We start from the raw sequence: 44,526 nt of genomic DNA, 5'->3' as shown, positions 1-44,526 counted from the left end.
CTGCTCGGCCTTGCCCTGGTGCGCCTTGGGGATCTCGCCATCAGCGGAACGGGGATCGCCGACGTTGCAATGCCGGTTCTGCGCCAGTTGACGCAGTCGATAGGCATCACCTCGCGCGTTGCCATCTGGGACGAGGATGCGGCTGTGGTGATCGGCAGGGCCGATGCCCCCGATGCCATTCGTTTCGAAGCGGCGCTTGGCCGGCGCGAACGGCCGCATTGTTCGGCAGTCGGCAAAATCTTTCTTGCGGCCATGGCGCGCGACGATGCGGTGACCATTCTGGAGCGTGTCGGATACCCCGCGCGGACCGCCAAGACGCTCAGCTCGATACCGGCATTGAGCGCTGCGCTCGATCTCGTGACCGAGCAGCATTATGCGATTGATGACGAGGAAGATCACGAAGGCGTGGTCTGCGTCGCCGCCGGTGTCTTCGGACATGATGGAGCTGCCGTGGGGGCGATCAGCGTGACGACTTTGAAACAGCTGCTGCCGGATGCCGCCGTACCGGCGATGGCGCGATCACTCATCGAACATGCCGACCGTATTGCCGCAGCATTGGGCGGCCTGCCGTCTGCCACGGCCTGGCGCATGAAATCACGGACAGGCATAGCAAAACCATGAATGTTTCCATGAGCGATGCCGCGCTTTCCGCGCGTTACGATTTCGCGGTTTCAGTGGCGCAGCAGGCGGGTGCGGTTGCCATGCGCCACTTCCGCAGGTCTGACGGTCTCGGCATCATCGAGAAGGGGCCGCAGGACCTGGTCACCGCAGCGGATCACGCAATCGATGCTCTCATCCGCAATGCGATCCAAAGCCGATTTCCGGATGACGGCATTTTGACCGAGGAGTCCGGAGGAGACATCAGCGCGCAGGTGTGGGTTGTCGATCCCATCGACGGCACGGGGAATTTTGCCCGTGGCATCGCCGGCTTTGCCATCTCAATTGCTTTCAGCCTCAATGGCGATACGCGGATCGGCGTGGTGTTTGATCCCGTGGCTGAGGAATTGTTTGTGGCGCGCCGTGGGCATGGGGCGTTCTGCAATGGCGAGCGCATGCGGGTGAGCACAACCGCGACGATGGGGCGGGCGGCGGTTGAAGCGGGCTATTCCAGAAGGACATCGTCAAGCGAATATCTGGCCTTGATGGCGCGTCTGCTTGATGCGGGGTGCGAGTGCGTTCAATTCGGTTCAGCGGCGCGCGGCCTGGCTCAGGTCGCCGCAGGGCGCATTGACGGCTATGTCGAGGCGCATCTTTTTGCCTGGGATGTGCTCGCCGGTTTGCTGCTTGTGGAAGAAGCCGGCGGGTATGCCGATCCGTTTCCCCTTGAAGGCAATGGGCAGAAGGGGCTGCCGGTCCGTGCCTGTACACGCGGGCTTGCGAGGCAGTTGCAGGAAGCCGTGAATGGCGCCAGCGACCGCTTGGACAAAATGTCGTAGACGAAATCGTCAAAACATCTTCAATATCATTTTGAAAATGCTGCGCATCCGGTTGATTTACTATGGGCGGAATCGCCGCGTGAGCGGCGCTGAACAACCCATGTGATTTCAATGGGATTCTGCTAGGGATTGGGAGTTTGCTTCATTTGCAAGATGGTTCATAGGAGCGGGTAACACTGGCCCACGGAATTGCGCATCTGGCGCTCAAACATTATTGGACAAGCTGAGGAGTCTCCCATGTCCCGAAACACCTATTATGCACCCCAAGGCGGACATCCCTCGCAAAGCCAGCTGCTGACGGGCCGTGCCGTATTCACCGAGGCCTATGCCGTCCTGCCGAAGGGGGTGATGCAGGATATCGTCACCAGTGTTCTGCCGTTTTGGGACAAGACCCGTTGCTGGGTTCTGGCACGACCATTGTCCGGCTTTGCGGAAACCTTCTCGCAATACATCATGGAAGTCGCACCCGGCGGCGGCAGCGCGCGCCCGGAGCTGGACCCGGACGCGGAAGGGGTGCTGTTCATCGTCGAGGGCGCGCTGCAGCTGACACTTGCCGGCAAGACCCACACCATGCAGCCGGGTGGATATGCGTTTATCCCGCCTGCCACCGATTGGTCCGTTGTGAATACAACAGATACGTTCGTGCGTTTTCACTGGATACGCAAATCCTACGAGGCCGTCGACGGCATCGACCTGCCCACGCCGCTTGTGCTCAATGAAAACGAGATTGCGCCATCGGTCATGCCGGACACGGATGGCAGATGGGCAACCACGCGTTTCGTCGATCCGGCCGATGTGCGGCACGACATGCACGTGACCATTGTCACGCTGCTGCCGGGCGCCGTTATCCCGTTTGCCGAGACGCACGTCATGGAACATGGCCTCTATGTGCTGGAAGGCAAGGCCGTCTATCGTCTCAATCAGGATTGGGTCGAGGTCGAAGCCGGCGACTTCATGTGGCTGCGCGCATTCTGCCCGCAGGCCTGCTATGCCGGTGGCCCGCAGCCTTTCCGCTACCTGCTTTACAAGGATGTCAACCGCCACATGAAACTGACGCTGCATCCCAGGCAGCGCTGAAGCAAAGGCGAATGAAATAGTGGCCGGACACCCGCAGGCGTGTCCGGTTATGGCCGGCGTGAACGGACCGCGGCTGCGGTCGTGACGATAATCAGCGTCGCCAGGCATCCCGCCAGAAACAGATATCCGATGATGGCCGTATTCACGGCAGGCACCCATCTGATGCTGGCCGCCGTCACCGCCACCACGGCACAGGTGGCCGCCGTCAGCTTGGCATCGCCGAGGAACATCTTGTAGAGTTCCGCAAACACTTCCTTCAGAATATTCATCGGGAAATCTCCTGCCGCTTTGCGCTTAGGATATAGGACATCGCGATTCCCGTCAGAAGGAAGAGGGCGGCGAAAAGCAGCAATGTCAGGTCCTGTCCCGGCCAGGCGATGCCCAGACCTTCTCCGGTCCAGAACACGCCGAAGGAGGACAGCATGACCCCGACGCCGAACTTCATGGTGTTTTCCGGAACGCGCGACAGGGGCTTGTGGACAACAGCGCCCACCAGCAACACGAGCACGCACGCGGCCAGTGCCCCAAGCGCAGCCGGGCCGACGAGGCCGCGACCGGAGCCGACGGCGATCACGATGAACACGACTTCAAGCCCCTCGAGGAGAATGGCCTTGAATGCCGTTATACCGGCGATCCAATCGAGCGAGGTGCCATGCGTCTGTGCCTCCTTGTCGAGATTGGCTTTTTCCGCCTGAAATGCGGCAAGCTCGTCGTGTAGGGGAACAATGCCTGCCGACCGGAGGATGGCCTTGCGCAGCCAGCCCATGCCGAACAGCAGGAGCAGAACGCCGATGACCAGTTGCAGGCCATGCAGCGGAACCTGATCGAGCAGCGGTCCCAGACCGGCGACGATGATTGCAAGGACCGCCAGGCCCGCAAGGGTGCCGGCGATGGCGGGCCGCCAGCCCCTGAGGACACCGACCGCCAAAACGATGGTGAACGCCTCAACGACCTCGACAACGGAGGCCAGGAAGGCCGCGCCGATTGCTGGTCCCGCTATGCTCCACGAGATACTGTCCATGATGATGAGTCGCTTGGTTGTATTTACTACATTGCACGTGATAATGTAGTAAATACGACAGATGTCAATGGAGAACAGGTTGTCCGGAGCACGTTCCATCTTTCTGCCGGTTCATGACGGCTCTCTTCCGCTGAGCCAGACGGAGCGGCGGGTCGCAACCTATTTCGCCGCAAACAGGCATCAGGTGCTGGTTATGTCCGCGATGGAACTTGCCAGGACTCTTGGTACCAGTGACGCGACCGTTATTCGCACCGCCAAGGCTCTCGGTTTCGACGGGCTTGATGCCCTGCGCCGCGCCATTGCCGATGATCTCAAGACGCAGGACAACCCGGCGGAGCGGATCACCCAGACCATCAGGGAAACCGGGGGAGATCTGAAGAAGGCGTTTGAAGACACGCAAAGGGCTCACATCCAGGCTATCGAAGCGATCAGCGAGAATGTGCCGGTGGATGATTACGTTGCGCTGGTAACAAAGCTGGCGGGCGCGCGCGAGATCGTCATTTTCGGCATCGGCCCCACGAGTGCGCTTGCCGTTTACTTCGCGACCCAGCTGACGCGGTTTGGCTTGCGGGCGCGGGCAGTGACGGCGACCGGTCTTCTGCTGGCGGATCAGCTCCTGCCGATGGAGAAGGGCGATTTGCTTTTCATCATGGCCTATGGGCGGGTCTATTCGGAACTCGACGTGCTTGTCGATCATGCGGACCGCGTGAGCGCCAGAAAAATACTGGTGACGGATACGCTGGAGAGCCAGCTGGGTGCAAGAGTTGATATGACGCTCACGATCCCGCGCGGAAAGACCGATGCCTTCAGCATGCACACGGCGACGCTGGCATTCATCGAGGCGATCATCGTCGGCCTTGCGACCTTTCAGCCGAAGGCGGTGATTGAAAAGCTTGAACTTCTCAATCTGTTGCGTTCGGAGCTGGCCGGAGACGATGTCAGGCTTATGCATCGTCTCCACAAAGGCGGCAGATCAGGCAAGCACTGAGACACCGAGCAGGACAAGCCCGAAGAGAATGCGGTAGATCGCGAAAGCCGTGAAGCGGTTTGAACGTATGTAGTTGAGCAGCCATTTGACCGCGACGAATGCGGTGATGGTCGACACGACGAACGCTATGCCCAGGGCGCCCCAGTCCTCATTGCCGCCACCGGTTTTCCACTGGCCGTACAATTCATAAGCGCTGGCTGCATACATCGTCGGGATGCCCACGAGAAATGCAAACTCGGTTGCCGCTGCGCGGTTGCTGGTTCCGGCCAGCATGGCAATGAAAATGGTGGCGGCCGACCGGGAGGTGCCGGGGAATATGCCGGCCACGATCTGTGCGATACCGACGAGAATGGCAACCAGCCACGTCACTTCGGTCCGGTCCGGCTGTTTTGCCGCAAGCCATTCGGCCACCAGCATCCACAGGCCACCGATGATCAGCGCCCACGCGACCGGCTGCAGGGTCTCCGGCAGTTTGAAGCCCAGCTTCTTTGCGATAAGCCCCAAAGCGGCGGTTATCAGAAATGCCAGAAGCAGCTTGCCGACATAGGCGCGGTTTTCCGGCAGATGGAGCCCGAATGCGAGGGACCATATCCGCCGCCAGTACACGATGGTCACCGCCAGTATGGCACCGGCCTGAATGACGATATTGAAAAGGTCCGACCTTTGCCCCAGCCAATGCTCGGCGATCAGAAGATGGCCGGTGCTGGAAATCGGGAGGAACTCCGTGATGCCTTCAATAATTCCCAGGATGACCGAATTGAGAATGTCCATTTTGCGCGCCTAGAGATGAGAGGGTTACGAATCGGGGAAGCCAAGCCAAGGTTCGAGTTTTTCGAACGTGATGTCCATCGCATAGGCAGGGTTGCCCCAAACCGAGAAATGACCGAACAGCGGAGAAAACTGCGATTCCGCGTGTTCTTCGCCACCGTGCGAGATTGCCGCGATGTAAAGGGCCGCGGCCAACCCGGTGCGGTCGGCCCCGCCTTCGCAATGGATCAGCACCGGCTTTTCGGCCTGCTTCATCACGGCGAGCAAAGCTGCGGCGTCATCCTGCGAGAGGATTTCCCGCGACGACATGCGGAAGTCGACATGCTTGACCCCAAGATCCCTGGCGGCGAGCACTTCCTTGTCATACCAGCCCGTGCCGGTATTTTCACCGCGCAGATTGATGATGGTCTTGATGCCATAGGTCTTCTTGTAGAACGCGATCTGCGACGGTGTCGGCTGGGCCGACCTGTAAAGTTCGCCGGGGATTGTTGTGTGGAAATTGCCCTGCCACCGCATGGTGCCGTAATAGCCGCCGACGCCCAGCACCGCGACAAGCAGCACCGCGCCGCTGCCTTTGAGAAGTTTTCGCCAACTGCCGCGACGAGCCGAATGCGTGTGCTGCTTCATTGGCTGTTGTTCTCCGCAGATGGGTTTGACATGAATGATTGCTTTGCGCGGGCCGTAGTCGCAGCCAGATCAGGGCGGTTGTAAGGCGGAACAACCGGGAACGACAATTTTACCCGCAGCCCCGGAGCATTGTCTTGCAACGCAATACTCGCCTGGTGGAGGTCGAGAATAGCCTTGACCAGACTCAAACCCAGCCCCGTGCCGGGTGTCGTCCGGCTTTTATCGAGACGGTAAAGCCGTTGGAAGACCTTGTCGCGTTCTTCAACAGGGATTCCCGGGCCATTATCGGCAACGTCGACATTGATCGCGGCGTTCGAACGGGTTGCGTTGATCCAGATTTGCGCCCCCTCCGGGCTGTGGCGTATCGAATTCTCAACCAGATTGGCGAAGAGCTGAATAAGCAGTTCACGGTCGCCCGTCATCGTAAATGCAACATTCGGTTCGAGCGATAGCCGCAACTGCTGTTTTCGATCATCGGCAACATCGGCGTAAACCTCCATGATCGTTTCAAGGCATTCCCGCAGATCGATCTCGGAAAACCGTGACCGCCGCGATCCGGCCTCGATCTGCGCGATGCGCAGGAGGGCATCAAATGTCGCGTTGATGCGATGGCTTTCGTCCTGCGCCCGCTTGAGATCGGCGACAATCGACGACCCCCGGCCCGCCCTGTCGATGGCCTGGCTGATGGTCAGGGACAGTCTGTTGAGGGGTGTCTTGAGATCGTGGGCGATGTCGGTGCTGACCTGGCGCATGCCTTCCACCAGCGAACTTACCCGGTCAAGGGCCTGGTTGACCTGCTCCGAAAGGCGGTCGATATCGTCGCCGTTCCCGACCAGCGGAATGCGCACGTCGAGCTTGCCGGAGCCGACCTTGCGCATGGTCGACGCAACCGTTTCCAGGCGTTTCTGCACGCGCGATGCCAGAAAAACACCGCCCGCCGCGGCAAGGATCAAAACCATGACGCTGGCCCAGGCAAAACTGATGAAAACAATCCGCAGAAATTCTTCGTTTTCCCTGAAACTCATTCCGACGATCAGCGGTTGCTTGTCCACCTGGCCGGAATAGACGCGATAGGGCTCGTCATTGGCCAAGCCCAGCCGCATCCCCTCAACCGTCGACCAGCCGGAAGGCACATCCGCCTTCTCTATGTTGCCTGCCAGGCGTTGCCCGTTCTTCGACGACAACAGGAAGACACGGCCGAGGCCCGAAGACGACAGGACGTGGCTGGTGACCGTCTCGGACAGTTCGGAGGCATCGCCCTCTCCATAGGAGGCGGTCAGTATCGCATAGGTATCCTGGATGGTCTGGTCCAGATGGTCGGCAAGTTCCCGTTTGAGCAGTTGAAACGTGATGAAGCCCGCCACGACAAACGACATGATGAAGAGCGTGGCAAAGATGATGGCCAGCCGGAACGGCGTGCTTTTGAGAAGGTCAATGCGGCGCATGCAGGCTGTAGCCGGTGTTTCGGATGGTGTGCAGCAGAGGAAACGAAAACGGCTTGTCGATCTTTGCCCTGAGACGGCTGATATGCGTCTCGACAACGCTGGTCTTCGGGTCAAAGTGGAAATCCCAGACGCGCTCGAGCAGCATTGTGCGGGTCAAGACCCGGCCTTCATTGCGGATGAGGACTTCCAGCAGTCTGAATTCCCGCGGTTGCAAATCGATGATGGTGCCGCCGCGCTTTACGGTTCGGCGCATGAGATCAACTTCCAGATCCGCGACCGCGACGGTGTTGCTCTCGCTTTGAAAAGGCGGTCGCCGGTGCAGTGCGTTGACGCGGGCGGACAGTTCCGAAAAGGCGAACGGCTTGACCAGATAATCGTCGCCGCCCGCCTCCAATCCCTCGACCCGGTCATCGAGTCCGCCGACCGATGTGAGAAACAGGACCGGCGTCTTCACGCCAGCCACGCGCAGCGCCTTGACGATGGAGAGGCCATCAAGACCCGGAAGCATCCTGTCGACAATGAGAATATCGTATTCCGTGCCGGCTGCATGGGAAAGCGCGCTTCTGCCATCTGAAATCACCTCGGCGATGTGTCCGGCTTCGGTAAAACCTTTGGCAATGTAGTCCGAAGTCTGCCGGTCATCCTCGATGATCAGTATGCGCATGTTCCGTCCCGAATTCGTCCGTGTTGATCGACTGTATCATAAACCAAATGCACATGATGCCTTGATGTGGATTCGTGTCCTTTACCATGGGGCGTACAGGTTTCTCGTCACGGCCACCTTTCCGGCACCTTACAGTTTGGTAAGAAACCGGCGCATGCCTGCGCTTACGAAATGGTAAGGGCGGGGCGAAGTGCCCGTAAGAATGGCCGTTCAAACTCTCCGGCAACGACCAAACCATGCTGGAGAGACCCAATGGATCGATATCTCGCGAAATACCCCACCCTGTTTATAGGGGCCGTGCTGTTGGCGGCCCTGCTGCTCTCGTTCCTGACCGTTCCCTCCTGAGGGAACCGCCGCACCGCCACTTACAAACCCAATCGCGGGTAGCGAACCGGCATGTGTTGCGTTCGGTTTGCCAGCCCTTTTCCCCACCGATCATTCAATGGAGTATCCACGATGAAGAAATATGCCCTCCCTTTGTGCCTGCTTGTGCTCTCGACCAATCTTGTCACCTCGCAAAGCTTTGCCGCCGGGCCCGCGCCTTGCGAAGACATGTTGAAGGATGTCCGTGCTGCCAAGGCCACGGCGAAGCTGAACGAAGCCGACAAGGCGCGGGTGGACCAGCTTGAAGCCAAGGGCGTCGAACGATGCAATGCGGACGACGACAAGCGCGCTGACGAATTCTTTGCTCAAGCTTTGAAATTGCTAGGCAAATAAACCGATTTTCACCGACCGGAAGGAACCTTGACAATGGATGTCACCAGGCAAGAAACCTATGGGGCGCTCAACCGCGTTCCCGAGGTCAAAGTCGATTTTTGGCTGATCAAACTGATGGCTGTAACCATGGGAGAAACCGCGGCCGACTATCTGGCGGTGAATCTGGGTCTTGGCCTGTCCGCCACTTCCCTGATCATGAGCACAGTCCTGATCCTGGCGCTGGCCCTTCAGTTCCGTCAGCGTCAATATGTTCCCTGGGTCTATTGGACGGCCGTGGTTCTCATCAGCATTGTCGGCACGCTCGTTACGGACAATCTCGTCGATAATTTCCATGTTCCGCTGGAGGTGACCACGATTGTCTTCACGCTGGCGCTGATCGCCACGTTTGCGGTCTGGTATGCCTATGAAAAGACGCTCTCGATCCATTCGATTTTCACAACGCGGCGGGAAGCGTTCTATTGGCTTGCGATCCTGTTTACATTCGCTCTGGGGACTGCGGCTGGCGATCTGGTCGCGGAAAAATTCGGCTTGGGGTTCGCTGCGACCGGGCTGATATTCGGGGCAATCATTGCACTCGTTGCCGTTGGCTACTTCGTTTTTCACCTCAATGCGGTGGTGGCGTTTTGGCTCGCCTATATCTTCACCCGCCCGCTCGGCGCATCGTTCGGTGATTTTCTCTCGCAGCCCATGGAATATGGCGGCCTGGGTTTCGGAACGATCATCACGAGCCTGATCTTCCTGGGGTGCATCATCGCCATCGTCGTCTACATGACCGTGATGTTCCGCAGCGGAAACCGCAAGGCCGCCAGCCAGGCCGCCTAGCGCCCCATTCCGCACCCGCAGACCTGGAAGGCTTCCAGTGGATCGCTATTCCTGCTTCACTGGAAGCCTCTGCCGGGAAGGGCTGCCGGACATGCGGCGTTTGCAGATTGTAACGATGGCAAGGATTGACATCTCCACCCCGACAAGACCAACGGCTGCCCAGAACGCGGCTTGAAACGGGTCATAATCAGACGTTCGCAGGACATATCCCAGACAGAGGAAAGGCGCGTTCCAAAGCATGCTCCCAAGCAATGTTGCGACGCCAAAAATCTTGAAATCCAATCCCAATATCCCGGCGGGAAGCGCGAGATAAACACGCGCTGTCGGGATGGTTTGCCCCGTCACGGTGACCCAGAAATGATTGCGCCGGTAGGCATTGGTCAGGCGGTCATAGAGTTGGGGGGACAGAAACACGAACCTGCCATACTGGCTGACCTTGCGGGCCACGCGTTCACCCCCCAATGTCCGGCCGATACCGAACCAGCAGCAGGCACCGATGGTCGATCCCAACGTGGTTGCTGCAATCGTGGCAATCAGGTTCTGCGGATCCGCGACCGTCATGCCCAGCAGCATGAGCAGGACATAGGACGGAAACAGCGGAATGAATTTTTCCACCACAGCCAGACCTGTGAGGCCGATGAATCCGTAGCCCAGAAGCCATGAAACAGCGCCGAGCTCATCCATTGGCGCTGTCCAGTTCCACGGCTGCGGCGCGGCGTTTGATCCGGTAAACCGATGCCGGGGGGATATTGCGCATCGTCTTGCCGACAAAGCTTTCCTCCAGCTGCAGATGATCCAGAATGTATTGCGGGACAGGACAGCGCGGACCATAGGTGATCTGGTAAAATGCGCCATCCGGGCGAAGATAGCGGAAAGCGCCGCTGAGAATTCCCTTCACCTGTCGCGGCGGCATCGTCAGAACACCCAACCCGCTGACAACCGCACCGACCGTGCCGGGCTCGAACAGGTTGAAATCGCCGATCCGGGCGGCATCCATGCGCAGAATACGCGCATGCGGAAACCTTTTTCCCAGAAACCGGGCGAATTCCGTGCTGTACTCCACCAGCGTCAGCCTTGCCTCCGGTATGCCTCTTTGGAGCAGCGAACGGGTGAACGGCCCTGTCCCCGGGCCCAGCTCAAGCACTGGACCCATATCCGCATCGATTTCTTTGGTCATCAGGGCGGAGATCCTGTTTCCCGACGGGAGTATGGCGGCGGTGCGCAGCGGATTGCGTATCCAGGAGCGAAAAAAGGGGAGAAGATCAGCAATCGGCATGACGTGATCCTTTTGCGCAAAGGGTGTTGCGGCATGCCAGACGGTACGATGACCGGTGACGTCGAATTGATTTCATTGTTTCCTCGCTTGAATTGTCGTTGACGGGGAAACGGTTGCAGCTTCTACATTGAGGCAGCGTGTCATGTCCGGGCTTGTGAACACATTTGGCGTTGCGCCGGAAAAAGCGATTTCCGATGCAAGCCAGCCTCAATGTACGCACGCTATCTTGTGTCATCTTGTTGGCGGACAGGCTTATGGGGGACTGGAATGCGGGTGTTGCTGGTTGAGGACGAGAAGGAGATGGTTGCCGCCCTGTGCAACGTCCTGACCCGTCAGAATATGATTGTCGATAGTGTCTCCACCATCGCTGCCGCGGAATTCATGCTGAGAGATAATGTGCACGACGTTCTCGTTCTCGACCGTCAATTACCGGATGGCGACGGACTGTCGCTGGTGCCGCGCTTGCGTGCAAACGGGCAGAACATCCCGGTTCTGGTCCTGACGGCGCGAGGCGATCTGAACGACCGTGTTGCCGGGTTGCAGAGTGGTGCCGATGACTACCTTGGCAAGCCGTTTGCCTATGAAGAGCTTCTGGCACGGGTCCGCGCCTTGCTGCGCCGGCCGTCGAGCCTCGTGCCGGAGGTGGCGAAGATCGGCCAGCTCGCGTTTGATTTCGGGCACCGCGAGGCCTGGGTGAAGGGCGAACGCATCGACATGCCAAGGCGGGAGGTGCTTGTGCTTGAAGCCTTGATGCGGCGCATGGGGCGCATGGTGCAGCGCGCCACGCTGATGGAAGCAGTCTTCGGCATGAATGACGAAATCGATTCGAATGCGCTCGACACCCATATTTCGCGGGTCCGCCGCAAACTCACCGATGCCGGTGCAGGCGTTACCATCAACGGTGTCCGCGGTCTTGGCTATCTCCTGCGGGAGACCGCATGAAATTGTGGAGTTCGCGGTCGCTGAAATGGCGGCTCGTCAGTCGCCTGCTGCTTTTCGAAGCCGCGATCATCCTGTCGCTGCTGGTCGCCATTGTCGGCGGCCTGTGGAGTTCCGGCTATCTGATCGAGGATTATGAAGGTGGTAATCTCGATGTCCTGAAAGATGCCCTGTCCCGGAATGAAGCGGGTCAACTGGTTCTGCTGGATACGCCCGATATGGTGCAATTGCGCGGGGATGTCGCCGATCTCTGGTTCATCATCCGCGACAAATCGGGAAATGAACTGTCGCAGGGAAAGATTCCTCCTGCCTTCGCACCGACAGGCGCCATGCTCGATCATCTGGCGGATGCGCGTCTGGCCGATGAACCGGGGCGTCCAAAACGGCCAGACGCCGTCGTCAAATGGCAGGATACCGCCGCCGGCAACGTGCAGATATTCACGGGAACGCAGGGACGCATGTCATTCAAGCGCATGATCGCCGGCGTCTCCGGCGGGATGATGGCGGTCATTATCCCTCTCTTCCTGGCAATGGCCGTGGCCAGCCTCGCCATAACCCCGCTGGTCGTGCGGTTTGCATTGAAGGGGGTCAAAAGGGCTGCCGACGAAGCCGCTCAAATCGCCTACGACAAACGCGGCATGCGCTTGTCGACGGCAGAAGTTCCCGAGGAGCTCGGTCCGCTCGTCAATGCGGTCAATGATGCCTTGAGCAGGCTTGACAAGGGGTATGCCTTGCATGAACGCTTTCTGGCCCAGGCGGCGCATGAACTTCGAACGCCCATTGCGATCCTCAACACGCGCGTTGCGGCATTGCCCGCAAGTGCCGAGAAGACCCAGCTCCTGCAGGACATATCAAGACTGGCCATCCTGAGCGGGCAACTCCTCGACCTGCAGCGGCTCAATCATGCACCCGTGGCTTTCGCGCCGGTCGATCTGGTGGGTGTTGCCGGACGCGTGGTGCTTGATCTGGCGCCATTGGCTTTTGCAGCGGGTTACGAAATGTCGTTCGAGCCCGACGCCGACGAAGTGATCGTGGATGGCGATCCGATGTCGATCGAGCGGGCTCTCACCAATCTGGTTCAGAACGCGATCGATCATGGCGGCGGGTCAGGCACCATCCTGGTCAAGGTGCTGCAAACGAAAGCCATTGTCGTGGCGGATGAAGGCGCAGGAATTTCGCGGGAGAAGCGCGAAGAGGTTTTCGAACCTTTCAACCGCCTGCAGCCGCAGAGTTCCGGAACGGGCCTGGGCCTGAACCTGGTCAAGGAAATCATGCAGCTTCACAACGGAGCCATCGAGATCGGCAATGGCCCCCTCAAGGGCGCCTGCTTCACGATGCGTTTTTCCAGCACGGCGGCTTGATCTCGGAAGGTCAATGACCGCTAGAAAAAGGTCTTGAACACGTCCTGGACGTTATAATCCTCATCGACAAGATACATAATGTCCCATTTGTCGAACGTCGTGCATGGATGCGAAATCCCCAGGCCGATACGGTCGCCATAGGCGAGTTTCAAGCTGGGATCAAAGCGCATGAAACAATGCTGGTCGTTGATATCGACGACTTGACATCCCTCGGGAAGGTCCCGAACGCCGGTCTCCGCAGTTGCCATGAGCAGCGGTATCGGTAATCCGGCGTCGGTGCCGCAATCGCGGCGGCCCGCCGTGAGCAGGGCAAGCCCGGGTTCGGGGATGGATTGCACATAGGCCCAGATTTCCAGCGCCCGCCTCAATCCATCCTCTTCTCCGATGACGGATTTCAGCTGGTTGTGGTGATTGTGATACAGGACGGAATCGTGGGTCACGTAACAACCGCTGCGCGTGACCACGCGCATTCCCGCCTTCGCCAGCTGTTCGATGACAATGTGATAATAGGATGAGCCGCCGGCGGTGACGATGGGATCCTCTGTTCCGAACAGGTCCAATTCCCGGAACGATTGCGCAAGGGTGGCGATGTCGGCGACAAAGGCGGTCACGGCCTGTTCCTGCGCGCCGGATTTTGCCTTGATCAAGCCCTCGAAAGCTTCAATGCCAGCCAGGCAGACGTGCGGCGTGGCGCGGATGTGATGTGCAAGTTCGGTGGCGATGTCGTTGGTTCGGCAACCGGTGCGCCCGCCGCTGTATCCGCGTTCGACAAGCAATTTGACCGGACGGGCAAGACTGTTGCGCCGTGCGGCTTCGGCGACGGCGGTGACGCCTTCGACGCTGTCGACGATCATCATGAAGTCGAGGTCCGGCGCATTCAGCATTTCGGCAATGGCATTGAGCTCGGCTGCACCCACGGCCTGGTTGGCGAGGATGATCCTCTGCGCACCGAACTGGCGGCAAACGCGCATCTGGTGAACCGTGGCAACCGTCAATCCCCAGGCTCCATCCGCAATCTGGCGGGCCATGATCTGCGGGCACATGGTCGTCTTGACATGGGGCGCGATCAGCGCGCCGCGATCGGAGACAAACCGCTGCATCCAGCGTGAATTATGCGCCAGCGCATCGGCACGGATCACCGCCGCAGGAAGCGGGACATCGCCGGCAAGCACGTTCCAATGCTGTTTGCCGACATCGCTGAGCGGCATGCGCTTTCCGAATGGAAAACTCTTGAAGCTGTCGTCCAGCATCAGCGATGCCAGCGAATCCACGTTGAAAGTCATCAGCCGGTCCCTTTGATGCCGCGAGATATCAGGCTTGCAGCCGTTGAAGTGATTGGAGTTCCTTTCGCGCGGGGGAAACGGACCCCGCGTCGAAACCGGCTTCAAGGATGGTGTCCGGCACGGCCTCGTGACAGGCAAGCGCCGCCGCCACCTTTGCCAGCGCCGGAGCGGTCTGTATGCCATAACCGCCTTGGCCGGCAAGCCAGAAAAAGTTGGCGAGCGTGGGATCGTAGCCAACGACCGGGCTTCTGTCGGCGGCAAAGGTCCGCAGGCCAGCCCATCGCCGCGATATGGAACGGACCGGCAGATCGGCCGCCTGCTGGATGCGGTCGACGGCGATGGCCACATCCATCTCGTCGGCTTGTGCGTCGCAGGGCTCGCTCGGTGTTTCGTCGGCCGGGGACGCCAGCAGCTTGCCCGCTTCCGGTTTGAAGTAGAATTCCTCGTCAACGTCGAGAACGAGCGGCCAGGAGGAGACATCCACCCCGTCCGGCGCGTCCAAAATCATCGCCGTTCGGCGCAGCGGCGTCAGGCCGATCCGGGCCGCCCCGGCCGCCGCCGCCACCTCATCGGCCCAGGCGCCCGCAGCATTGATGACCGTTGTGCCGTGGAACGCACCATTCGACGTCGCAACGTCCCAGCCTGTCGAGGTCCGTTTCAGCGCAAGCACGTCCGCCGACGTTGCGATGCTGGCGCCACGGGCGCGCGCACCTTTCAAATATCCCTGATGCAGGGCGTGGACGTCGATATCCCGGGAGCTCTCGTCCAGCAGCCCGCAGGCGACATAGGCGGGACGGATGATCGATACGCGCCTGCATATATCGGCGGGTGTCATGACCGGAGAGGTTTTTCCGCTGGAGCCGAGGATATCGGACATGGCCGCGATACCATCGCGCTGATCGTCCCGGGCGATATAAAGGACGGAGCGGGGGCTGAGCAGTTCATTCTGGGCAAAACCCTCCGGCGGCACTTCATACATGCTGCGGCTTGCCCGGGTGAGCGCGCGGATGGCGGCATTGCCGTAGGTTTCGGAAAAGAGCGCTGCGGATCGTCCCGTGGTGTGATATCCACAATGGGACTCGCGCTCGACAAGAAGCACGGATGACTTGGCGGCCAGTTCGTAGGCTGCCGAAGCGCCGGCAATGCCACCGCCAATGATAATGAAATCGAACATGTATCGCTCCCGAATTTAGCGCATAAGAAACTTAATTTTCCTAATGATCAAGTAAATTTTCCTTATCGCGTCGGTAGGCGGGCTGTAGTAGCGTAAATCGCGATAAATTGTAGGATGATAGAATTACAATGACCGATCAGAAAACTGGCTTGGGTGACTTTCTTCGGGACATTCGCGTTCGCAAGCATTGGACTTTGTTGGAAGTGAGCGAAATGACCGGGCTTGCGGTGTCGACGCTTTCCAAGGTCGAGAACAATCAGATGTCCTTGACCTATGATCGTCTGGTTCAACTCGCAGCGGGGCTGGGCGTCGATATTGTTGAGCTTTTCGGCACAAGACCTGTGGATTCCGCCCCCAATCTTTTGGGCCGCCGCGCCATAAGCCGGCAAGGGGAAGGGCGGCTGATCCAGACAGGCAACTATGACTATCTCTACCTTTGCACGGAAATATCCAAGAAATCCATGGTGCCGATCCTTGCCGTTCTGCATGCCAGGACAATGGAGGAATTTGGTGAATTCGTCCGCCATGACGGTCAGGAATATACCTATGTCGTTGAAGGCGCGTTGGAACTGCATACGGAACACTATGAGCCAGCGACGTTGAAAGCCGGCGATTCAGTCTATTTCGATGCTTCCATGGGGCACGCCTATCTCTCCGTCAGCGAGACCCCGGCGCGGATTCTCTGTGTTTGCTCGACCTCTGAAAAGGAGCTGATCAACTCACTGATCGGCGCCGATGGCGAGGTTTCAAATTTGAAAAAGAAATCCAAGAACCAGCGCAAGACTAGTACGATAAGAAAATAAGTTGCGCTTAGGAAAATCATTACCTATTCTGATTGTGCGGATAAATTGCCGGAAACAAGGCGCCGTTCGAGTCCGCCGAACCTCAGAGGGTCTAAAATGGTTTTCTCACATTGGAAAAAAATTGGGCTTGCCCTGTTGCTTGCCACGTCGGTCAGCAGCAGCGCCATGGCCGCCGCCGACGTCCTGGTTCTTGCGCGCGCCGAGGATCCGCCGACTGCGGACCCGGGCGTGGAAATCAGCAACAGCGGCTATACGCTGATCTACGCAGCCTACGAACATCTGGTTGCGTATAAAGGAGCGACCACCGAGGTTGTTCCCGAACTTGCCGAGAGCTGGTCCGTCGATGACGCCAATCTGGTGTGGACGATCAAGCTCGCCGCCGGTCATAAATTCGATGATGGCACAGCCGTTGATGCGGCGGCGGTCAAATTCAGTTTCGATCGCCTGATGAAGCTCAAGGCCGGACCGTCCGATTCATTTCCCGTGCTGAAGGAAGTGCAGGTCGTCGATCCGATGACGGTGAAATTCGTGTTGTCGTCGCCTTTCGCTCCGTTCCTGTCGACCCTTGCGGTTTCGGGTGCGGCGATTGTCAATCCGAAGGTGATGGAGCACGAAGTCAACGGCGACATGGCCAAGGCCTGGCTCGTCGAGCACTCTGCGGGGAGCGGCGCTTACAGGATTTCAAGCTGGGAGCGCAATCAGAGCATCGTGCTTGACCGCAATCCGCATTTTTCCGGGCCGGCACCTGCCCTGAAGCAGGTCGTCATCCGGGTCATGGGAGAAGTTTCCGCCCGCCGCCTTCAACTCGTCAATGGTGACGCGGATATCATCGAGCAGGTGCCCGTCGATCAGGCGGAAGCCCTGAAGAAGGATCCCTCGATTGTTGTCGAGAGCAATCCGAGCCTCTATGTCAGCTACGTCTACCTCAACAACAAGCGTCCACCGCTGGATGACGTCCGCGTCCGCCAGGCGATTTCCTATGCCGTTGACTATAAGGGCATCGTGGATGGCATCATGCAGGGGCAGGCCGTGCAAATGCGCGGAGCCGTGCCCGATGGAATGTGGGGTCATGATCCCGCAGGTTTCCAGTACAGCTACAACATTGAAAAAGCCCAGGCGCTGATGAAGGAAGCGGGCCAGTCCAATGTTCATCTGACCTATACGTTCTCCCAGGCCGATACTTCGTGGGAACCGGTCGGCCTTGCCCTGCAGGCCAGTCTTGCCGAAATCGGCATCAAGCTGGATCTGCAGGCGGTGGCTGATACGACAAAGCGCGAAATGGCGGCCAAGGGCAATTACGATCTTGCCCCGGGTGCCTGGACACCGGATTTTGCCGATCCCTACATGTTCATGAACTATTGGTTCGACCCGGCGAAAATGGGCGGGCCGGGCAATCGCGCATTCTATGATAATGCCAAGGTAACAAGCCTCGTGCAGGAGGCGGCCAGCACGGTTGATCAGGCCAAGCGCGAAAAGCTCTATCTGGAAGCCCAGACGCTTTCTACGCAGGATGCGCCTTATCTCTATCTCATTCAGAAGAATGATATTTTCGCGCGGAGGGCCGTAGTCCAGGGTTATGTCTATAACCCGATGCTGATCCAGGTCTACAACTTCGCGACAATGTCCAAGAAGGAATAGCCGGGCGCTGGCGTGACCACCCGGCCTGACATTTTGTCAGTTGAAACTCCTGTCCTTGGCGTTCACGCAACGCGAGGGACAGGAGGATTCTCGGGTTCCGTCCGAACAGGACGGAAGGGATGCGCGCATGTCCATGATGTGACTCAGCATAACCTGCACGAAATGAGGATTGATGTTCATGACAATCACTCGAATTATCGTTCCGCGCCTCATCCTGTTGTTCTTCGTCGTCTTCGGCGTTGCCATCATTACCTTCGCCATTTCGCATCTGATACCCGGCGATCCCGCACGCCTGATCGCCGGAGACCGGGCGAGTGCGGAAACGCTGGAAAATGTGCGGCGCGATCTGGGGCTCGACCGGCCGGTCACCGATCAGTTCGTCATCTATGTGCGCAGCCTGCTGCACGGCGATCTTGGAACGTCGCTGCGAACGCGGCGGCCGGTGGCCGCCGACATCGCGACCTTTCTGCCGGCTACACTGGAGCTTGGCATTCTCTCGCTTGTGCTGGCGGTCCTGATCGGCGTGCCGCTCGGGGTTTTCTCGGCGATCTACAAGGATGGCCCGATCGACCAGATTGCCCGCACAATCTCGGTGTGCGGTATTTCGATGCCGGTCTTCTGGTTCGGCATGGTGGTTATCCTCCTGTTCTATGCCAAATTGCAGATTCTGCCGGGAAGCGGCAGGCTCGCCATGGCCTTTGCCGTACCGCAGCGTGTCACCGGCTTCTTCCTGATCGATACCTTGCTTGAGGGCCGGTTTGATGCGTTTCTCAGTGCCGTGCGGCATCTCATTCTGCCGACCTTCGTGCTGGCCTTCGCCAATCTCGGTGTCATTACGCGGCAGATCCGCGCGTCGATGCTGGACGTGCTGCAGGAAGACTATATCCGCACCGCCCGGGCAAGCGGCCTGCGGCGCAGGGTCGTCATTTTCAACCATGCCTTGCGCAATGCGTTGATACCCTCGATCACGCTGCTCGGTCTTGCCTTGGGCGATCTGCTCTACGGGGCCGTGCTCACCGAAACCATCTTCGCCTGGCCGGGCATGGGCACCTACGTGGTGACGTCGATCCAGACCCTGGATTTCCCGGCCATCATGGGATTCACCGTGGTTGCCTCCATCGGCTACGTCCTCATCAATCTGGTGATCGACCTGGCTTACATGCTTGCTGATCCGCAAATCCGGGAGGTGGGATAATGGTTGCTGTCAATCCCGAAGATCAAACCGCTGCAGGCCGCGTGTCGAAGCGCTCGCGACTGCATTTTCTCTGGTATCTGACGCGGCGCAGCCCGCTGACACTGGTCGGATTGCTGATCATTACGCTGCTCGTCATCATGATCGTCGGCGCTCCCTTCATCGCGCCGTATGACCCCAACAAGGTCATGCTGTCGGCGCGGCTGATGCCGCCGAGCGCAGCCCATTGGTTCGGCACGGATGAAGTCGGCAGGGACCTGTTTTCGCGGGTTGTCTACGGCTCGCGCGCGTCCTGCGGTGCTGCCTTCATGATCGTGCTCATTTCCATGAGCATCGGCGTGTTTCTGGGTTGCCTGTCGGGAATTGCCGGCGGAATTTTCGACAGCGCCATGATGCGCATCATGGACGTCGTCCTGGCCTTGCCCGCACTGGTGCTTGCCATGGCATTGGCGGCCGCCCTCGGCCCAAGCCTTTTCAATTCGATGCTGGCGGTGGCGATCGTGCGCATACCAGCCTATGTCAGGCTGGCGCGCGGCCAGACGCTCTCGCTGCGCGAGCGGGTTTTCGTCAAGGCATCCCGAACGTTCGGAGCCTCCAATCTCTACATCCTGCGCTGGCATATGCTGCCGAATGCACTTTCGCCGCTGATCGTGCAGGCAACGCTCGATCTCGGCGGTATTGTCCTCATCGCCGCGGCGCTCAGTTTCATTGGCCTTGGCGCACAGCCGCCAACGGCAGAATGGGGCGCGCTCGTCAGCAGCGGCAGGAGTTTCATCTTGGATCAGTGGTGGTACGGCACGTTTCCGGGGCTGGCAATTCTTGTGACGGCCATGGGCTGCAATCTTCTGGGTGACGGCATCCGCGACATGCTGGATCCGCGATTGGGGACGAGATAATGACGGCACACAGCGTACAGCGTCCGCACGCGTTGAGCATCGAAAACCTTTCGCTCGAATTTCCGACCTATGCCGGCGCCATCAAGGCGCTGGATGGCGTGACGATCAAGGTGGGAAATGCTGAAATCGTTGGCCTGGTCGGCGAGTCAGGCTGCGGCAAGTCCGTCAGCACAATGGCGGCAACACGCCTGTTGCCGGAAGGCCGGTATAAGATCACGCAAGGGAGCATTCGTCTCTTCGGGCGCGATCCGATGGCGATGGACGAAGAGGAGCTTCAGCAGGTTCGCGGCAAACTGGTTTCGACCATTTTCCAGGAACCCATGAATGCGCTCAACCCGACGATCCGGATCGGCCAGCAGCTGGTGAGCGTCGTTCGGCGTCACGAAGCGCTTGGCAGAAAAGCGGCCGAAGCGGTGGCGGTCAACATTCTGGCCGATATGCTCATCCCCGAGCCCGCCCGCATCATGCAGGCCTATCCCTTTGAACTGTCGGGCGGCATGCGCCAGCGGGTGCTCATCGCCATGGCGTTCTCCTGCAATCCGGGCCTGATCATCGCCGACGAGCCGACAACGGCTCTGGACGTTACGGTCCAGGCGGCGATCCTGCGGCTTATTCAGGGGCGGGCAAGGCGAACCGGAACATCGGTGGTGTTCATATCCCACAATATCGCCGTGGTATCGCAAATCTGCGACCGGCTTTACATCATGTATGCCGGGCGCATCGTGGAGTCAGGGCCGACCCGCGTGGTCCTCGACCGGCCGCAGCATCCCTATACCCGGGCGCTTCTGCGCTGCCTGCCCGAACGTGTCCGGCCAAAGGAGCCGCTGGAGTCCATTCCCGGCACGGTGCCCAACCTCCTCGATCCGCCGCCCGGATGTTTTTACCGGCCGCGATGCCTGGAGGCTGATACGAGATGTATGGAGAAACCGCATGAAACCGCCCTGCCGGGCGGGCAGGCCGTCTCCTGCTGGCAACGGGCCGGCCATCCATCCCTGCCGTCGAGCGAGGTTCCGTCGTGAAAGCAGCACCTCTCCTCAGCGTTGAAAATCTCACCGTCCGGTTTCCCGGAGCAACAAACTGGTACGGGCGGGTGACCTCGCAGGTCCATGCCGTCAACAATGTCGATCTCTGCGTGCTGCCGGGCGAAAGCCTCGGCATCGTCGGGGAATCCGGCTGCGGCAAGAGCACGCTCGTTCAGGCGGTGATCGGCCTTGTCGGGCTGACGAGCGGCAGAGTGCTGGTGGACGGGCATGATTTTGCCGGTGCAAACGGCACGCTCAAGCGCGATCTCCGGCAGAAGATGCAGATCGTCTTTCAGGACCCGCAATCGTCGCTTGATCCGCGGTTGCCGGTCTGGCGCCTGATCACGGAACCGCTGCATATCAGGGGAGGCATGCCGACGGCTGCCTTGCGGGCGCGGGCGGAAGAACTTGCCATTTCCGTCGGGTTGAGAAGCGACCAGCTCGACCGCCTGCCGCACGAGTTTTCCGGGGGGCAGCGCCAGCGCATCGCCATTGCCCGGGCTCTGAGCACGGACCCCGAGCTTCTGATCCTCGACGAGCCGACATCGGCACTGGACGTGTCGGTGCAGGCCCAGATCATCAATCTGCTCTTGAAGCTGCAGCGCGAGCTTGGGCTTTCCTATCTGTTCATCTCGCATGACGTGTCGCTGGTCCGTCACTTCTGCGACCGGGTTGCCGTCATGTATCTTGGCCAGATCGTTGAAACGGGGACGGCGGAGGCGGTGTTTGACGATCCAGCGCACCCCTATACCCGGACCTTGCTCGCCAGCGTTCCCAGTTTGAAAAACTCTCTTCTTGACGTGGATGCCAGCCTTACCGGTGAGCTTCCGAACAACCGTCGTCTGCCCGCAGGGTGCTACTATCGCGAACGGTGCGGGTCCGCCGTGCCGGGATGCGAATTGCCGCAAGCGCTTTTGACTGTACGCAAGGCCGGCGCGGAAAAGGCGTCCCCTCATCAGGCGCGCTGCCACCTGCACATTCCGGCATAGCTTGGACACGCCGCAGTTCGCTTCGATCTGCGGCGTTTCCAGGCGCTCTACGCCATGGCGGTGGCAAAGGGGTTTTCCACCCTAGGCCAATAGCTGTTCTTCAGTTTTGTATAGGGCAGGTCTTCAAAGTGCGGCTGCAATGCGCCCGGTGCGGCGATGTAAAGAATTTTGCTGGCGATCGGCTCAAATCCGGCGCGGAAGTGATTGCTTGATTTGACGATGACGATTTTCCGGGTGGAGGGGTCAAGCCCGAGCGCTGTCATGCATTCCGGATGAAACGTCTGGGTGCGCAGGCTGTTGAGGATGATGTCGACACCATCGCAACTGACCCAGGCGGCATCGCCGATGGACAGCGGAACAATGCCGAAACGCTGGGTGATGCCGGAGGCAAGACGCCGTACGGTCACCGTCAGGTCAAGCGGCTGGCCCGATGCCTCGCCGATCTTGCCACCGATCCGCAGGGGAAGCACCGCGCCTTCCCCGGCTTCGTGGCAAAGCCGGACGGCGATGGGATCCCAATAGAGGCAGCTGGCAACATCCTTGATGCCCCGTTCGATGACGCGCCTGAGCACGAATGTCGAATCTCCGGGGGCACCGCCGCCCGCATTGTCCGATACGTCGGCAAGCACAACCGTGCCGTGCGACACTTCCAGTGCCTGGTCGAGCGCTTCGTCAATGCTGCTGTGCTCCGGTTTGAGTTCCTTTCGCAGCGCGAATATTTCCTGGCCAAACGCCGTCGCCAGCGCCTGCGCCTTGCCGATGTCGCGATCCGCCACCACCAGCATCTTTGCGCCGACATCCGCGACATCGCCCCACGGGAAACCGTGGCAGAAGGAGACAGACAAGATGCCGTCCTGTCCCTCGAGCGCTTTCATCCGGTCAACCAGCCCGCGCAGCGGCTGCTGATGCACGCGGAACATGCCGATCATGCGACAGTCGAAATCGGCCATCACCGGACGGCAGCCCTCCTCGAGCACCTTGACCAGCAGCTGGAAAAGATGTTCCGCGCGCTCTTCTATGTCCGTATGCGGATATTCCTTGTAGGCGACCAGCATGGTGGCGCTGTCGATCATGGTCTTTGTCAGGTGGCAGTGCAGGTCCAATTCCGCACCGACCGGTATATCCGGGCCCACGATCTTGCGGACGTGGGACAGAAGATCACCTTCGACATCGTCATAGCCATCGGCAACGCAGGCGCCGTGCAGTGCCAGCAGCACGCCATCAACGGGCATCGCCGCTCGAAGGTCGGCAAGAATTTCCGCACGAAACGCTTCATAGGTCGTCCGGGTGGTGGTGCCGCCCGGCTCGGCCACCGCGCAGAGGCTTTCAACCACACTCCAACCGCGTGCGGCCGCAGCATTCGACCAGACATGCATCTGCGACGAGCAGCAGTTCAATGGCCTGGACGTGGCATCACCGTGGGCAATGAGATTTTCACGGAATGCCTCGTAGCCCGTTGGTATGGGAGAAAAGGTATTTGTCTCCGTATCCAGGCCTGCAATGAACAGCTTCACGGTGATCCTCCGAAACTTTTGAAAATTAATTTTCCTATAGATAAATTATGTTTCTTGTCGGAAAGTCAATCTCGTATTAAGCCATATGGTCTGGAGCTGGGAGGAAAACATGCGCCTTTACATTTCTGCCGATATTGAGGGGATCGTTGGTGTGGTCAGCCGCGATCATCTGACGCCTGAGGGATTCGAGTATGAACGTGCCCGCGATTGGATGACGGACACGGTTGTCGCCGCCTGCGAGGAGGCACACGAAAACGGCGTCGAGGAAATCGTGCTGAGCGACTCGCACGGCAATGGCCAGAGCATCAAGATCGAGCGCTTGCCCGATTATGTTCAGATCGTCCGCAGCTGGCCGCGGCCGCTGATGATGATGCAGGGGATCGAGGTCGGAACATTCGCCGGAGCCATGCTGATCGGTTACCATGCAGGGGCCAGCCATATGGGCGGGGTGCTCTCACATACCATCGGCGGAACGGCATTTCACGAAATCCGCATCAACGGCAAGGTTGTCCCCGAGGCCGGTATCAATGCCGCGACCGCCGGTGATTTCGGCGTTCCGGTCATCCTGGCGTCCGGAGACGATGTGGCGATGCAGGAGATCAGCGAACATCTCGGGGACATCGTGACCGTTCCCGTCAAGTGGGCCTATGGCACCCGTTCGGCGCGCTCGCTCACCCCCAATGCAGCCCATGAAAAACTGCGGGCGGGCGTGAAGACGGCCCTGTCGCGGATTGGTTCGACGCAGCCGCTGGTGATTGAGAAACCCGTTCTGGAGATTACCTTCCGTAACCGGCTTCCCGCCGAATTCCTGTCCTATCTGAAGTTCGTCGAGCGAACCGACGGCTATACGATCCGCTATCAGGGAGACGATATGGTCGATGTGTCGAAGTTCATCATGTTCGTTCTCGGCTTCAATTCGCAGTTGACCTTCTAGCCACGCACAGCCTGTCACCCGCGATGACAGAGCATTTTCGGGAGTATTGGAACAATGACAAGGGAAGTAGAATGGGCCCGCTTGACGGCCCCGGAACTGAAGGAGCGGGCAGGGCGTCCAGATGCGCTGGTGATCCTGCCGGTTGGCTCGCTTGAGCAGCATGGTCCCCATCTTCCGGTTATCACCGATACCGCCAGTGCCGTTGCGGTGTCGCTGCAGGCGGCAAAGCAGATTGCAGGCGAGATTCCGGTAACGGTTCTGCCCGGCCTCTGGCTTGGCATGAGCGAACATCACTTTCCCTTCGGCGGCACGATCAGCCTCGACTATGCGGCCTATCGCGCCGTGCTGACGAGCATCGTCCGCTCGCTCAAGGTTCTCGGCTTCCAGAGGCTGCTCATCGTCAACGGCCATGGCGGCAACATCGATCCGCTGGCCGTTTCCGTACGTGAGCTGGCGGTGGAATACGCCATGCCCATCGTCGCCACGACACCATGGATGCTCGCGCCGGAAAAGCTGGCCGCGGTGTTCGAGGTGGATGCCGGCCCGACCCATGCCTGTGAAGGGGAATCCTCGCTGATGCTGGCCATCGCCGGGGATATGGTGAAGACGGAGAAGTTCTCCGAAGCTGCGGAAAAGCATGACGGCGCCATATCGGTTCCATCCGGGATTTCCCGCTTCTACGCCTTCCCGGAACGAGCCCCGGTCACCGGCACCATGGGAGACCCGCGATCGGCATCAGCAGAAAAGGGCGAGTGCTTCCTCCAGATTCAGGCGGACGAGCTTGTGTCGCTGATCCGGTCGGAACAACTCTGGTCCAAGCCGCAGGCGGTCTGGGCCGCATCGTAATCCGGTTTGGTTTGCAAGGAAGACTGGCGCGGCGTTGTCCTGTGCCCCGCCGATAAAAACAAAAGAGGAGAACATCTGATGAATTTCGGTATTGCCCGGCAATCCGCAGCTCTTGCCTGCACCGCTTTATCCCTCGCGCTTTTCCCGGTCCTGGCATCACCGGCCAGCGCCAAGACACTGGTTTACTGTTCAGAGGCTTCGCCCGAAGGGTTTGACCCGGCGCTTTATTCCGCCAACAGCACATGGGATGCTTCCTCGAAGCCGGTGTACAATCGTCTTGTGGAGTTTCAGAACGGAACAACGACGGTCATTCCCGGTCTCGCCGAGAGCTGGACGATTTCCGATGACAAGCTCACCTATACGTTCAAGCTTCGAAACAACGTAAAATTCCACACCACCGAGTATTTTACGCCCAGCCGCGATCTCAACGCTGACGATGTTATTTTCTCGCTGCAGCGCCAGCTCGACAAGACCAGTCCCTGGCACAGCTATATCACGGGCGTTACCTGGGAAATGACAACGGCGATGGGCCTTCCCGACCTTGTCAAGGAAATCAGCAAGGTGGACGACAAGACGGTCAAGATCGTTCTGGCGGCCCCGAGCGCTTCGGTGCTTGCCAACCTTGCTATGGACTTCGCATCGATCCTTTCCAAGGAATATGCTGATCATCTGCAGGCGGATGGAAAGATGACGCAGCTCAACGAACTGCCGGTGGGGACCGGACCGTATCAGTTCGTCAATTACCAGCAGGATTCCGTGGTCCGTTTCACCGCCAATCCGGATTACTGGGGCGGCAAGCAGAAGATCGATGACCTGATTTTCTCCATTACCCTCGACCAGACGACGCGGATGCAGAAGCTGCGGGCAGGGGAGTGCCAGGTTGCCTCCTATCCGTCGCCCGCCGATGTCGCCGTGCTGAAAGCCGACAGCGAATTGAAGGTGCTGGAACAACCCGGCCTGAATGTCGCCTATCTCGCCTACAACACGCTTGTTCCGCCCTTCGACAAGCCGGAGGTGCGCAAGGCGTTGAACATGGCGATCAACAAACAGGCCATCGTGGAAGCCGTGTTTCAGGGTATGGGGCAGGTCGCGAAGAACCCGTTGCCGCCGGCAGTCTGGGGCTACAACGATGCCGTCAAGGACGATCCCTACGATCCGGAAAAGGCGAAATCAATGCTTCAGGCTGCGGGCGTCAGCAATCTGGCGATGAAGATCTGGGCAATGCCGGTCAGCCGTCCCTACATGCCCAATGCCCGCCGGGCCGCCGAATTGATCCAGGCCGATTTCGCCAAGGTTGGCGTCTCGGTCGAGATCGTTTCCTATGAATGGGGCGAATATCTCAAGAAGGCGCGCGACAAGAACCGGGACGGAGCCGTCATCCTCGGCGGTACCAGCGACAATGGCGATCCGGATAACCTCTTGAGTTTCTTCTTCAGCTGTACAAGCGTCGGTGCCAGCAATTACTCCAACTGGTGTTTCCAGCCGCTCGATACGCTTCTGCAAAAGGCGCGCCAGGTTTCCGATCAGGCCGAGCGCACCAAGCTTTATGAGGAAGCGCAGCTCATCATCAAGAAAGAGGCTCCAATCGCGGCCCTTGATCATTCGACCGTCGTCATGCCGATGTCGAAAAAAGTGTCCGGATATGTGCTGGATCCGCTGGGCTCGCATCGCTTCGACGGTGTCGATCTGGCGGAATAGCTGAAAGGATCGGCGCAGTGACGATTTAGGCAAAAACCGCTTCAGTTTCCGGACGGATATGGCTAGAGCATTCTCCGGCCATAGGAGGAAACTGGGGCGGTGAAATCACCACAAATCATTCAAACATCGAATATCACGGCCGTTCGAATCTACCGCTCCATGCTCGCAATGGTCGTGCTGGCGGGTATTGGCATCGCGTATTTTGCCATCATACCCGCCGCCCATGTCAGCCGGCTCCGGTTGACGGCCAACTTTTTCAGTTATTTCACCATCCAGACCAATGCGCTTGTTTTTCTCGGCCTGGTGTTTTCCCTGGCGGTACCACGGTCCCGGCCGGGGCAATGGGCGCAATGTCCTCCAGTCAGGTCGGCGCTGTTGTCATACGTGGTCATGACCAGCGTCATTTATGCCCTTGTCCTGCAGACCGCGTGGCGGCCAACGGGATGGCAGGCGCGCGGTGACCAGATTCTCCATTACGCCGTGCCGGTGCTTTACTTCATTGACTGGCTGTTCTGGGTCAGGCGTGGCGCGCTCTTGTGGCGCCATGCCTTGTGGTGGCTATCTTTCCCGGCGGCTTATGCGGTTTACACCCTGATCCACGGCTATGTCTCCGGGTTCTATCCCTATCCGTTTATCGATGTCCCGGAGATCGGTCTCGATGAAACGGCGGTGAACATGGCCTGGATGACTGCTGGTTTTCTGGGGCTGGGAACACTGGTCATCACTATCGATCGCCTGGCCTGCAGATATGGTGCCCGCAACGCCCGGGCACTCTAGAGCAAATTTGGCGCTAGGCCCGTTCTTCCCAGATTTTTGCAAGCTCGACCAGCGTCTTGACGGCTCTTTCCATGTCCTGGCGGCTGACCCATTCGAGCGGTGAGTGGAAGGCGTGGCCGCCGGCAAAAATATTGGCGCAGGGCAAGCCCATGAAGGACAGCCGCGAACCGTCGGTGCCGCCACGGATGCTGCCGCGCACCGGCACCATGCCGGCCCGGCGGACCGCTTCAACCGCGTTGTCGACGATCTCCGGGTGGCGGTCGAGGACGGACTTCATGTTGCGGTATTGCTGCCTGACGGTGAACGTGTAGGACGAACCGGGATAACCGGCCATGACTTCCTTCACCAGCGCTTCGAGCATAGTTTCCTTGGCGGCAAGACCGTCATCGGTAAAATCGCGGATGATGAAGCTGAGCGCCGCCTTTTCCATCGAACCGGTGACACCTGTCGGATGGATGAAACCCTCTTTGCCTTCCGTTGTCTCGGGCGCGATGTCCCGCGGCAGCCGGTCGATGATGGCGCCGGCGATCTTGATGGCGTTTTCCATCTTGTCCTTGGCGAAGCCCGGATGAATTGCGACGCCCGAAATGGTGATGTCGACCCCGTCGGCCGAGAAACTCTCGTCCTCGATATGGCCTGCGGTTTCGCCGTCGACGGTATAGGCGAACTGTGCGCCGAGCTTGGCCACGTCCACCTTGTCGACGCCGCGCCCGATTTCCTCGTCCACGGTGAGCAGCAGTTTGATCGTGCCGTGGCGGATATCCGGGTTGTCGACGAGGAACTGTGCAGCGGTAATGATTTCCGCCAGCCCGGCCTTGTCATCGGCACCGAGAAGGGTGGTTCCGTCTGTCGTGATGATGTCATTGCCGATCTGGTCAAGCAGGACGGGATGGTCACTGACCCGGATGACCTGCTGCGGATCGCCTGGAAGTTGTATGTCGCCGCCGCCATAGTTATGCAGGATGCGCGGCTTGACGTTTGTGCCGGTAAAATCGGGGGCCGTGTCCATGTGCGAGCAGAAACAGATGACCGGCACCGGCTTGTCGACATTGGACGGGATGGTTGCGTGGACATAGCCGTGCTCGTCCATATGCGCATCGGACAGGCCGATGGCGAGCAATTCCCCAACCAGCACATGGCCCAGATTCTTCTGCTTCTCGGTGGACGGTTGTGCGGACGATTTGGGATCCGATTGGGTGTCGATGACGACGTAGCGAAGAAAACGATCGGTAACGGTATCGGTCATGGGCTCAGCTCCAATCTTTGCATGCCAGTGATGCACTGCTGTAGCCTCTGCCGCCGGCATCGTGAACAGATTTTTGCCTTGCTCCCCGCTTTTTCCCATTCGCCTCCGTCGCAAGCATGCCGCCGGTGTTCAATTGCAGGGTAACCGCCCTGCAATTGATACGATACATCGCTCTGTCTAAGCGGCCTGCACTTTCCGGGAACCACGGGCCCAGGCTGGAAGCCAATCGCCATGCGCGGCAAGAAGATCATCGACGAGCGACCATATCTGATCGAGATCCAGCTCAGCGGCGGTATGCGGGTCCATCATCGCTGCATGATAGATGTGATCCCGGTTTTCGGTCATCAGCGCCTGCACGGTCAGTTCCTGTACATTGATGTTGGTGCGGATGAGGGCGGTGAGTTGCGGCGGCAGCGCGCCGACATGGGTTGGCTGAATGCCGGACGCATCGACAAGGCATGGCACCTCTGCCGCACAATTGGCGGGCAGGGACGTGATGCAGCCATTGTTGCGCACATTGCCGTAGATGACCGATGGTTCGCCGGTCCATACGGAATTCATGATGGACGAGGCATATTCGCGGCTTTCGCTCACTTCGATCCTATCGGCCTTGGCATAGGTTTCCGCCTGTCCCTTCCAGCGTTCGATCTGCTCGATGCAACGCTTGGGGTATTCGTCCAGCGGAATGCCGAACTTTTCGATCAGATCGTCGCGGCCTTCCTTGATGAAATAGGGCGTGTACTCGGCAAAGTGCTCGGAGCTTTCAGTGACGAAATAGCCGAGCCGCGTCAGCATCTCGTAGCGGACCTTGTTCGGGCAGCGCGGATTCCAGTGGCTGGGCTTGGGCAACCGCCCCTCGCGATAGCCCCGGACAAGATCCGGATAGAGGTCGCGGTAACTGCCATCGGGCTGCTGGTGTTCGAACTGCAGGTAGAAGGCCATATGGTTGATGCCTGCGGCGCGATAGCGGATTTCTCCGATTGGAATGTCGAGGTCGCGCGCCAGTTCGCCCGCCGTTCCCTGCACGGAATGGCAGAGACCCACCTGACGGATCGTCGGGTATTTTTCAGCGATTGCCCAGGTGTTGATGGCCATGGGATTCACGTACTGCAGCAGGATGGCCTGCGGGCAGACCGCCAGCATGTCCTCGCAGATTGCCCAGAGGTGCGGTACGGTCCGCAGGCCGCGCATGATGCCGCCAACGCCAAGGGTGTCGGCAATGGTCTGGCGCAGGCCGTATTTCTTCGGAACCTCGAAATCCGTGACGGTGCAGGGCTCGTATCCACCGATCTGGAACGCAACCACGACGAAGTCCGCCTTCTCGAGTGCACGCCGGCGGTCCACATGCGTTTCGATGACCGCCTTGGCATCGAGTGTTTTTGCCAGCTTGCCGGCGACGATGGCGCTCTCGGCGAGGCGCTGCGGATTGATGTCCATCAGCGCGATTTTTGCGCCCGACAGGGCCGGGCGCTGCAGAATATCGCCGATGATGTTTTTCATGAAGACGGTCGATCCGGCTCCGATAAAGGTGACTTTGGGCTGTTTTGACATGGCAATCTCCGGGAGGATTATGCGGCTACCTCGAAGGCGGCTTTGACAAGCCGTTCAGTGTAGGCGGTCTTGGGATGAAAGAGAACGTCGTTGACGGGACCTTCCTCGACGACCTTGCCGTGCTGCATGACCATGACACGATGGCAAAGAGCACGAACGACTTTCAGGTCGTGGGAAATGAAGAGGTAACTGAGGCCGCGCTCATCCTGCAGCTTGCGCAGGAGGTCGATGATCTGCGCCTGGACCGACAGGTCGAGTGCCGAGGTCGGTTCGTCGAGAAGGATGAATTCCGGTTCGAGCGCGATGGCACGTGCAATGGCAATGCGCTGGCGCTGGCCGCCGGAGAATTCGTGCGGGAAGCGGGACAGGATATTGTGCGGCATCCCGGCACTTGCCAGGGCTTTCTGGACACGGTCGAGACGGTCGGCCCGGTTGACGCCGATCCCGTTGATAATCAGTCCTTCCTCGATGATCTGCCCGATCGACATGCGCGGGTTGAGCGAGGAAAACGGGTCCTGGAACACGATCTGCATGCGCGAGCGCAGCGGCCGCATTTCGGCCCGCGACTTGTCGTGGATCGGCTGCCGGTCGAAGTAAATCTCGCCGCTGTCCGTATGCACGAGCCTGACGAGCGCTTGCCCGAAGGTGGTCTTGCCGGAGCCGGATTCACCGACGATACCGAGCGTCTCGTGTCTGTGGAGTTTCAGGCTGAGACTGTCGACAGCCACAAGCTCGTGCAATTGCGGCTTGAAGAAGCCGCCGCGTTTCAGCATGTAGGTCACCCGCACCGACTTGCCCTCCAGAATGGCTTCGCAGTCCGCCGGCATCGGATTGGCCTGTCCTCTGGGTTCGGACCCGAGGAGATGGCACGTATAGGGGTGGCGGGGGGCGGCAAAGAGCGCTGCGGTGGTGTTGTGCTCCTTCACCTCGCCATGCTGCATGACATAGACATAATCGGAAAACTGCCGGACGACGGTAAGGTCATGGGTGATGAGAATGACGGCCATTCCGAGCCGCTTCTGCAGATCGCGGATGAGGTTGAGGATCTGGGCCTGCACCGTCACGTCGAGTGCGGTGGTCGGCTCGTCGGCGATCAATACGTCGGGATTGTTGGCGAGCGCCATGGCAATCATCACGCGCTGGCGCTGACCGCCGGAGAGCTGGTGCGGATATTGGTTGAGCCGGGATTCCGGATCGGGAATTTGCACCTGTATCAACAGGTCCAGCGCGCGTTGCCGGGCGTCGCGCCGGCTGATGCGCTGGTGCACGCGGATGGCTTCGACGATCTGGCTGCCGATCGTATAGATCGGGTTGAGCGAGCTCATGGGCTCCTGAAAGATCATGGACATGCGATTGCCGCGCAGCGCGCGCCGCGCCCGGCTCGAGAACTTGAGGATATCCTTGCCGTCATAGGCAATTTTCGATTCCCGGGACACCACGGCACGCTTCGTCAGGAGTCCCATGATGGTGCGGGCGGTCACCGATTTCCCCGACCCGGATTCGCCGACAATGGCAATCGTCTCGCCGCGATAGAGTTGGAAGGAGATGTCCTTGACGGCCTCCACGACCCCCTCTTCGACCGTGAAGCGGACGGCGACATTGCGGGCATCGATGATCGGATTGTCCCGATGGGCTGAACTGTCCAGCCGCTGTTCGGGTGCCATGGTGCTTGGTTCCTGCGTGTGCATGGTTTCCGGCCTCAATAGGGATCGACAGCATCGCGCAAACCGTCGCCCAGGGCATTGAAGGCAAAGACGGTGACAAGCACGAAGGCGACGGGGGTGAGAATCCACGGGTAGGACCCGATGACGGAATAGGTGGCGGTGTCCTGCAGCATCAGCCCCCAGGAAATCAGGGGAGGCTTCACCGCAAACCCCAGGAAGCCCAGAAAGGATTCCAGAAGGACAATGTGCGGGATTGCGATGGTGACGGCAACGATCACGTGGCTCATGACATTGGGAAAGATGTGCTGGAAAATGATGCGCCGGTCCGAAGCGCCCACCGCCAGGGCCGCACGCACATATTCGATGCGCGCAAGTGCCAGTGTCTTGCCGCGCACTTCACGCGACATCTGCGCCCAGCCAAGCGCCGACATGATGATGATGACGAAACCGAGGAAAATGCTCGTCGGAGCCGTGACGGGTATGAGCGAGCTGAGGGCGAGATACAGCGGAAGCTGGGGAAATGCCAGGACCAGTTCAACGAAACGCTGTGTCCAGGCATCGAACCGTCCGCCGAAATAGCCGGAGACCAGTCCGACGGTCGTGCCGACAACCGTCACGATGGAGACGACAATCAACGCAATCATCAGCGAGACGCGGGAGCCGTAAATGGCTCTGGAGAGAACGTCACGGCCGAACTTGTCGGTTCCAAGGAAATGCACGGGCTTGCCGTCGAGGGTGCCGAAGAAATGCCGGTCCGCCGGAATGATGCCAAGCAGCTTGTATTCAAAGCCCTTGACGAAGAACCCCAGCAGGCGGGGATTGCCATAGTCCAGCCCGACCACCGGCTGGAATGTCACCGGATCGAGTTCCTCGGTCTCGGCGACCGGATAGGTGCGCGGGCGCAGATTGAAATGCCCGTCCTTGTCGAAGAAGCGCACGGCTTCCGGCGGTGCGAAGCCGATCTCCGTCTGGGAGGGATCGACAGGGGCAAAGAAACCGGCGAAGACGGCCATAACAAGCAGCAGGCAGACGAGGACAAGCCCGATCATGCCGGTCCAGGAGCGTTTGAGGCGCCGCCACACGAGAGCCGAATAGCTTTCATTGCCGCGGTTGGCGTTGCGGATTTCCACGGCGGCGACGGGCGGTCTTATCTGGATTTGCATCACCGCGCCTCCCCATACTGGCGAACGCGCGGGTCCATCAGCGCCAGCAGAACGTCTGCAATGATGTTGCCGACAATCAATGTTGCCGACAGCACCAGCATGAAGGTCGCCGTGACATAGACGTCTCCTATCCACATGGACCCGACGATGGCGGGTCCGACCGTCGGCAGTGCGAAGATGATGGCGGTTTCGATCTCGCCGGTCAGCATGTATGGCAGGACGACGCCCTGATACATGATGAGGGGATGCAGCGCATTCGGCACCGCATGGCGCATGATAACAGCGCCCTCGCTCAAACCCTTGGCCCGTGCCGTCTCGACATATTGGGCATTGAGCGTGTCGAGCAGATTGCCGCGCATCACCCGCATATTGTAGGCGAGCCCGCCAAAGGTGGCGATGGCAACGACCGGCCACACGTGCTGGACCAGATCGACGAACTTGCCCCACGACCACGGCGCGCCGCCATAGCGCGGGGAATAAAAGCTGCCGATCTCCGAGACGTTGAAGTGAAACACCATGATGTAGACAATGATCAAAGCCATCAGGAAGCGCGGCACGGTCATGCCCAGAAACGAAATGCCGGAGAGCAGGCTGTCCACCCAGGAATATTGCCGCGTGGCGGCCAGTATCCCGAAGCTGATCCCGATGATCGACGCGAGGATATGGCAGGTGAGGGCGAGGAGAAGCGTGCGCGGCAACCGCTCGCCAACGACATCGGCAACCGGCTTGTTGTAGAACATGCTGTGGCCGAAATCCCCGCGGGTCACCATGCCGACGATCCAGTTGACGTATTGCACGGGCAGCGGCTTGTCGAGGCCATTGGCAACCCGGTACGCCTGTGCCTGTGCATCGGCTGCCTCGAATGATGCGCCGCCCTGGTTCATCAGCTGTGAGCGGATATAGTCGGAGTAATCGCCGGGCGGTGCCTGAATGATGGCAAAGGTCACCACGCTCAGCACAAACAGCACCGGAATGGCGGATGCGATACGCACAAGCAGGAATCGTAGCATGGGCCGGTTCGCTTTTCTTGTGTTGGTTTCAAAACTGGCGTGAACACATTCATGCCGTTGGGTTTTTTAGTCAATCCGGCCGGTCGCAACGAGGTGCGACCGGCCGGATCAGAGGCCTTGGGAGGCTCAGTTCATCGGTCCGGGTCCGCCAGGCTTGCCCGGCAATTGCTGCGGGAACAGTTCATAGTCGCCCTGCTTGTCCGCCTTGACGAAGATGCGTTCACGGATGACGGCGTCTTCAGCCCAGTTGAACATGAAAATCGGCGCCCCGGACGGGATGTTGGAGAAGCGCTTGTTGATGACCAGTGCACCGGCAAATTCAGTCAGCCCGACCGTGTTGACGTTGGCCGTATAAACCTTCTGATAGCGTTTCATCAGTTCTGCCCGTTCGGCATTGTCCTGGCTCGCGATGAATGCGTTGACGATTTTCACCAGCTCTTCCTCGTAGGGCATCAGGTCGACCGCGCCGTTTTCCGGGGCACGGTGGTTCCAGCTTGTGCGTGGCCCGACAGGCGCCAACTGTTCCGTGTTCTGCACGACGGACGCGAGTTCCGACCTGTTGCGCAGGATCATCCAGTCAAAGCGGCCGCCGTAATTGGCAGCATCCCGCTGGTTGCCGTCGAGGGCATTGAGGATGACACGCAGTCCGAGTTTTTCCAGCTGCGCGATGACACCCTCGGCAAGGTTCTTGTCGGTGCTGTAGGCATTGTTCACGAGAAGGGTGATCTCGACGTCCTTCCCGCCAGCCTTGTCCGGCGGGAAATTGACGATGCCATTGCCGTCGGTGTCCTTCAGCCCGGCCTTGGCAAGTTCAGCCTTCGCCCCCTCCAGATCGAAGGGGTAATAGACGGTGGACTGCCGGTCGTAGAAGCTCGTTGCCGATGACAGCCCGCCGGGATAGATCGCCGTGAACGGTCCTTTGACAAGGGCTTCGCCGAGTTTCTTGCGGTCGATGGCCATGGTCACGGCCTTGCGGAAATGCTCGTTGCGATTGAGTTCGCGCACGGCCTGACCGCGTGCATCGGGTGCACCCCAGCCATTGGCGGAAAAGTTCATGTCGAGATTATAGCCGATCAGGCGGGGCCCGAAGGCAAGCCGGGCGGGCGCATTGTCCTGCGCGGCGCGTTTCAGCGACTCCACGAAGTTTTCCGGCTGTTCGAGATTGGAGAAATCGGCGGCCCCTGCAACGGTCTGGACATCGCGGTCGGCCCATGTGGAAAGCTTGTAGTGCATCTCGTTGACATAGGGCAGCTGGTTGCCGGCTTCGTCGACTTTCCAGTAGTAGGGGTTGCGGCGCATCACGATGATGTCGTCGGGGCGGTATTCGACCGGTACCCAGGCACCCATGACCGGCATGTTCATATATTCCGGCGGGAAAGCGTTCTTGTACTGATCGTAGGTTGTCCCGGCATATTTGGGATGTTTCGTCTTCAGGATATGCGCCGGGCCAGGGCAGAATGTGCCATAGGCCATGGCATAGAGATACTGGCGCGGGAACGCATCCTTGAAAGTCCACTGGACCGTATAGGCATCGACTTTCTTCAGCGTTGTGCCAACGCCGAAGGTTTCCTGTGTTGCGCCATTCAGCGGTGAAACATTGGGATCGAGGACATTGTCTTCCCAATAGTACATGACGTCATCGGCATCGAATGGCGCACCATCGGACCATTTTGCGCCTTCGATCAGATGCATGGTCAGCGTGTGGCCATCCGGCGACCAGTCCCACCCCTTGGCGAGGTTGGGCAGCGGTTCGACGTCGCTCGCTTCGACCTGGAACAGCGGTGCCGTTCGTGTCAGGCATTCGGACAGGCCGATGTCGATGCCTCCATAACCCTGCGATTGGCCGCCGCTGTAGTTCCAGCCCTCCGGCCGGCCGCCGATGACGTGCCGCAAAGTATCGCCGTAGACACCGATGCCATCGGGCATGTTGGCCGTCCTGTAGACAAGCGGCTGCTTGGGCAGCCGGTCCTGGACCGGCGGAAGCTTGCCGGTCTTGACGAATTTCTCGGTCATCCAATCCGGTTCATGATAGGCGGGCAGGGTCTTGAATTCGAGGATCGCATCGCGCGGGACATAGGTGATTTTGGCTTGCGCTTTGAAGGATGGCGGTTCAGGCGGAACTGTCGGCTCCGATGCCGCTGCCGGAACGGCCAGCATCGAAACACCCAAGGCGAGTGTACTCCAATAGCGCAGATGGCTCATCGTCTCTCCCTCTCGATTGTGATCCAGCCGGTATGGCCATTCCCGTCTCCTCCAAGCCGGGAAAAGCCGCTGGAAAGCTAATTCACGGCCTGCGTCATCAATGCTTTCTCTGCCCGCAATTCTTCGATCGAGCGCACGGAACGGCTGGCAGAACCTTTCCATTCACGCGTTGCCACGGTCTTGTGGCGCAGGCGTTCCTTTGCCGCATCAATCGCATGGGCATATTGCGGCAGCCAGGGTGCTTGCGCGACGATCATCTCATCGACCATCTGCCAGACTTCTTCCGGCGTGCACACGGCGCCGACCAGCGGATCATGCAGGACGGCAAGCTTCAGAAGATCGATGTCGCCGCTGATGGCGGCGTGGACGGCCATGCGCTGCACATTGATCGATGCCATGCAGGTTGCGGCACAGGCTTCCGGCAATGTGATGCCGGAGACCATGTTGATGCCGAACCGGTCGACGAAGCCGGGCGATTCAATGATTGCATCGGCGGGAAGGTTGGTGATGATCCCGGTGTTGCGGGTGTTGAAATGGCCGCGGTAGACCCGTCCGGTTTCCAGCGCTTCCAGAATATGGCTCGCATGTTCGTTGGAGCGGCGCGCCGGATCGATCGGCTTGGCGGCCGCTTCGAGAAATTGCGGAAATTCGGTCTCGAACCAGTTTCTGGTTTCGGTCGAATGCCGGAGGTAGCCGCCGGTCTCGCCATGGATCCAGTTGGACATGTCGATCCATCTGGCGATTTCATCCGGACGCTTGCGGTACCACGGCAGATATTCCGAGAGATGGCCGTTGCTTTCGGTGGAATAGACGCCGAAGCGCTTCAGCACATCGATGCGCAGCTTTTCCTGCCGGGAAAAGACGGGATGCGCCTCGAATGCGGCAATGAGTTCCTCCTTGCCGATCCTGCGTCCGCGCAGGCGGATATCGACAAACCAGGTCTGATGATTGATGCCCGAGCAGATATAGTCGAGCTCGTCCTTGGACCGGGCACCCAGAACTTCCGCGATCTGCTCCGCCCCATGCTGAACCCCGTGACACAGGCCGACCGTGTCGACCTTGCCATATTCAATGGCCGCCCATGTGTTCATCGCCATCGGGTTGGCGTAGTTGAGGAATTTTGCGCCGGGTTCCGCAACCTCGCGGATGTCCTTGCAGAAGTCGAGAATGACGGGGATGTTGCGCTGTCCGTAGAGGATGCCGCCGGCGCAGATCGTATCGCCGACGCATTGATCGATGCCATATTTCAGGGGAATGCGGATGTCATCGGCATAGGCTTCGAGCCCGCCGACCCGCACGCAGCTGATGATGTAGCGGGCACCCTCGATGGCCTTGCGCCGGTCGGTTGTGGCGGTTACCCGGGTTGGCAGATGGTTGGCCTCGACAATGCGGTCGAGAATGGACTTGATCATTCCAAGGTTGTGTTCGCTGATGTCGGTCAGTGCAAATTCGATGTCCCTGAATTCCGGCACGCACAGAATGTCCGTAAACAGCTTCTTTGTGAAACCCACGCTGCCCGCGCCGATAATGGCAATTTTGAAACTGCTCATGCTGACCTCACCTTGCCCATCGTCAATGCGGGTGAAAGCAACAGGGCAGGGTAGCTCCGGTGGAAAAACACCGGGCTTTGCAAAGACCAGGATTTTCCTGTCTTTCCCCTTGTTCTATTCCTTACCCGCAGTTCATCCGCTGTTCTTGATTGGCATTATGCGTATATTCGTGGGAGCGAATAGAGAGGGATTATGCTTTTGAGGGTAATTTTGTGCTGCAGAAACTGATCGATACCGGGCACACCATGAAGACGGTTTCCCTGCCGCGGGGCCGCCATACGCTGCACACCATGCCGACCAGCACCGGTTATGAGGTGCGGCGCGATGAAATCTATGATTGGGACGGCCGAAAACGCGGGCAGACCCCCTTCACCGTCCTGCAGCACACGATCAGCGGAACGGGCATGCTCCGCTATGAGAACCGCAACTACAAGGTGCGCGAGGGTGAAACTCTGCTGGTCCTCGTGCCGCATAACCATCGCTACTGGCTCGAGAAAGGCGATCACTGGGAGTATTTCTGGATTTCCATGAATGGCGAGGAAGCGCTGCGCATTCACCGCTCGGTGCTCGCCGCACAGGGGCCGGTTTTGCGCTTGCCGGGCGAGACGATAGAGCATCTGGCCGATTGCAGCCTGCGCCTGATCGCGGACGCGGAGACCGCCGGCCGTGCCTCGGCCATCGCCTACGAGGCCGCCATGGCACTCTATGACGGCGTGTTCGGCTCGCACCCCGTTGATCAGCACGAGAAGACCGTCATGCAGCCCGTCATCGATCACATCAGCGCCAATCTGGACAAACCGCTTCCCGTTGACGAGTTGGCACGGGTATCCGGGTTGAGCCGGGCGCATTTCTCCCGGGTCTTTGCCGAGTGCGAGGGGCTGCCCCCGGCGGAGTTCGTGCTGCAGAAGCGGATGCAGCGGGCGACGAAGCTTCTGACCAACGCCGCATTCCTTCCGGTCAAGGAAGTGGCGATCATGACCGGTTTCGACGATGCCAATTACTTTTCAAAAGTGTTCCGCCGCATCTACGGCGCCAGTCCGACGGAATTCCGCACCACGGGCATGTATGCCAGTCTTTCAACACGCGCATCGGGATCGGGTGACAGCTGATGGGGCAGACGGGCGGTGAGCCGAAGCTGCCTCCTACTGCGATCATCCGGTCAGGTTTTGAAACGGACAATCACGCGCTGCCCGATAAGGAACGGTGACTTGGGCTGAATGCTGATGATGCATTCAGCCGTGCGGATGTCGACGCGATCACCGGGCGCATCCCGCGATTTGGGCTGTTCGAGCACATGCTGGATGCTGATGACGCGTCCCTGGATGGACACGGTGTCGTCGTTTTCCGCGATGATGTCGACATCCATGCCCGGTTTGACCAGTTTGACGAACTGCTCCTGAATTTCGGCACGGACGATACGCGGTGCCTCCGGCAGAAGCGTGAAAAGTTGGGTAACGGCTTGCGTCGATACGACCTCGCCCACACGGGCGGACTGGCGGATGATGCGTGCCGCGATGGGGGCGCGGACAAGCCGCATCTCGACTTCGAGACGGCTGTTGTCCGCGCGGCTTTCCGCTGCCGCCAGGGCGGCTTCGGCGATGACCACTTCGGCTTTGGTTGCCGACAATTGCGCCTCGGCTTCGTCAAGCGCCTGGGCCGAAACGGCGTTTCCTGCCGCTGCCCGGCGCAGCCGTGCCGCCTGACGGGTCTGGGCACCCAGCTTTGTCTGCAATGCGTCCAGCTGGCCCTTGGTCTGGCGCGCTTCGGCTTCGGCGGTGCGAACAGCGATCAGTTCGCGGCGATTGTCGAGCGCGGCGAGGATATCGCCGGCTTTGACCCGCTGTCCTTCCTTCACCGGCACATCCTGAATCACCCCGTCGCGCTGGGTGGAGAGCCGCAGCAGGCCGCCCTCGACATCCACGACACCGCGCGCCGCCGCAATAATGCCTGGTCTGGCCTGGGCAATTTCCGCCTGATTGGCCTCCGTCGCGCTCGACATGGCCCAGAGCGCCAGACCGGCACCACCCAGCGCTGCCAGAACGATCGCATACTGCAGAGAGGTGCGGCTAAACATAGTCATGACTGGTATTTCCTGACGCTTTTGCACCGGCGGCGGGACGCCAGTCACGAAGAATGCGGCCATCTTCCATTTGCAGGACACGGTCCGCATGGGCAATAAGACGCGGGTCATGCGACACGCACAGAACCGTGGCCCGGGTTCGTCTTGCAATCGTGTGAAGAATCTCGATGACGATCTGGCCGTTGACGCTGTCGAGCGCGCTGGTCGGCTCATCGGCAAACAGAATGGCCGGCTTCTTCACAATGGCGCGGGCGATGGCCACCCGCTGCTTTTCGCCGCCGGACAGTTCGGCGGGGTGCAGGTGGCGCCGGGCGGCGAGACCAACCTGTTCCAGCGCCCGTTCCGCCCGCTCCGCCGTCTCTTCAGCGGCAACGCCGAGATAATCCAACGGCACCTGGACCTGTTCGACGGCGGTCAGGGCCGGGAACAGGTTGAAGCCCTGGAAGACGAAACCGCAATGATGCAGCCGAAAGGAATCGCGCTCGGCATCGCTTGCCGCCACAAGATCGGTTCCAAGCGTTCTGATCGCGCCTGAATCGGGAATGGTCAGGCCGCTCAACGTCGCCAGCAACGTGCTCTTGCCGCATCCGGACGGCCCGATGATCAGGGTCAGTTCGCCCTGGAAGATATCGATGGATACGTCCTGCAATGCAATCGTGCGGATTTGCTTGACGACAAATGCCTTGCTGATGCCGGTCGCGGAAATCGTTGGCTGCATGGCGGTCACCGGAGCAATGTTGCTGGATCGGCGTGCTGCAGACGCCGCAGGGCGAAAAGGCCGGCAGCGAACGCCACGGTGAGTACAACAGTGGATGCTGCCAGAACGATGCTGGTCCGCAGTTCAAAGGGCACGCTGTAGATGCGGGCTATGAGAGCGGCGGCGGTGCTGAAGACGGCGCCGACAACCAAGCCGAGAACCCCGACCCAGGCGGCCTGTTCGATGACGATGGCCCGCAGTCCCTTGAATGATACGCCAAGGGCCCGCAACGTTGCATATTGCGGAATGGATCCGGCCACGGCGGCCATCAGTGTCTGGCTGGTGACAAGGGCGCCGACGAGCATGGCAATGATGGTCGCGAAGATGAAGGCGATACCGGCACCGGATTCGAGAAGCCAGTACCGTATCGACATTCCCGCCAGTTCCGGGGCGGACCACACGTGAAAGCGCGGGATTCCCGCTGGATTGTTCAAACGCTCGCGAATGGCTTCCGCCGGTCCGAACTTCGTCACGGTGTAAAGGAAATAGGTCACGTCGTCCGTTGCCCCAAGCGCATTGTCCAGAGTCCGGGCGGTTTCTATCGACGTGACGACGTTGACGCCGCCTAGTCCTCGCAGGCCCTCGATCAAACCGACAATGTGAATGCGGCGGCCATTGACCTCGGCGGTATCGCCGACATCGACGGCCAGCTTGTGCCTGTCGGTGGCATCCACCAGCGCTGTTCCGGGTTGCTGCAGCAGGTTGCGCATCGCCGGGGGAACAACCGTGGAGAGGCCGATGCTGCGAGGGCGCGCGTCAATGCCGACAATATTGATGCTGGTGCCGCCGCCGCGCGCGCCGCGCCAGTCGCCGGAGCCGAGCAGGAAGCGTTCAACATGGGAAATGTTCGGTTCCATATAGAGGCTGGTTGCGATGCTGGCGCTGATCGGCCGCCCGAGATCCACGCTTTGCGTGCCGGGAAAACCCACCCAGTACTGCGCGCTGGACTGTGTAACGTAAAGCGCATTGGACCCGATGATGCCGAGAAGCAGGGCGCCCTGGACGATCATGAGAACGCCGGAAAAACCCACCGCCACAATCGCCGGAAGAAACCGCCGCCATTCATGGACCAATGTTTTGCGTGCAATCGAAACGGACATCCGGTTACCCCTTCCGTTGACGGGTGGGGGCGGCGTCTTGCGTGCTGGTCGTCAGGGGCGAGGCGCCGCCGATGGCCTTGTAGAATGTGATCAGGGCAAGCGCTTCGGCTTCCTGCGCATCGGCCAGTTGCTTGCGCTGCGCCAGGACGCGCATCGCCGAGCCAATCGACTTGGATCCGTCGCTCAGGCCTTCGCGTTCGAGGACCGTGGTTGCAGACCGCATTTTTTGCGCGGATGCCAGATTCGCGTTCAGTTGCCGGGTGGTGGCATGAACGGCCGACCACGCCCGCAGCGCGGATGATGCTTCCTCATAGGCAACGAGAACAGTTTGCCGGTAGGCCGCAACAGCTTCGTCGAACTGAGCCTGCCGCGCCGCAACGACGTCGCGCCGCCGTCCCTGATCGAAAACCGGAATTTGAACCGACGGCCCGCCCAATATGCCGAACGGCGAACCGTTGGACGGACCGCCAACACCGACAATGCCGCTCAGGCGGAGTTTTGGGTAGAGGTCGGCCTGGGCAATTCCAATATCGGCGGCAGCGCGCACGGTTGCAAGCTCTGCCCGCCGGACATCCGGACGGGCCCGCAGGAGGTCCGCCGGACGGCCGGTGACGGGGTCGAGCCGGGCGACGGGTTGAGGTTTTGTGTGCTGCAGGGAGGCATCGATCTGCGTGGTCCCGAGAAGGGTGGCAATCTGCTGCAGGGTGATGTCGATCTGCATCTGGAACCGGGCCTGCTCCGCCTTCGCATCGCCAAGGCTTATCCGGGATTCCTCCGCGTCCGATGCGGCGGCGAGGCCGGAACGGTATTTGACCGCGGCAAGCTTGCCATCGCGCTCGATCAGGGCAAGGGAGGCACGGGCGATCGCCTCGCGCTCCTGCAGCGCGCGCAGGCGCACGTAAGCGCTGGCAATTTCGGCGGCAACAGCGATGCGTGCCGCTTCGACGTCCTCGGCGACCATGTCGGCGGATGCCTTGGCTGCCCGCTGTGTGTTCTCGCTCAAGCCAAACAGGCCAAGCTCCCAGCCCACTTCAAGGTTGAGCTGAACCGGACGGCGCAGCAGTTCCTGCGATTTGGTCGAACCCGTTCCGGCATTGGCTGTGCCCGATACATCGGCGGTGGGCATGAAAAGCGTTCTTGATGTCCGCGCCATCGTTCGTGCGGCGACAAGCTGCTGTTTCGCCTGGACGATGGTGAGGTTCTGTCCAAGTGAACGCACGACGAGCCCGCTCAGGACCGGGTCGCTGAACGTCTGCCACCAGTCGCGCAGGTCCCGCTGTCGGCCAGCAGGCATCTTCGCGGCAGTCGCATAGCGCGCCGGCAGGCTTGGCGCCGAAAGAGCCAGGCCTGATGCATCATTCTGGCAAGCGGTCAGCATCGCCGCACCGGCAAGGACGCAGATGGTCTTCACGCACGCATGGCGACAGAGCAATGGGGCAAGGGGCAATGTCAAATCTCACGCACGCGACCTTGGACCGGGCACCCGGTATTTCGGGCACAGCCATGGTCGTGGAAGCCGCGGGAACGAACGTTTTTCCCAATCGCGCTCGGTGTTGTATCTGCAGGCATTGCTTCTCACATCCAATTGTCCGCGCATCGTTGCATGCGAGGATTGCGGGAACATGATGGAGCGGCTGCTCAGACGCGGATTTAGGCTTGAAAAACCGCCGTTTCAGGGGGCGTGTTTCGCCCCGGCACCCCACCGCAGACCATCCATCAGCAGTTTCACCAAACGGCGGGAACGCTCATGCCAGTCGGGAGCGTCTGGAATGGAATAGATGGTGAAGAGGGCATGCAGCAGGTCGGTGCTGTCGATGTCCCGCCTGATGAGATTCTGATGTGCGGCCGCTTCCACGAGATTGCGCAGGGCGACGGAGACCATGCCTGAACTCTCGGCAAAAAGTTCGGAGTTTGTGTTGACCAGCATGCGCAGGCTGTTTGCCATGCCTCTTTTCGCGGCGATATAGCCGACAAACCGCTGCATCCACTCCTCGAGAGCCACATCCGGCGCATGGCTCAGGGACAATTCACCCGCTGCCGCACAGAGACTCTCGACTTCGCGGCGGTAAACCACTTCGACGAGATGTTCGCGCGCCGGGGGTGGCATCGGGACACTCTACCGTCATTTCCCGACGCGCGAACAATTCGTCGGAGTGGGTTACCGCCGCGAAGTCGAGAGGCCCCGGTGGGGAGCGGGGGGATTGTCCCTTAGCCATGCGCCGGGTGGGGGCCTCGGGGGGGGGGTGGCGCGGGTTGTTGGGCATATTGCCGGGGAAAAAGGGAGGGGAAAAAGGCT

The 44,526-nt window shown here is 59.8% G+C and carries 41 protein-coding genes and 1 pseudogene; 19 read left to right on the top strand and 23 right to left on the bottom strand.

The features are described 5' to 3' along the window. The 3 genes from RDL77_RS19615 to RDL77_RS19605 all read left to right on the top strand — a co-directional run. The coding region (locus RDL77_RS19615) for an IclR family transcriptional regulator (RefSeq protein ID WP_288194385.1) at positions 1–621 on the top strand (621 nt) is incomplete at its 5' end. A gap of 8 nt (positions 622–629) precedes the next feature. Beyond that, positions 630–1,436: an inositol monophosphatase family protein gene (locus tag RDL77_RS19610; RefSeq protein WP_288194384.1), complete on the top strand. Its 807-nt coding sequence runs from the start codon at positions 630–632 to the stop codon at positions 1,434–1,436. Positions 1,437–1,673: 237 nt separating this feature from the next. Next, positions 1,674–2,513 carry a bifunctional allantoicase/(S)-ureidoglycine aminohydrolase gene (locus RDL77_RS19605; protein ID WP_288194383.1) on the top strand — a complete coding sequence of 280 codons (840 nt, stop codon included), beginning with the start codon at positions 1,674–1,676 and terminating at the stop codon, positions 2,511–2,513. Positions 2,514–2,560: 47 nt separating this feature from the next. On the opposite strand, the gene RDL77_RS19600 is transcribed toward RDL77_RS19605, so the two are convergent. Together RDL77_RS19600 and RDL77_RS19595 are read right to left on the bottom strand one after the other, a co-directional pair. Further along, a complete protein-coding gene (locus tag RDL77_RS19600; RefSeq protein WP_288194382.1) occupies positions 2,561–2,782 on the bottom strand; it encodes a hypothetical protein in 222 nt (73 codons plus the stop codon). Next, a complete protein-coding gene (locus RDL77_RS19595; protein WP_288194381.1) occupies positions 2,779–3,534 on the bottom strand; it encodes a COG4280 domain-containing protein in 756 nt (251 codons plus the stop codon). The genes RDL77_RS19600 and RDL77_RS19595 overlap by 4 nt, the downstream gene beginning before the upstream one ends. Before the next feature lie 79 nt (positions 3,535–3,613). Between RDL77_RS19595 and RDL77_RS19590 the strand changes: the two genes are divergently transcribed. Continuing rightward, entirely contained in the window at positions 3,614–4,522 is a 909-nt protein-coding gene (locus RDL77_RS19590) for a MurR/RpiR family transcriptional regulator (RefSeq protein ID WP_288194380.1), read from the top strand. On the opposite strand, the gene RDL77_RS19585 is transcribed toward RDL77_RS19590, so the two are convergent. Genes RDL77_RS19585 through RDL77_RS19570 form a run of 4 tightly spaced genes read right to left on the bottom strand, consistent with a single transcriptional unit; the run spans position 4,508 to position 8,026 of the window. Beyond that, positions 4,508–5,293: an undecaprenyl-diphosphate phosphatase gene (locus RDL77_RS19585; RefSeq protein WP_223615853.1), complete on the bottom strand. Its 786-nt coding sequence runs from the start codon at positions 5,291–5,293 to the stop codon at positions 4,508–4,510. The genes RDL77_RS19590 and RDL77_RS19585 overlap by 15 nt on opposite strands. A gap of 24 nt (positions 5,294–5,317) precedes the next feature. Continuing rightward, positions 5,318–5,917 carry a tyrosine-protein phosphatase gene (locus RDL77_RS19580; protein ID WP_223615852.1) on the bottom strand — a complete coding sequence of 200 codons (600 nt, stop codon included), beginning with the start codon at positions 5,915–5,917 and terminating at the stop codon, positions 5,318–5,320. Next, positions 5,914–7,362, bottom strand: coding sequence for a HAMP domain-containing sensor histidine kinase (locus tag RDL77_RS19575; RefSeq protein WP_288194378.1), 1,449 nt, complete (start codon positions 7,360–7,362; stop codon positions 5,914–5,916). Before RDL77_RS19575 ends, RDL77_RS19580 begins: the two co-directional genes overlap by 4 nt. Then, a complete protein-coding gene (locus RDL77_RS19570) occupies positions 7,349–8,026 on the bottom strand; it encodes a winged helix-turn-helix domain-containing protein (protein ID WP_223615850.1) in 678 nt (225 codons plus the stop codon). Before RDL77_RS19570 ends, RDL77_RS19575 begins: the two co-directional genes overlap by 14 nt. A 456-nt stretch (positions 8,027–8,482) precedes the next feature. Here RDL77_RS19570 and RDL77_RS19565 point away from each other — a divergent pair, with 456 nt between their 5' ends. Together RDL77_RS19565 and RDL77_RS19560 are read left to right on the top strand one after the other, a co-directional pair. Continuing rightward, the gene (locus RDL77_RS19565) at positions 8,483–8,743 is read left to right on the top strand and encodes a hypothetical protein (protein ID WP_288194376.1); all 261 of its coding nucleotides are present in this window, start codon (positions 8,483–8,485) and stop codon (positions 8,741–8,743) included. A gap of 33 nt (positions 8,744–8,776) precedes the next feature. Continuing rightward, positions 8,777–9,565 carry a hypothetical protein gene (locus tag RDL77_RS19560; RefSeq protein WP_288194375.1) on the top strand — a complete coding sequence of 263 codons (789 nt, stop codon included), beginning with the start codon at positions 8,777–8,779 and terminating at the stop codon, positions 9,563–9,565. A gap of 45 nt (positions 9,566–9,610) precedes the next feature. On the opposite strand, the gene RDL77_RS19555 is transcribed toward RDL77_RS19560, so the two are convergent. Together RDL77_RS19555 and RDL77_RS19550 are read right to left on the bottom strand one after the other, a co-directional pair. Then, entirely contained in the window at positions 9,611–10,249 is a 639-nt protein-coding gene (locus tag RDL77_RS19555) for a DedA family protein (protein WP_223615847.1), read from the bottom strand. Continuing rightward, positions 10,242–10,841, bottom strand: coding sequence for a class I SAM-dependent methyltransferase (locus RDL77_RS19550; RefSeq protein WP_223615846.1), 600 nt, complete (start codon positions 10,839–10,841; stop codon positions 10,242–10,244). Before RDL77_RS19550 ends, RDL77_RS19555 begins: the two co-directional genes overlap by 8 nt. Before the next feature lie 267 nt (positions 10,842–11,108). Between RDL77_RS19550 and RDL77_RS19545 the strand changes: the two genes are divergently transcribed. Continuing rightward, positions 11,109–11,783 (top strand): response regulator transcription factor, encoded by a 675-nt coding sequence (locus tag RDL77_RS19545; RefSeq protein ID WP_223615845.1) that lies wholly within the window; start codon positions 11,109–11,111, stop codon positions 11,781–11,783. Further along, the gene (locus tag RDL77_RS19540; protein ID WP_223615844.1) at positions 11,780–13,141 is read left to right on the top strand and encodes a HAMP domain-containing sensor histidine kinase; all 1,362 of its coding nucleotides are present in this window, start codon (positions 11,780–11,782) and stop codon (positions 13,139–13,141) included. The genes RDL77_RS19545 and RDL77_RS19540 overlap by 4 nt, the downstream gene beginning before the upstream one ends. A 20-nt stretch (positions 13,142–13,161) precedes the next feature. On the opposite strand, the gene RDL77_RS19535 is transcribed toward RDL77_RS19540, so the two are convergent. Together RDL77_RS19535 and RDL77_RS19530 are read right to left on the bottom strand one after the other, a co-directional pair. Further along, positions 13,162–14,424 carry an amino acid deaminase gene (locus RDL77_RS19535; protein ID WP_288194373.1) on the bottom strand — a complete coding sequence of 421 codons (1,263 nt, stop codon included), beginning with the start codon at positions 14,422–14,424 and terminating at the stop codon, positions 13,162–13,164. 28 nt (positions 14,425–14,452) lie between these two features. After that, positions 14,453–15,598, bottom strand: a complete 1,146-nt coding sequence (locus tag RDL77_RS19530) for an FAD-binding oxidoreductase (RefSeq protein ID WP_288194372.1) — start codon at positions 15,596–15,598, stop codon at positions 14,453–14,455. A gap of 128 nt (positions 15,599–15,726) precedes the next feature. On the opposite strand from RDL77_RS19530, the gene RDL77_RS19525 reads away from it, so the two are divergent. From RDL77_RS19525 to RDL77_RS19500, 6 genes are all read left to right on the top strand, one after another. Beyond that, the gene (locus RDL77_RS19525) at positions 15,727–16,401 is read left to right on the top strand and encodes a helix-turn-helix domain-containing protein (protein ID WP_223615841.1); all 675 of its coding nucleotides are present in this window, start codon (positions 15,727–15,729) and stop codon (positions 16,399–16,401) included. Between the two features lie 96 nt (positions 16,402–16,497). Further along, on the top strand, positions 16,498–18,039 hold the full coding sequence (locus tag RDL77_RS19520) for an ABC transporter substrate-binding protein (RefSeq protein WP_288194371.1): 1,542 nt from the start codon (positions 16,498–16,500) through the stop codon (positions 18,037–18,039). 178 nt (positions 18,040–18,217) lie between these two features. Then, positions 18,218–19,234 (top strand): ABC transporter permease, encoded by a 1,017-nt coding sequence (locus RDL77_RS19515; RefSeq protein ID WP_223615839.1) that lies wholly within the window; start codon positions 18,218–18,220, stop codon positions 19,232–19,234. Beyond that, a complete protein-coding gene (gene ddpC / locus RDL77_RS19510; RefSeq protein WP_288194369.1) occupies positions 19,234–20,127 on the top strand; it encodes a D,D-dipeptide ABC transporter permease in 894 nt (297 codons plus the stop codon). Before RDL77_RS19515 ends, ddpC begins: the two co-directional genes overlap by 1 nt. After that, entirely contained in the window at positions 20,127–21,146 is a 1,020-nt protein-coding gene (locus RDL77_RS19505; protein ID WP_288194368.1) for an ABC transporter ATP-binding protein, read from the top strand. Before ddpC ends, RDL77_RS19505 begins: the two co-directional genes overlap by 1 nt. Next, the gene (locus RDL77_RS19500) at positions 21,143–22,138 is read left to right on the top strand and encodes an ABC transporter ATP-binding protein (protein ID WP_223615836.1); all 996 of its coding nucleotides are present in this window, start codon (positions 21,143–21,145) and stop codon (positions 22,136–22,138) included. The genes RDL77_RS19505 and RDL77_RS19500 overlap by 4 nt, the downstream gene beginning before the upstream one ends. Positions 22,139–22,185: 47 nt before the next feature. On the opposite strand, the gene RDL77_RS19495 is transcribed toward RDL77_RS19500, so the two are convergent. Further along, positions 22,186–23,652, bottom strand: a complete 1,467-nt coding sequence (locus RDL77_RS19495; protein WP_288194367.1) for a M81 family metallopeptidase — start codon at positions 23,650–23,652, stop codon at positions 22,186–22,188. A 109-nt stretch (positions 23,653–23,761) separates the two neighbouring features. Here RDL77_RS19495 and RDL77_RS19490 point away from each other — a divergent pair, with 109 nt between their 5' ends. From RDL77_RS19490 to RDL77_RS19475, 4 genes are all read left to right on the top strand, one after another. Continuing rightward, on the top strand, positions 23,762–24,586 hold the full coding sequence (locus RDL77_RS19490; RefSeq protein ID WP_288194366.1) for a M55 family metallopeptidase: 825 nt from the start codon (positions 23,762–23,764) through the stop codon (positions 24,584–24,586). Between the two features lie 54 nt (positions 24,587–24,640). Beyond that, positions 24,641–25,432, top strand: a complete 792-nt coding sequence (locus RDL77_RS19485) for a creatininase family protein (protein ID WP_288194365.1) — start codon at positions 24,641–24,643, stop codon at positions 25,430–25,432. A gap of 78 nt (positions 25,433–25,510) precedes the next feature. Then, positions 25,511–27,130 carry an ABC transporter substrate-binding protein gene (locus RDL77_RS19480; protein ID WP_288194363.1) on the top strand — a complete coding sequence of 540 codons (1,620 nt, stop codon included), beginning with the start codon at positions 25,511–25,513 and terminating at the stop codon, positions 27,128–27,130. Between the two features lie 99 nt (positions 27,131–27,229). Then, positions 27,230–27,907 (top strand): Pr6Pr family membrane protein, encoded by a 678-nt coding sequence (locus RDL77_RS19475; RefSeq protein ID WP_288194361.1) that lies wholly within the window; start codon positions 27,230–27,232, stop codon positions 27,905–27,907. 13 nt (positions 27,908–27,920) lie between these two features. Here RDL77_RS19475 and pepT read toward each other — a convergent pair whose 3' ends face one another. The 7 genes from pepT to RDL77_RS19440 form a co-directional block, all read right to left on the bottom strand. Then, positions 27,921–29,153 (bottom strand): peptidase T, encoded by a 1,233-nt coding sequence (gene pepT / locus RDL77_RS19470; RefSeq protein WP_288194359.1) that lies wholly within the window; start codon positions 29,151–29,153, stop codon positions 27,921–27,923. 177 nt (positions 29,154–29,330) lie between these two features. Next, positions 29,331–30,704 (bottom strand): alpha-glucosidase/alpha-galactosidase, encoded by a 1,374-nt coding sequence (locus RDL77_RS19465; RefSeq protein WP_288194358.1) that lies wholly within the window; start codon positions 30,702–30,704, stop codon positions 29,331–29,333. A 17-nt stretch (positions 30,705–30,721) separates the two neighbouring features. After that, complete coding sequence (locus RDL77_RS19460) at positions 30,722–32,368, bottom strand: ABC transporter ATP-binding protein (RefSeq protein WP_288194357.1); 1,647 nt, start codon at positions 32,366–32,368, stop codon at positions 30,722–30,724. 35 nt (positions 32,369–32,403) lie between these two features. Further along, a complete protein-coding gene (locus RDL77_RS19455) occupies positions 32,404–33,531 on the bottom strand; it encodes an ABC transporter permease (RefSeq protein ID WP_223615827.1) in 1,128 nt (375 codons plus the stop codon). After that, a complete protein-coding gene (locus RDL77_RS19450) occupies positions 33,531–34,541 on the bottom strand; it encodes an ABC transporter permease (protein WP_223615826.1) in 1,011 nt (336 codons plus the stop codon). The genes RDL77_RS19455 and RDL77_RS19450 overlap by 1 nt, the downstream gene beginning before the upstream one ends. A gap of 126 nt (positions 34,542–34,667) precedes the next feature. Next, positions 34,668–36,743: an ABC transporter substrate-binding protein gene (locus RDL77_RS19445; RefSeq protein ID WP_288194355.1), complete on the bottom strand. Its 2,076-nt coding sequence runs from the start codon at positions 36,741–36,743 to the stop codon at positions 34,668–34,670. A gap of 77 nt (positions 36,744–36,820) precedes the next feature. Beyond that, the gene (locus RDL77_RS19440) at positions 36,821–38,293 is read right to left on the bottom strand and encodes an alpha-glucosidase/alpha-galactosidase (RefSeq protein WP_288194354.1); all 1,473 of its coding nucleotides are present in this window, start codon (positions 38,291–38,293) and stop codon (positions 36,821–36,823) included. A gap of 245 nt (positions 38,294–38,538) precedes the next feature. Between RDL77_RS19440 and RDL77_RS19435 the strand changes: the two genes are divergently transcribed. After that, the gene (locus RDL77_RS19435) at positions 38,539–39,402 is read left to right on the top strand and encodes an AraC family transcriptional regulator (protein ID WP_223615871.1); all 864 of its coding nucleotides are present in this window, start codon (positions 38,539–38,541) and stop codon (positions 39,400–39,402) included. A gap of 50 nt (positions 39,403–39,452) precedes the next feature. On the opposite strand, the gene RDL77_RS19430 is transcribed toward RDL77_RS19435, so the two are convergent. The 5 genes and pseudogenes from RDL77_RS19430 to RDL77_RS19410 form a co-directional block, all read right to left on the bottom strand. Further along, entirely contained in the window at positions 39,453–40,373 is a 921-nt protein-coding gene (locus tag RDL77_RS19430; protein WP_288194353.1) for an HlyD family secretion protein, read from the bottom strand. Beyond that, positions 40,360–41,091, bottom strand: a complete 732-nt coding sequence (locus RDL77_RS19425) for an ABC transporter ATP-binding protein (protein ID WP_223615822.1) — start codon at positions 41,089–41,091, stop codon at positions 40,360–40,362. The genes RDL77_RS19430 and RDL77_RS19425 overlap by 14 nt, the downstream gene beginning before the upstream one ends. Positions 41,092–41,096: 5 nt before the next feature. Then, positions 41,097–42,230 carry an ABC transporter permease gene (locus RDL77_RS19420; RefSeq protein WP_223615821.1) on the bottom strand — a complete coding sequence of 378 codons (1,134 nt, stop codon included), beginning with the start codon at positions 42,228–42,230 and terminating at the stop codon, positions 41,097–41,099. 4 nt (positions 42,231–42,234) lie between these two features. Beyond that, a complete protein-coding gene (locus RDL77_RS19415) occupies positions 42,235–43,641 on the bottom strand; it encodes an efflux transporter outer membrane subunit (protein ID WP_288194352.1) in 1,407 nt (468 codons plus the stop codon). 261 nt (positions 43,642–43,902) lie between these two features. Next, positions 43,903–44,328 (bottom strand): annotated as a pseudogene (locus RDL77_RS19410) (TetR family transcriptional regulator); the annotation flags it as partial. Between the last annotated feature and the right edge of the window lie 198 nt (positions 44,329–44,526).

It is taken from the genome of uncultured Phyllobacterium sp., assembly GCF_902479695.1.
GTDB classification, from domain to species: domain Bacteria; phylum Pseudomonadota; class Alphaproteobacteria; order Rhizobiales; family Rhizobiaceae; genus Phyllobacterium; species Phyllobacterium calauticae.
Note: the sequence above shows the minus strand (reverse complement) of the source record. Positions and strands in the feature narration are given on the sequence as shown.

Bases quoted from the DNA above. Each gene is read 5' to 3' on its own strand.
- RDL77_RS19610 (WP_288194384.1), top strand. From the start codon at position 630: ATGAGCGATGCCGCGCTTTCCGCGCGTTACGATTTCGCGGTTTCAGTG.
- RDL77_RS19605 (WP_288194383.1), top strand. From the start codon at position 1,674: ATGTCCCGAAACACCTATTATGCACCCCAAGGCGGACATCCCTCGCAA.
- RDL77_RS19600 (WP_288194382.1), bottom strand. From the start codon at position 2,782: ATGAATATTCTGAAGGAAGTGTTTGCGGAACTCTACAAGATGTTCCTC.
- RDL77_RS19595 (WP_288194381.1), bottom strand. From the start codon at position 3,534: ATGGACAGTATCTCGTGGAGCATAGCGGGACCAGCAATCGGCGCGGCC.
- RDL77_RS19585 (WP_223615853.1), bottom strand. From the start codon at position 5,293: ATGGACATTCTCAATTCGGTCATCCTGGGAATTATTGAAGGCATCACG.
- RDL77_RS19580 (WP_223615852.1), bottom strand. From the start codon at position 5,917: ATGAAGCAGCACACGCATTCGGCTCGTCGCGGCAGTTGGCGAAAACTT.
- RDL77_RS19575 (WP_288194378.1), bottom strand. From the start codon at position 7,362: ATGCGCCGCATTGACCTTCTCAAAAGCACGCCGTTCCGGCTGGCCATC.
- RDL77_RS19570 (WP_223615850.1), bottom strand. From the start codon at position 8,026: ATGCGCATACTGATCATCGAGGATGACCGGCAGACTTCGGACTACATT.
- RDL77_RS19565 (WP_288194376.1), top strand. From the start codon at position 8,483: ATGAAGAAATATGCCCTCCCTTTGTGCCTGCTTGTGCTCTCGACCAAT.
- RDL77_RS19560 (WP_288194375.1), top strand. From the start codon at position 8,777: ATGGATGTCACCAGGCAAGAAACCTATGGGGCGCTCAACCGCGTTCCC.
- RDL77_RS19555 (WP_223615847.1), bottom strand. From the start codon at position 10,249: ATGGATGAGCTCGGCGCTGTTTCATGGCTTCTGGGCTACGGATTCATC.
- RDL77_RS19550 (WP_223615846.1), bottom strand. From the start codon at position 10,841: ATGCCGATTGCTGATCTTCTCCCCTTTTTTCGCTCCTGGATACGCAAT.
- RDL77_RS19545 (WP_223615845.1), top strand. From the start codon at position 11,109: ATGCGGGTGTTGCTGGTTGAGGACGAGAAGGAGATGGTTGCCGCCCTG.
- RDL77_RS19540 (WP_223615844.1), top strand. From the start codon at position 11,780: ATGAAATTGTGGAGTTCGCGGTCGCTGAAATGGCGGCTCGTCAGTCGC.
- RDL77_RS19535 (WP_288194373.1), bottom strand. From the start codon at position 14,424: ATGACTTTCAACGTGGATTCGCTGGCATCGCTGATGCTGGACGACAGC.
- RDL77_RS19530 (WP_288194372.1), bottom strand. From the start codon at position 15,598: ATGTTCGATTTCATTATCATTGGCGGTGGCATTGCCGGCGCTTCGGCA.
- RDL77_RS19525 (WP_223615841.1), top strand. From the start codon at position 15,727: ATGACCGATCAGAAAACTGGCTTGGGTGACTTTCTTCGGGACATTCGC.
- RDL77_RS19520 (WP_288194371.1), top strand. From the start codon at position 16,498: ATGGTTTTCTCACATTGGAAAAAAATTGGGCTTGCCCTGTTGCTTGCC.
- RDL77_RS19515 (WP_223615839.1), top strand. From the start codon at position 18,218: ATGACAATCACTCGAATTATCGTTCCGCGCCTCATCCTGTTGTTCTTC.
- ddpC (WP_288194369.1), top strand. From the start codon at position 19,234: ATGGTTGCTGTCAATCCCGAAGATCAAACCGCTGCAGGCCGCGTGTCG.
- RDL77_RS19505 (WP_288194368.1), top strand. From the start codon at position 20,127: ATGACGGCACACAGCGTACAGCGTCCGCACGCGTTGAGCATCGAAAAC.
- RDL77_RS19490 (WP_288194366.1), top strand. From the start codon at position 23,762: ATGCGCCTTTACATTTCTGCCGATATTGAGGGGATCGTTGGTGTGGTC.
- RDL77_RS19485 (WP_288194365.1), top strand. From the start codon at position 24,641: ATGACAAGGGAAGTAGAATGGGCCCGCTTGACGGCCCCGGAACTGAAG.
- RDL77_RS19480 (WP_288194363.1), top strand. From the start codon at position 25,511: ATGAATTTCGGTATTGCCCGGCAATCCGCAGCTCTTGCCTGCACCGCT.
- pepT (WP_288194359.1), bottom strand. From the start codon at position 29,153: ATGACCGATACCGTTACCGATCGTTTTCTTCGCTACGTCGTCATCGAC.
- RDL77_RS19465 (WP_288194358.1), bottom strand. From the start codon at position 30,704: ATGTCAAAACAGCCCAAAGTCACCTTTATCGGAGCCGGATCGACCGTC.
- RDL77_RS19460 (WP_288194357.1), bottom strand. From the start codon at position 32,368: ATGGCACCCGAACAGCGGCTGGACAGTTCAGCCCATCGGGACAATCCG.
- RDL77_RS19455 (WP_223615827.1), bottom strand. From the start codon at position 33,531: ATGCAAATCCAGATAAGACCGCCCGTCGCCGCCGTGGAAATCCGCAAC.
- RDL77_RS19450 (WP_223615826.1), bottom strand. From the start codon at position 34,541: ATGCTACGATTCCTGCTTGTGCGTATCGCATCCGCCATTCCGGTGCTG.
- RDL77_RS19445 (WP_288194355.1), bottom strand. From the start codon at position 36,743: ATGAGCCATCTGCGCTATTGGAGTACACTCGCCTTGGGTGTTTCGATG.
- RDL77_RS19440 (WP_288194354.1), bottom strand. From the start codon at position 38,293: ATGAGCAGTTTCAAAATTGCCATTATCGGCGCGGGCAGCGTGGGTTTC.
- RDL77_RS19435 (WP_223615871.1), top strand. From the start codon at position 38,539: ATGAAGACGGTTTCCCTGCCGCGGGGCCGCCATACGCTGCACACCATG.
- RDL77_RS19430 (WP_288194353.1), bottom strand. From the start codon at position 40,373: ATGACTATGTTTAGCCGCACCTCTCTGCAGTATGCGATCGTTCTGGCA.
- RDL77_RS19425 (WP_223615822.1), bottom strand. From the start codon at position 41,091: ATGCAGCCAACGATTTCCGCGACCGGCATCAGCAAGGCATTTGTCGTC.
- RDL77_RS19420 (WP_223615821.1), bottom strand. From the start codon at position 42,230: ATGTCCGTTTCGATTGCACGCAAAACATTGGTCCATGAATGGCGGCGG.